The sequence below is a fragment of the Herbidospora cretacea genome, from assembly GCF_001570605.1.
Lineage (GTDB): Bacteria > Actinomycetota > Actinomycetes > Streptosporangiales > Streptosporangiaceae > Herbidospora > Herbidospora cretacea.
In genome coordinates, this window is record NZ_BBXG01000024.1 from 57672 (window position 1) to 114308 (window position 56637).

At 70.5% G+C, this 56637-nt stretch carries 49 protein-coding genes, 1 tRNA gene and 1 pseudogene (2 of these 51 running past the window's edge); 20 read left to right on the forward strand and 31 right to left on the reverse strand.

Going from position 1 to position 56637, the window contains the following annotated elements:
* Window positions 1-731, forward strand: the 3' portion of a protein-coding gene (locus tag AW270_RS32965) for an MFS transporter (RefSeq protein ID WP_061300045.1). 556 nt of this gene lie to the left of the window's left edge; only the last 731 of its 1287 coding nucleotides appear in the window; the start codon falls outside the window, past its left edge; it ends in the stop codon at window positions 729-731.
* Here the strand turns inward: AW270_RS32965 and AW270_RS37130 are convergent, their stop codons facing one another.
* Window positions 732-1130 carry a PspC domain-containing protein gene (locus AW270_RS37130; RefSeq protein ID WP_245674981.1) on the reverse strand — a complete coding sequence of 133 codons (399 nt, stop codon included), beginning with the start codon at window positions 1128-1130 and terminating at the stop codon, window positions 732-734.
* An 85-nt stretch (window positions 1131-1215) separates the two neighbouring features.
* Here AW270_RS37130 and AW270_RS32975 point away from each other — a divergent pair, with 85 nt between their 5' ends.
* From AW270_RS32975 to AW270_RS32985, 3 genes are all read left to right on the forward strand, one after another.
* Window positions 1216-2367 carry an acyl-CoA dehydrogenase family protein gene (locus tag AW270_RS32975; RefSeq protein ID WP_061300046.1) on the forward strand — a complete coding sequence of 384 codons (1152 nt, stop codon included), beginning with the start codon at window positions 1216-1218 and terminating at the stop codon, window positions 2365-2367.
* 70 nt (window positions 2368-2437) lie between these two features.
* Window positions 2438-2509: transfer RNA gene (locus AW270_RS32980), tRNA-Lys, on the forward strand.
* A gap of 447 nt (window positions 2510-2956) precedes the next feature.
* The gene (locus AW270_RS32985; RefSeq protein WP_157522976.1) at window positions 2957-3346 is read left to right on the forward strand and encodes a hypothetical protein; all 390 of its coding nucleotides are present in this window, start codon (window positions 2957-2959) and stop codon (window positions 3344-3346) included.
* A 252-nt stretch (window positions 3347-3598) separates the two neighbouring features.
* Here AW270_RS32985 and AW270_RS42210 read toward each other — a convergent pair whose 3' ends face one another.
* Complete coding sequence (locus tag AW270_RS42210) at window positions 3599-3793, reverse strand: tetratricopeptide repeat protein (RefSeq protein ID WP_061300048.1); 195 nt, start codon at window positions 3791-3793, stop codon at window positions 3599-3601.
* A gap of 435 nt (window positions 3794-4228) precedes the next feature.
* Here AW270_RS42210 and AW270_RS32995 point away from each other — a divergent pair, with 435 nt between their 5' ends.
* The gene (locus AW270_RS32995) at window positions 4229-5362 is read left to right on the forward strand and encodes a zinc-dependent alcohol dehydrogenase (protein ID WP_061300049.1); all 1134 of its coding nucleotides are present in this window, start codon (window positions 4229-4231) and stop codon (window positions 5360-5362) included.
* 88 nt (window positions 5363-5450) lie between these two features.
* Window positions 5451-5741 (forward strand): annotated as a pseudogene (locus tag AW270_RS42320) (thiamine pyrophosphate-binding protein); the annotation flags it as partial.
* A 26-nt stretch (window positions 5742-5767) separates the two neighbouring features.
* On the opposite strand, the gene AW270_RS33000 reads toward AW270_RS42320, so the two are convergent.
* Together AW270_RS33000 and AW270_RS33005 are read right to left on the reverse strand one after the other, a co-directional pair.
* Window positions 5768-6511, reverse strand: coding sequence for an enoyl-CoA hydratase/isomerase family protein (locus AW270_RS33000; protein WP_061300050.1), 744 nt, complete (start codon window positions 6509-6511; stop codon window positions 5768-5770).
* Complete coding sequence (locus tag AW270_RS33005; protein WP_061300051.1) at window positions 6508-7725, reverse strand: cytochrome P450; 1218 nt, start codon at window positions 7723-7725, stop codon at window positions 6508-6510. The genes AW270_RS33000 and AW270_RS33005 overlap by 4 nt, the downstream gene beginning before the upstream one ends.
* Before the next feature lie 124 nt (window positions 7726-7849).
* On the opposite strand from AW270_RS33005, the gene AW270_RS33010 reads away from it, so the two are divergent.
* The 5 genes from AW270_RS33010 (at window position 7850) to AW270_RS33030 (ending at window position 13628) form a co-directional block, all read left to right on the forward strand.
* Window positions 7850-10168, forward strand: coding sequence for a molybdopterin oxidoreductase family protein (locus AW270_RS33010; protein WP_061300052.1), 2319 nt, complete (start codon window positions 7850-7852; stop codon window positions 10166-10168).
* On the forward strand, window positions 10165-10626 hold the full coding sequence (locus tag AW270_RS33015; protein ID WP_061300053.1) for a hypothetical protein: 462 nt from the start codon (window positions 10165-10167) through the stop codon (window positions 10624-10626). Before AW270_RS33010 ends, AW270_RS33015 begins: the two co-directional genes overlap by 4 nt.
* A gap of 104 nt (window positions 10627-10730) precedes the next feature.
* Window positions 10731-11213 (forward strand): hypothetical protein, encoded by a 483-nt coding sequence (locus tag AW270_RS33020; protein WP_157522979.1) that lies wholly within the window; start codon window positions 10731-10733, stop codon window positions 11211-11213.
* Window positions 11214-11268: 55 nt separating this feature from the next.
* Window positions 11269-11898 carry a TetR/AcrR family transcriptional regulator gene (locus AW270_RS33025; protein WP_061300055.1) on the forward strand — a complete coding sequence of 210 codons (630 nt, stop codon included), beginning with the start codon at window positions 11269-11271 and terminating at the stop codon, window positions 11896-11898.
* 146 nt (window positions 11899-12044) lie between these two features.
* Window positions 12045-13628, forward strand: a complete 1584-nt coding sequence (locus AW270_RS33030) for an FAD-dependent monooxygenase (protein ID WP_061300056.1) — start codon at window positions 12045-12047, stop codon at window positions 13626-13628.
* Here AW270_RS33030 and AW270_RS39235 read toward each other — a convergent pair.
* Complete coding sequence (locus tag AW270_RS39235; RefSeq protein WP_157522982.1) at window positions 13609-13764, reverse strand: hypothetical protein; 156 nt, start codon at window positions 13762-13764, stop codon at window positions 13609-13611. The genes AW270_RS33030 and AW270_RS39235 overlap by 20 nt on opposite strands.
* Window positions 13765-13903: 139 nt before the next feature.
* Window positions 13904-14944 carry an acetamidase/formamidase family protein gene (locus tag AW270_RS33035; RefSeq protein WP_061300057.1) on the reverse strand — a complete coding sequence of 347 codons (1041 nt, stop codon included), beginning with the start codon at window positions 14942-14944 and terminating at the stop codon, window positions 13904-13906.
* Between the two features lie 435 nt (window positions 14945-15379).
* Here AW270_RS33035 and AW270_RS39240 point away from each other — a divergent pair, with 435 nt between their 5' ends.
* From AW270_RS39240 to AW270_RS39245, 3 genes are all read left to right on the forward strand, one after another.
* Entirely contained in the window at window positions 15380-15544 is a 165-nt protein-coding gene (locus tag AW270_RS39240; protein ID WP_157522985.1) for a hypothetical protein, read from the forward strand.
* Window positions 15545-15672: 128 nt separating this feature from the next.
* A complete protein-coding gene (locus AW270_RS33040) occupies window positions 15673-16278 on the forward strand; it encodes a flavodoxin family protein (RefSeq protein ID WP_061300058.1) in 606 nt (201 codons plus the stop codon).
* 77 nt (window positions 16279-16355) lie between these two features.
* Window positions 16356-16811, forward strand: a complete 456-nt coding sequence (locus tag AW270_RS39245) for a hypothetical protein (protein ID WP_061300059.1) — start codon at window positions 16356-16358, stop codon at window positions 16809-16811.
* Between the two features lie 92 nt (window positions 16812-16903).
* Here the strand turns inward: AW270_RS39245 and AW270_RS33050 are convergent, their stop codons facing one another.
* Together AW270_RS33050 and AW270_RS33055 are read right to left on the reverse strand one after the other, a co-directional pair.
* Entirely contained in the window at window positions 16904-18286 is a 1383-nt protein-coding gene (locus tag AW270_RS33050; RefSeq protein ID WP_061300060.1) for a serine/threonine-protein kinase, read from the reverse strand.
* Window positions 18287-18293: 7 nt separating this feature from the next.
* Window positions 18294-19682 carry a DUF4407 domain-containing protein gene (locus AW270_RS33055; RefSeq protein WP_082802022.1) on the reverse strand — a complete coding sequence of 463 codons (1389 nt, stop codon included), beginning with the start codon at window positions 19680-19682 and terminating at the stop codon, window positions 18294-18296.
* A gap of 195 nt (window positions 19683-19877) precedes the next feature.
* Between AW270_RS33055 and AW270_RS33060 the strand changes: the two genes are divergently transcribed.
* The 3 genes from AW270_RS33060 to AW270_RS33070 are packed head-to-tail and all read left to right on the forward strand — an operon-like array spanning window position 19878 to window position 24582.
* The gene (locus AW270_RS33060; protein ID WP_061300062.1) at window positions 19878-21326 is read left to right on the forward strand and encodes a hypothetical protein; all 1449 of its coding nucleotides are present in this window, start codon (window positions 19878-19880) and stop codon (window positions 21324-21326) included.
* 8 nt (window positions 21327-21334) lie between these two features.
* On the forward strand, window positions 21335-22288 hold the full coding sequence (locus tag AW270_RS33065) for an ATP-binding protein (RefSeq protein ID WP_061300063.1): 954 nt from the start codon (window positions 21335-21337) through the stop codon (window positions 22286-22288).
* The gene (locus tag AW270_RS33070; protein ID WP_061300064.1) at window positions 22285-24582 is read left to right on the forward strand and encodes a hypothetical protein; all 2298 of its coding nucleotides are present in this window, start codon (window positions 22285-22287) and stop codon (window positions 24580-24582) included. Before AW270_RS33065 ends, AW270_RS33070 begins: the two co-directional genes overlap by 4 nt.
* 3 nt (window positions 24583-24585) lie before the next feature.
* Here the strand turns inward: AW270_RS33070 and AW270_RS33075 are convergent, their stop codons facing one another.
* The 20 genes from AW270_RS33075 to AW270_RS33170 form a co-directional block, all read right to left on the reverse strand.
* On the reverse strand, window positions 24586-25227 hold the full coding sequence (locus AW270_RS33075; RefSeq protein ID WP_061300065.1) for a response regulator transcription factor: 642 nt from the start codon (window positions 25225-25227) through the stop codon (window positions 24586-24588).
* Window positions 25205-26353, reverse strand: a complete 1149-nt coding sequence (locus tag AW270_RS33080; protein WP_061300066.1) for a sensor histidine kinase — start codon at window positions 26351-26353, stop codon at window positions 25205-25207. Before AW270_RS33080 ends, AW270_RS33075 begins: the two co-directional genes overlap by 23 nt.
* A 68-nt stretch (window positions 26354-26421) precedes the next feature.
* Window positions 26422-27057: a response regulator transcription factor gene (locus AW270_RS33085; protein ID WP_061300067.1), complete on the reverse strand. Its 636-nt coding sequence runs from the start codon at window positions 27055-27057 to the stop codon at window positions 26422-26424.
* Complete coding sequence (locus AW270_RS33090; RefSeq protein WP_061300068.1) at window positions 27054-28250, reverse strand: sensor histidine kinase; 1197 nt, start codon at window positions 28248-28250, stop codon at window positions 27054-27056. The genes AW270_RS33085 and AW270_RS33090 overlap by 4 nt, the downstream gene beginning before the upstream one ends.
* Window positions 28250-28546 (reverse strand): hypothetical protein, encoded by a 297-nt coding sequence (locus AW270_RS33095; RefSeq protein ID WP_061300069.1) that lies wholly within the window; start codon window positions 28544-28546, stop codon window positions 28250-28252. Before AW270_RS33095 ends, AW270_RS33090 begins: the two co-directional genes overlap by 1 nt.
* Before the next feature lie 101 nt (window positions 28547-28647).
* Window positions 28648-29997, reverse strand: a complete 1350-nt coding sequence (locus AW270_RS33100) for a SagB/ThcOx family dehydrogenase (protein ID WP_061300070.1) — start codon at window positions 29995-29997, stop codon at window positions 28648-28650.
* Complete coding sequence (locus AW270_RS33105) at window positions 29994-32240, reverse strand: TOMM precursor leader peptide-binding protein (RefSeq protein ID WP_063819425.1); 2247 nt, start codon at window positions 32238-32240, stop codon at window positions 29994-29996. Before AW270_RS33105 ends, AW270_RS33100 begins: the two co-directional genes overlap by 4 nt.
* A gap of 11 nt (window positions 32241-32251) precedes the next feature.
* Window positions 32252-35401, reverse strand: coding sequence for a type 2 lanthipeptide synthetase LanM (lanM, locus tag AW270_RS33110; RefSeq protein ID WP_061300072.1), 3150 nt, complete (start codon window positions 35399-35401; stop codon window positions 32252-32254).
* Window position 35402: 1 nt separating this feature from the next.
* Window positions 35403-37931, reverse strand: coding sequence for an ATP-binding cassette domain-containing protein (locus AW270_RS33115; RefSeq protein WP_061300073.1), 2529 nt, complete (start codon window positions 37929-37931; stop codon window positions 35403-35405).
* Window positions 37928-40123, reverse strand: coding sequence for a cysteine peptidase family C39 domain-containing protein (locus tag AW270_RS33120; protein ID WP_061300074.1), 2196 nt, complete (start codon window positions 40121-40123; stop codon window positions 37928-37930). The genes AW270_RS33115 and AW270_RS33120 overlap by 4 nt, the downstream gene beginning before the upstream one ends.
* The gene (locus AW270_RS33125) at window positions 40116-40829 is read right to left on the reverse strand and encodes a biotin/lipoyl-binding protein (RefSeq protein WP_061300075.1); all 714 of its coding nucleotides are present in this window, start codon (window positions 40827-40829) and stop codon (window positions 40116-40118) included. Before AW270_RS33125 ends, AW270_RS33120 begins: the two co-directional genes overlap by 8 nt.
* Window positions 40826-41104, reverse strand: coding sequence for a hypothetical protein (locus AW270_RS33130; RefSeq protein WP_061300076.1), 279 nt, complete (start codon window positions 41102-41104; stop codon window positions 40826-40828). Before AW270_RS33130 ends, AW270_RS33125 begins: the two co-directional genes overlap by 4 nt.
* An 89-nt stretch (window positions 41105-41193) precedes the next feature.
* On the reverse strand, window positions 41194-41472 hold the full coding sequence (locus AW270_RS33135; protein ID WP_061300077.1) for a hypothetical protein: 279 nt from the start codon (window positions 41470-41472) through the stop codon (window positions 41194-41196).
* A 155-nt stretch (window positions 41473-41627) separates the two neighbouring features.
* Window positions 41628-42374, reverse strand: coding sequence for a hypothetical protein (locus tag AW270_RS41950; RefSeq protein WP_157522988.1), 747 nt, complete (start codon window positions 42372-42374; stop codon window positions 41628-41630).
* An 82-nt stretch (window positions 42375-42456) separates the two neighbouring features.
* The gene (locus tag AW270_RS33145; RefSeq protein ID WP_061300079.1) at window positions 42457-42750 is read right to left on the reverse strand and encodes a hypothetical protein; all 294 of its coding nucleotides are present in this window, start codon (window positions 42748-42750) and stop codon (window positions 42457-42459) included.
* Window positions 42751-42957: 207 nt separating this feature from the next.
* A complete protein-coding gene (locus AW270_RS33150; RefSeq protein WP_061300080.1) occupies window positions 42958-43260 on the reverse strand; it encodes a hypothetical protein in 303 nt (100 codons plus the stop codon).
* Between the two features lie 350 nt (window positions 43261-43610).
* Entirely contained in the window at window positions 43611-44654 is a 1044-nt protein-coding gene (locus tag AW270_RS33155; RefSeq protein WP_061300081.1) for a hypothetical protein, read from the reverse strand.
* A 245-nt stretch (window positions 44655-44899) separates the two neighbouring features.
* Complete coding sequence (locus AW270_RS33160) at window positions 44900-45784, reverse strand: geranyl diphosphate 2-C-methyltransferase (protein WP_061300082.1); 885 nt, start codon at window positions 45782-45784, stop codon at window positions 44900-44902.
* Window positions 45754-46920: a family 2 encapsulin nanocompartment cargo protein terpene cyclase gene (locus tag AW270_RS33165; RefSeq protein WP_061300083.1), complete on the reverse strand. Its 1167-nt coding sequence runs from the start codon at window positions 46918-46920 to the stop codon at window positions 45754-45756. The genes AW270_RS33160 and AW270_RS33165 overlap by 31 nt, the downstream gene beginning before the upstream one ends.
* 182 nt (window positions 46921-47102) lie before the next feature.
* On the reverse strand, window positions 47103-47741 hold the full coding sequence (locus tag AW270_RS33170) for a type 1 periplasmic-binding domain-containing protein (protein WP_169807405.1): 639 nt from the start codon (window positions 47739-47741) through the stop codon (window positions 47103-47105).
* Window positions 47742-47902: 161 nt separating this feature from the next.
* Here AW270_RS33170 and AW270_RS33175 point away from each other — a divergent pair, with 161 nt between their 5' ends.
* The 3 genes from AW270_RS33175 (at window position 47903) to AW270_RS33185 (ending at window position 52252) form a co-directional block, all read left to right on the forward strand.
* Window positions 47903-49144: a HupE/UreJ family protein gene (locus tag AW270_RS33175; RefSeq protein ID WP_061300085.1), complete on the forward strand. Its 1242-nt coding sequence runs from the start codon at window positions 47903-47905 to the stop codon at window positions 49142-49144.
* Between the two features lie 89 nt (window positions 49145-49233).
* A complete protein-coding gene (locus AW270_RS33180; protein ID WP_061300086.1) occupies window positions 49234-51174 on the forward strand; it encodes a purple acid phosphatase family protein in 1941 nt (646 codons plus the stop codon).
* 49 nt (window positions 51175-51223) lie between these two features.
* Window positions 51224-52252 (forward strand): WxL protein peptidoglycan domain-containing protein, encoded by a 1029-nt coding sequence (locus AW270_RS33185; protein WP_061300087.1) that lies wholly within the window; start codon window positions 51224-51226, stop codon window positions 52250-52252.
* A 19-nt stretch (window positions 52253-52271) separates the two neighbouring features.
* Here the strand turns inward: AW270_RS33185 and AW270_RS33190 are convergent, their stop codons facing one another.
* The 3 genes from AW270_RS33190 to AW270_RS33200 all read right to left on the reverse strand — a co-directional run.
* Entirely contained in the window at window positions 52272-54911 is a 2640-nt protein-coding gene (locus AW270_RS33190; RefSeq protein WP_061300088.1) for a CHAT domain-containing protein, read from the reverse strand.
* Window positions 54912-55022: 111 nt separating this feature from the next.
* The gene (locus AW270_RS33195; protein ID WP_061300089.1) at window positions 55023-55577 is read right to left on the reverse strand and encodes a hypothetical protein; all 555 of its coding nucleotides are present in this window, start codon (window positions 55575-55577) and stop codon (window positions 55023-55025) included.
* 93 nt (window positions 55578-55670) lie between these two features.
* Window positions 55671-56637, reverse strand: partial view of a ThuA domain-containing protein gene (locus tag AW270_RS33200; RefSeq protein ID WP_157522992.1) — the 3' end only. It continues 4703 nt past the right edge of the window; the window shows 967 of its 5670 coding nt (coding positions 4704-5670); its start codon lies beyond the right edge, outside the window; its stop codon occupies window positions 55671-55673.

Below are 56637 nucleotides of genomic sequence, written 5' to 3' on the forward strand. Positions count from 1 at the left end.
GGGCGCTGGCGCTCGACTGCGCCACGTTCCTGGCCTCGGCGCTCATCATCGTCGCCGGGGTGAGCCGCAGGTCGGCCACGGTGTCCGCCGACGGGGGGAAACCGTCGATGTGGACGATGACCGCCGCGGGCGCCAGGCTGGTCTTCGGCGACCGGCGGCTGCGCACCCTCGTCCTGTTCGCCTGGCTGTGCGGCTTCTATGTGCTGCCCGAGGGCATCGCGGTGCCCTATGCGGCGCAGCTCGACGACGGCGGTCTCCCGGTGCCCGTGATCACCGGCCTGCTCATGGCGGCCATGCCGACGGGGACCGTCCTCGGGGCGTTCCTGTTCAGCAGGTTCGTCACACCCAGCACCCGTCTCAAGACGATGGGCTGGATGGCCATGCTGACCTGCGCTCCATTGGTCGTGTGCGCGATGCGCCCGCCTTTGGAGATCGTGCTGGTGCTGTGGGTCCTGTCCGGCGTGGGAGGCGCGTACCAACTCGCGGCCAACGCCGCGTTCGTCCAGTGCGTGCCCCCCGAACGACGGGGTCAAGCGTTCGGCCTGGTTCAGTCAGGCCTGCTCGCCTCGCAGGGTGTCGGCATCCTCATCGGCGGTGCGCTCGCGCAGGTCCTCGGTCCGGAGCCGGTGGTGGCGCTGGCCGGGGTGGCCGGGCTGAGCGCCGCGGCCATCCTGGCCATCGCGTGGACGGAGTCCCGAACGGAGATCATCGCCAGGGTGCACACCTCGTGATCAGTCGTTCGGCTGCTTCGTCTGGGCGTAGGGGTGAGCGGCGTACGGGTCCACCGGCTGCGAAGGAGCCGTGTGGCCGTTCGGCGACTTGGTCGCCTTGGCCCACCCTTCCTGGGTCTTGTGCTTGACGTCGAGCCAGACCGGGTTGTCCTTGTTCTTGTCGATGAGGTCCTGGACGATCGAGGCGTCCTTCTCCTCGCTCGGGATCAGGAGCCAGGCGACGGCGTAGATGCCGACGCCGAGGCCGCCGAAGAACGTCGCGACCGCAAGGACGATCCGGAGAATGTTGGCGTCGATGCCGATGTACTGGCCGACACCGGAACAGACACCGGCGACGATCCGGCCGTTACGAGTCCGGCGAAGCTGCTTGACGTGGCCACTGGGCTGTATCTCGTTCATGTCCATAGCGTGCCCCTTTTGTCGTCTATGGCACATCGGGATTCCCCCTGGCCCTACCCCGACCCCGCCCGGATACGCTGCGTTCATGGACCTTCTCAACCTCGATGACCGGCTCACCGACGACCAGCGTTTGGTCAGGGACACCGCTCAGGGGTTCGTCAGGGACTCCGTGCTCCCCGAGGTCGCCACGTGGTTCGAGGAGGGCACCTTTCCGGCCCGTGAGCTGGGCCCCGTCCTCGGATCGCTCGGCATGCTGGGCATGCACCTGAACGGCTACGGGTGCGCCGGGCTGGACGCCGTCTCCTACGGAGTGGCGTGCCGGGAACTGGAGGCGGGCGACTCGGGGTTGCGGTCGTTCGTGTCGGTTCAGGGTTCGCTGGCGATGTTTCCCATTTGGAAATACGGGTCTGCTGAGCTCAAAGAGGAATGGCTTCCTGGAATGGCGGCCGGGACGACGATCGGGTGTTTCGGGCTGACCGAGCCCGACCACGGCTCTGACCCTGCCAACATGAAGACCTTCGCCAAACAGGACCCCTCGGGCGACTGGATCCTCAACGGCTCGAAGATGTGGATCACCAACGGGTCGGTGGCCGACGTCGCCGTGGTCTGGGCGCAGACCGACGAGGGGATCCGCGGGTTCGTGGTGCCCACGTCGTCGCCGGGGTTCTCGGCTCCGCTGATCCACCGGAAGCTCTCCCTTCGGGCCTCGGTGACCTCCTCCCTCTACTTCGACGACGTCCGGGTGCCGGCTTCCGCCGTCCTCGACGTCGTGGGGCTGCGCGGGCCTCTCTCCTGTCTGTCGGAGGCCCGGTACGGGATCCTGTGGGGTGTCGTCGGGGCGGGACGGGCCTGTTTCGAGGCGGCTCTCGAGTATTCCAAGACGCGGGTGCAGTTCGGGAAGCCGATCGCCGGGTTCCAGCTCACGCAGGAGAAACTGGCGTGGATGGCGGTGGCGCTGGGGCAGGCGGGGCTTACGGCGCTCCATTTGGGTGACCTCAAGGACGCCGGCACGCTTCGGCCCCAGCAGGTGTCGTTCGGGAAGCTGGCCAACGTGCGGGCGGCGCTCGATGTGGCGCGGGAGGCGCGGTCGGTGCTGGGGGCCAACGGGGTGACGCTGGAGTATCCGGTGATCCGGCACATGAACAACCTGGAGTCGGTGCTGACGTACGAGGGGACCCAGGAAATCCACACGCTGGTGCTCGGGGAGGCGCTGACCGGGGTGGCGGCGTATCGGTGATCCGGCCGGTAGGGTGATCACAGGGAACTGCTTCGCTCCGGTGAGACGATCGCTGTACCCTGCTAGGCGAGGGGTGCTAGCTCAATGGCAGAGCTCCGGACTTTTAATCCGTAGGTTCAGGGTTCGAATCCCTGGCGCCCCACTTTCGTCACGGCTTGTGGTTGACGCCCTCCGGGCGGCTGTCACAAGCCGTTCCTTCTTTCTACGGGGGGACGACCCCCCGAACCCCCCGCTGACAGGGGGCTGCGCCCCCTCACGCTCCCCCTGGCCGCGTTCCGCGTCCTCGCGTCGCTGCGCTCCGGTGTTCGCTCCGCTCACCGGCGAAGGGCTCCGCCCCTCGCGGACCTTGGAAAAGGCCTCGCTTCGCTCGGATCGTGCTCGCTTCGCTCGTTGTATCTTCCTGAAGCCGCGCACTCCTATGTTCGAGGTCATCGACGGCGATCCGAGTGACACGCGGGAAGGAAGACTCCTCAAGAGCGTGATGGGTTTACCGCGTCCCCAGAGGCATTGAGCATGAGTATGGCGTTGACCTAGAGATTTCGGGTGATTACTTTCTGTGTCACTATTCAGTGCGAGAACATGGAGTCTCATGATCCGTTCCCCCTTACGCAACGGTGCCGCAGGAATGGTGGCCGTCCTGGCCGCAACCCTTCTCACGGCGACTCCTGCCGCGGCAGTGACGCGGACCGTCGGCATCGAGGTTGGGTCGTGGCGATGCCCTCGCGGCGTCCACAGCATCGTCCGGGTCGACGTGTTCGCGACTACCACGTCCGCGCCAAGCGTCAACGGTTCCTGGTCGGGCTCGGCTCTCAAGGCGAACGTCGAGGTGAGGGGCGTACCCGCAAACGGGGGCCAGGCCCGCTTCGTCGCCGCGTACCGCTGCAAAACCCAGTTCTTCGGACTGCCGAGTAGCGTCTACCCCGCCGAAGGGCTGCGCTGGATCTACGGCTCGGGTTACCAGCCGAGCTACCTCATGTAGTCAGGACACTGCCGATGGCGCCAGGAACGGCGCTGTCGCCGGCCCGGCTATTCTTGATCCGGTCGGGTCGGCAGTTCAAACCCCGTGACCTGCTATTTCGAACGGCCCAACCGGCTGCGGCTGTAAAACGCACGCTGCGACCTCATTGCTCTGACCCAGCGGCCTCCCGTTGCCGAGCTTTGGGTAGGTGTATCGGCTGAGCTCACCCAGTTCCAAAGCCAGGCCCCTCAGCGGGGCCTGGCTTGCGCACACTCAGGCTGAGGCGCCAGAGCTCGGCCAAGCAAGGCTGTCGCGTGCTTCGAGGGTGTCCGGGTGGTCCGAACCGAGCAGCCGAGATCTGGCCTTGACCGCGTGCTCCAGAAGGACTCTGGCCTCGGCGAACTCGCCGAGGCGCAGGAGAGTGATCGCCAGATTGTTCTCCGTAGTGAGCGTCTCGGGATGGGCCATCGAAGAGGCGGGGCGCTTTCATCCAGAGCAAGCGCCTCGGGCTACCCGATTGATATTCTCGCGGCCGGTGAAGCAGCCCCGCATCGCTTCGCTTGAAGGAACGGGGAACGCGCGGGCTCTCTGGCGGGGAGCGTCAAGGACAGCGGGAGCCCTTGACTGCGTCGTCGACGCTCGCTGGCGGTTCGGTCGTGACCGATCACCCACCGCGCCAGGCCGTTAGGCGAGCGAGGTTAAGGGCACGGGCAGAGAGTGCCTGGGGAGAAGGAACAGACCTTACCCGCCCAGGCGCAGGGACCACGGCAGCCGCGGAGCGACGGATCAGCCCACCTCGCCGAACTCCAAGACCGCGCAAGCGGACAACGCGACGGGTCCCGGCCGAGGTCGCCCGCCACCCATGCTCTTCGGCGGTGCGACTGCGATGAAGGAGGACAACCCATGAAGGCAGTCGTCTGGCACGACACCGGGCGGATCTCGCTGGACGAGGTCCCCGATCCGAAGATCCAGGAGCCCGAGGACGCGGTCATCCGTATCACCGCCAGCGCCATCTGCGGGACCGATCTCCACATGGTGCGGGGCACCATGCCGGGTATGCGGCCCGGGACGATTCTGGGGCACGAGGCGGTCGGGGTCGTCGAGGAGACCGGGCCGCAGGTGCGGAACTTCAACGCCGGGGATCGGGTTCTGGTCTGTTCCACGATCGGGTGTGGGCGGTGTGTCTACTGCCGGGACGGTTATTACGCCCAGTGTGACGTCGTCAATCCCGGTGGGACCGCGTTCTTCGGGGGGCCGGAGGCCACCGGGCCGTTCGACGGGCTGCAGGCCGAGTACGCCAGGATCCCCTACGCCCACACCGGGCTGGTCGCCGTTCCGCCGGGGGTCAGTGACGAGCAGGCTCTCACGGTCAGTGACATCTTCCCGACGGCCTGGTTCGGCGCTCGGCTGGCCGAGGTCGGGCCGGGGGACGTGGTCGTCGTTCTGGGGGCGGGGCCGGTGGGGCAGCTCGCCGTGCTGTCGGCCCGGATGCAGGGGGCGGGGCGGGTCATCATCGTCGACGGCAACGCCGACCGGCTGGAGACCGCGCGGCTGCAGAACGCCGAGACCGTCGACTTCAACGCGGAGGATCCGGTCGCGGCGGTGAAGGAGCTGACCGGGGGCGTGGGGGCCGACCGGGTGATCGACGCGGTGGGGGTCGACGCCGAACCGCCGAGCCGGGACCGGGAGAAGGCCGGTCACGATCTGTGGGAGCCCGGGGAGGCGCCGGATCAGGCGCTGCGGTGGGCGGTCGAGATGGTGGCCAAGGCGGGCACGATCGGCATCGTCGGCGTCTATCCGGAGGGGTTCGGGAGTTTTCCGCTCGGGACGGCCATGAACCGCAACCTCACCGTCAAGATGGGCAACTGCAACCACCGGCGTTACGCTCCTGGGCTGCTCAGCAAGGTCGCGGCCGGGTCAGCCGATCCGACCACGATCCTCACGCAGCAGGAGACGATGCCCGGCGTGCTGGAGGCGTACGAGGCCTTCGACCGGCGTGAGCCCGGCTGGACCAAGGTCGCCATCGAACTGGGCTGAGACCCCCAACCCCGGAGTGGGCTCGCACATGGGACGGATAGCAGCGGAGACGCTCATCGCACGTCTGGCCGACTGAGGGGTCGACACCGTGTTCGGCCTCCCGGGCGACGGCATCAACGGGATCGGGTGCGTTTCGTGCTCGTGCAGCACGAGGAGGCCGCCGCGTTCATGGCCACCGGGTAAGCGAGGGCCACCGGGAGGATCGGGGTGTGTGCCGCCACGTCGGGGCCCGGCGGCATCCACCTGCTCAACGGCCTGCACGACGCCAAGCTCGACCACGCGCCGGTGCTGGCGATTCACCGGGATGCAGGAGACGTCCGTGCTGGGCACGGCCTGCCAGCAGGAGGTCAATCTCGACCGGTTATATGAGGACGTCGCCGACGTACAGGGGACGGACGACGGCGCTCAGCGGTGGAGCAAGCCGTGGGCGAACAGTTCGCTGTCGAGGTGGGTGAGGTCGCCCTGGCGGTAACCGTTCTCCATGGACCGGAGCATGGCCTTGGCGATGCGGACGCCGCCGGGATGACGGCGGGCGAGTTTGCGGGCCAGCACGCCGGTCGCCCGGGTGAGCTCCTCTTCTGGGACGACCTGGTGGAGCAGCCCGTATTCGAGTGCGGTGGGGGCGTCGATGGCGTCGCAGGTCAGCACGAGGTGGCGCAGGCGGGAGAGCCCGATGTCCATGGCGAGCCGCGCCGCTGTGCCGCCCCAGGCGGGCGGGATGCCCAAGGCCAGTTCGGGGAGGCGGAAGGTGGCGGTGTCGGCGCCGACGCGCAGGTCGCAGTGGGCGGCCAGGCAGACACCCGTGCCCGCCACCGGGCCGTGCAGCCGGGCGACGGTGACGGCGGGGCTCTCGGCGATCGCGCGGCACACCCGGTGTCCGAGGGCGGCGGCGCGGCGGACGTCGTCGGGCCCGTCGTCTCCCGAGGCCAGGGTGACGAGCTCGCCGATGTCGCCGCCCTGGCAGAAGCTCGGCCCGTCGCCGGACAGCACGATCACTGAGGCGGGTTCGTGACCCCGGCCCGGGTCGGTGAGGGTGTGGTAGGCCGTGACGATCTCGCCGAGCGTCCGGAGGTCGATCGTGTGGTGCGGGGGCGGGCAGCTCAGCCGGACGTGAGCGACGCGCCCGTCGCGTTCGACGGTGACGGTCATGTCAGCGTCACCTCCAGCTTGGTGATGTCGCGGAAGGCCAGGCCCCTGGGCCGGACGGGCGGGGCGGCCAGGGCGAGGCGGGTGCCGAAACGCCGAAGCAGCAGCGGGAGCACGGCCTCGGCCTCGGCTTGGGCGAGCCGGGATCCGAGGCAGTAGTGCGCGCCGAGCCCGAACGCCAGTGACCTGCGGGAAGACGTGCGGTTGGGGTCGAAGCGGGCCGGGTCGCCGGCCTCCTCGGGATCCCGGTGGGCCGCTCCCACCATCAGGTGGACGGCCTGGTCCTCGGGGACCGGCGATCCGTGCAGGGTGGCGCCGGGTCCCGCGACGCGCACCAGGATCTGCACCGGCGGGTCCCAGCGCAGGATCTCGGTGACCGCCCGGGGGACGAGATCGGGGCGCCGCGTCAGTTCCCGGGCCTGATCAGGGTGCGCGGTCAGGGCCAGCACCATGGAGTTCAGCATCGAGCTGGTGGTCTTCCAGCCGGCGATGATCATCGTCTGGGCCTGGATGGCCAGCCAGTGGCGGTGGTCGTGGCCGACCGTCTCCAGCAGCGCGGCCAGCAATCCCGGCCGGGGCCTGCGCCGGGTCTCCTCCACCATGGCGCGGCAGTGGTCGTACAGCTGCCGGGTCTGCTCCTCCAGTTCCCGCAGTTCGCCGCGGCCCGGCGAGATCTCCAGCATGAGCTGGCTGTCACTGGCGAGTTTGCCCAGCGTCGCGGGGTCGTAGAACGGGTCGCCGAGCAGATCGGACAGCACCTGCAACGGCAGCGCGTCGGCGATCAGCTCGGCGTGGTCGGCGGTTCCCCACTCGTCGAGCCGGTCGGCCAGCCGGTCGACGGCGGCGGCCGCGTGCTCGTCGATCACCGGCTGGAGGTCGCGCACGGTCCGGGCGGACAGGTGCCGCATCACCAGCGCCCTCTGGTCGCCGTGCTCGGGCGGGTTCAGCTGCATGAGCGCCTCCGAGACGACGCCCACCATCGGGTAGTCCCGCCACCGGGGCACCCATCGGTCCTTCCACCCGGGATCCGGCATCCGCCAGCCGGGTGACCCGATGATCTCGGCGCACGAGGCGTAGTCGGTCACCAGCAGGGCCCCCAGCGGCGAGGGGACCACCGGCCCGAGCTCGCGCAGCCGCTCGTAGATCGGATAAGGGTCCTGCCTGCCCTGGCCGGACCGCAGCCGCACGAGCAGCCTGCCGACCTCCCTCTCTGTCATCGTCCACCCGTCCGTCCGTGCTGCTCCTTTGTTAGTTGAAGCATCAAGTACGTTTCGGCGGACGTACTCGGCCTTGATCAAGAACTGGCGAGAAGTTCTCCGGAAAAACGGGTAGGGCGGGACAATGGGTATCGACCGCATCGCGGAGCCGTGGGGGGCGCGCACCCCGTACGGACCGGGAGAAACGTGGCCCATCCGGGTCGACCAGCAGCTCGCCGACGGGCTGGACGCGGGCGACGTCGACAGCTGGGTGCCGAGCGCGGCCGTCCTGCACAGCAACGGCGACGGGCTGGAGATCGCCGTCAAGGACGGCCGGATCGCCGGGGTCCGGGGGCGGGCCGACGACCGGGTCAACCACGGCCGCCTGGGTCCGAAGGACCTCTTCGGCTGGCAGGCCGGCAACTCGCCCGACCGCCTCACCCGGCCGCTGGTCAGGGAAAACGGCCGGCTCGTCGAGGCGAGCTGGGACACCGCGCTCGGCCGGGTGGCCGGCAGGGTCCGTGAGCTGCTCGACGAACAGGGGCCGAGCGCTCTGGGCTTCTACACGAGCGGCCAGCTGTTCCTGGAGGAGTACTACACGCTCGCCCTCATCGCCCACGGGGGGCTGGGCACCAACCACGTCGACGGCAACACCCGCCTGTGCACCGCGACGGCCGCGGCGGCGCTGAAGGAGTCGTTCGGCTGCGACGGCCAGCCCGGCAGCTACACCGACATCGACCACGCCGACGTCATCTGCCTCTACGGCCACAACATGGCCGCCACCCAGACGGTCACCTGGAGCCGCGTCCTCGACCGGCTCGCCGGGCCCAACCCGCCCGCCGTGATCTGCGTCGACCCCCGCAGGACGCAGGTGGCCGAGGCCGCGACCGTCCACCTGGCCAACCGGCCGGGCACCAACGTGGCGCTGATGAACGGCATCCTGCACGAGATCATCGCGACCGGCCGGATCGACCAGGGCTACATCGACGCCCACACGGTCGGCTTCGACGAGCTGAAGCGCCAGGTGGCCGACTATCCCCCGGAGAAGGCGGCGCTGATCTGCGGCGTGCCGGAAGACGACCTGCGCCGGGCCGCCACGATCATCGGGACCGCCGAGCGGCTCCTCTCGACCGTCCTGCAAGGCTTCTACCAGGCCAATCAGGCGACCGCGGCGGCGGTGCAGGTCAACAACGTCCATCTGGTACGCGGCATGCTCGGCCGCCCCGGCTGCGGGGTGCTCCAGATGAACGGCCAGCCGACGGCCGAGAACACCCGTGAGTGCGGCGCCGACGGCGACCTGCCGGGCTTCCGCAACTGGTCGAACCCCGACCACGTGGCCGAGCTGGCCCGGATCTGGAACATCGACCCGATGGACATCCCGCACTACTCGCCGCCCACCCACGCCATGAAGATCTTCCGCTACGCGGAAGAGGGATCCATCAAGTTCCTGTACGTCATGGGCACCAACCCCGCCGTCTCCCTGCCGGAACTGCGCCGCATCCGGGAGATCCTCTCCAGGGAGGACCTGTTCCTGGTCGTCCAGGACATCTTCCCGACCGAGACCACCGAACTGGCCGACGTGGTGCTCCCGGCGGCGGCGTGGGGCGAGAAGACCGGCGCGTTCACCAACGCCGACCGGACCGTCCACCTGTCGGAGCGGGCCGTCGACCCTCCGGGTGAGGCCCGTTCCGACCTCGACATCCTGATCGACCTGGCCCGGCGTCTCGGCCTGACCGACCGCGACGGCGCCCCGCTGATCAAGTGGCACGACGCGGAGGGCGCGTTCGAGGGCTGGAAGGCCTGCTCGAAGGGCCGCCCCTGCGACTACAGCGGCCTGACCTACGACCGGCTGCGCCGGGGCGGGGTGCAGTGGCCGGTCACCGAGGAACACCCGGAGGGGACCGAGCGCCTGTACGCCGGCGGCGCGTTCCGCAGCGCCCCCGACGACTGCGAGGCCTACGGCCGCGACCTGATCACCGGCGCTCCCTTCGAGGCGACCGAATACCGCGCGCAGAACCCCGACGGGAAGGCGATCATCCGCGCGGCCGAGTACGTCGCCCCGCACGAGTCCCCGAGCGGGGAGTTCCCGTTCTGGCTGACCACCGGCCGGTCGCTCTACCACTTCCACACCCGCACCAAGACCGGGCGCGCTTCCGAGCTCCAGGCCGCCGACCCGGAGGTCTGGGCAGAACTGTCCGCCGAGGACGCCGGGCGGCTGGAGGTGGCCGAGGGCGACCTCGTGCGGGTGACGACGCCGCGCGGCGCGATCACCGCGCCCGTGCGCGTCACCGGAATCCGGCCGGGCGTGGTCTTCGTGTCGTTCCACTACGGCTACTGGGACCGCGACGGCGGCGACCACGACCGGGCGGCCAACGAACTGACCATGACCGACTGGGACCCGGTCTCCAAACAGCCGATCTTCAAGACGGCCGCCGCCCGGGTGGAGAAGGGAGGACGGCCGTGAAGTTCGAGCTGCTGATCGACGAGCTCCACCGGTCGGAGGACGAGCTCGCGCGGGCCCTGCTCGCCATGGCCGACCGGCACCGGGCCGACCACGAGACCTACCACGTCGCCCGGGACCTGGCCGCCTGGTCGGCCGGCCACCTGCGGGAACTGGCCCCGGCCGGGAAGGAGTTCGGGCTCGACCTGGCGTCCGGCCTTTCCGGGGAACCGGTGTCGCTGGTCCGGGAGTGGCTCGGCCACCGGGAGCCGTCGGTCCTGCTGCTGGCCGACTTCCGTTACCTCTACCGGCTGACCGCCGGGGTGTCGGCCGACTGGGAGCTCCTGGCCCAGGCCGCCCAGGGCGCGCGGCGGGCCGACCTGCTGGCGCTCACCCAGCACTGCCATCCGCAGACGCTCCGCCAGCTGCGCTGGGCCAACGCCCGGTTGAAGGACTCGGCGACGCAGCCACTGGTGAGCTGAAAATGCTTTAAAAGTGAACAATTAAGGCTGATGCCAAATGCGTTGACCTTATGCGATAAATTCGCCATTCTGGCGCAATGCGCACATTACGTCCCCTTGCGGGAGTGATCCTTACATCTGCTCTCCTGACCGGTTACGCCGCCGCGCCGGCCGCCGCCTCCGTTCAGGAATCCGCCACGGTCTCGCAGGTCACGGCTGCGGCGCGGCCGGGCAACGGCAAGGTCCTTTCCGACCGCATCAGCGGCGGGGAGGGCATTTTGAAGATCAAGAATGGCACCGGCAAGGACGGGGTCGTCACTCTCGTCCGGGGCAAGTCCAAGGCGTTCAGCCTCTATGTCCGGGCGAAGTCGACCGCCAGCTTCAAAAGGGTGGACGACGGCACGTACACCGTCTACTTCACCACCGGATACCGATACAGCACGTCGAAGCGCAAGTTCACCAAGAGCGCCTCGTACCAGCGCTTCACCGACCGGCTGAGGTTCAACACGACCTCGACGTCGTCGACCATCTGGACGCTCACCCTCAACCCCGTCAAGGGCGGCAACGCCCGCACGACCGGCGTCAACCCGAAGGACTTCCCGAAGTAATTTTTGCGGGGTCAGAAACATTGCGGGGTCCGCAAAATCCGGTAGTGTTCGGGGCATGGGTACCGAGGACGGCGAGCGCGGGGGGCTGCGCGAGCGCAAGAAGCAGGAGACGCGCATCGCGCTGAGCTGGGCCGCCGTCCGTCTCACCATCGAGCGTGGGCTGGAGAACGTCCGGGTGGAGGACATCGCCGCCGAGGTCGGCGTCTCTCCCCGGACGTTCAACAACTACTTCTCCAGCAAAGGCGAGGCGATCGCCGCCCGCCATCTCGAACGCGCCCGGTCGATCGCGGCCGAGCTGCGCGCCCAGCCGGCGTCCAAGCCCCTGTGGGAGGCGATCAACGACGCGGCGCTGGCCCGCTTCGCCCTCGGCCAGGAAGGCGACGGCCGGAACACCCACGACCAGCAGTGGATCGCCGGCGTCCGCCTGATGATCGCCGAACCGGCGCTCCAGGGCGAGATGATCAAGGCCAGTGCCGCCGCCGAGGCCGAGTTCGCCGCGGCGGTCGCCGAACGCACCGGCACCGACGTCACCAGCGACATGTATCCCAAGCTGGTCGCGGGCGCGGTGACGGCCGCCTTCGGCGTGGCCGTCGAACACTGGCTGCGCGCCGATCCCTCGGTCTCCATCATGACTCTCGTGTCCGAGGCCCTGCACCGCCTCTCCGCCGGTCTCCCCGCCCCCTGATCCCACCCCTCACGAAGAGGAACCGGCCCTCCGGATCCATCCGCAGACCGCGAGATCCGCACACCGAGAAATCCACGTACCAAGAGATCCGGCGTACCCGGATTCATTCGCCATGCCCTCGATCAGCCACCTCACGGAGGAGCCCCATGTCCGCGACCGGTCCTGAAGACGTCGTCATCGCCGGAGCAGGGCCCAACGGGCTGATGCTGGCCTGCGAGCTCAGCCTGGCCGGAGTGCGGCCCCTGGTCATCGAGCGGCTGCCCGGACGGACCGAGGAGAACCGGGCCAACGGTCTGGTCGGTCAGGTCGTGCGCATGCTCGACCGCCGCGACCTGTACGAACGCCTCAGCGGCAGCGCCGGTCCACCCCGGCCTGGGCCCTCGTTCGTGTTCGGCGCGATGCCGCTGGACCTCCGCGCCCTGGACGACAATCCCCTCTACGGGCTGCCGGTGCCGCAGCGCCGCATCGAGCAGGTCCTGGAGGAACGTGCCGCCGAACTCGGCGTCGAGATCCGCCGGGGACACGAACTCACCGGGCTGTCGCAGGACGAGCAGGAGGTCACCGCCGAGGTCACCGGGCCCGCCGGACCCTACCGGCTGCGCGCCCGCTACCTGGTCGGGGCCGACGGCGGGCGCAGCCTCACGCGCAAGCTGACGGGCATCGGCTTCCCCGGCGTCACCACCGACGAGACCGTCTCCCGCACGGCGCACGTCAGCCTCCCGCCCGCGATCATCGACGCGGCCACCGGCGGCCTGGACGTGCCCGGCTACGGGATCATCCCGCCGTTCATGCACCACCGCACCGAACGCGGCCTGTTCGTGTTCGCCCCCTTCGCCGCCGGCTCACCCCTGGTCAGCACCACCGAATGGGATCCGGGCCACGTCGGCGACCGGCCGTTCACCGTGGCGGAACTGCGGGAGAGCGCCCGGCGCGTGCTCGGGGCCGACCTTCCGCTCGGCCCGCCCGAGGGCGAGGGCCCCCACCTGCTGCGCCGGTTGACCGGCCGCAACACCCGGCTGGCCGACCGGTTCCGCGAACGCCGGGTCCTGCTGGTCGGCGACGCCGCCCACGTCCACGCCGCGATCGGCGGCCCCGGCCTCAACCTCGGGTTGCAGGACGCGATCAACCTCGGCTGGAAGCTCGCCGCCGAGATCCACGGCTGGGCCCCGCCCGGCCTGCTGGACAGCTACGAGACCGAGCGCCGCCCGGCCGCCCGGCGCGTGGTGATGCACACCCAGGCGCAGACCGCGCTGATCAAGCCCGGCGCCGAGGTCACCGCGCTCCGCGAACTGTTCACCGAACTGCTCGCCGACCGGCGCAACGTCCAGCGCATCGCCGACATGATGGCCGGGGCCGACGTCCACTACGACATGGGCGGCGACGACCCCCACCCGCTGGTCGGCCGATGGGCCCCCGACCTGCTGCTGGACACCCCGTCCGGGCAGGTCCCGCTCGCCCGCCTCACCGCGGCCGCCCGGCCGCTGCTGCTGGACCTGACCGAGGACGCCGGTGCGGCCAAGGAGGCGGCGGCCTGGCACGACCGGGTCGACACCCTCACCACGAGCTGCCCCGACCCGAATCCCCCTGCCACCGCCCTGCTCCTGCGGCCCGACGGCTACGTCGCCTGGGCCTCGGCCGCCGCCCGCCCCGATTCCCGGGAGCGTGGGGCCCTCCGCGCGGCCCTGACCCGGTGGTTCGGGCCCGCCGTGCTCAGCCGCCCAGCCCGTTGAAGGCGTTCACCAGGGTCGGCAGGATGGCCGCCGCGAGGCCGGCCGCGACCAGGTTGAAGCGGGCGCCGATGTTGAGCGCGGCCAGGACGAACAGAACGAACGCGATCAAGTAGCAGAGCAGCTCGAACACGGCCATGATCAGGTACCTCCGGATAGGAACGCCGACCACCTCTGGTCGACGGCCTACGGTGCTGCCCACACATCGGCGGTGTGATCATCCCTGTGCGATCTTTCTTGGGCGGCGGGGCCGATCCGCCCCGCCACCCCTTCGCCGATCAGTGACGACGGCCCCTGAAGACGTTCTTCGGGATGTGGCCCGTCACGACCTGGGTCCGGTCGACGACCTCGGCGTTGTGGTAGTTCACCGCGATCGAGGCGAACGAGTAGGCCTTCGGGACGGTCAGGCCCTGGGTGGTGACGAGGAAGTCGACGGTCTTCTCCACGGCGATCCGCATGGCGCGGTCGAGGTCCCAGTGGATGCCCATCATGATCCAGTGGTCGTCGTTCTCGGCCCAGGGCAGTTCGGTCTCGGTGTTCTTGATCACGGTGATGCGGAACGTGCCGGACAGGGAGTGTTCGACGGCGGTGCCGCTGACCTCGCCGTCGCCCTGGCAGCTGTGCGGGTCGCCGATGAAGATCTGCGCGCCGGGCTGGAAGACCGGCAGGAAGAGCGTCGTGCCGACGTTGAGGTCGCGGACGTCCATGTTGCCGCCGAACTTGCCCGGAGGCGTGGAGTTCTGCACGCCGGTGGCGGGCGGCGGCTCGTTCTCGGTGTTGCCGATGAACTCGCCCGTCGGGGAGGCGACCGCGATGATCCCCATGAACTTCTGGGTCGGGATGATGATGTCCTCGCCGAAGAAGACGACCTCCTCGCCGCGGTGCGTCCCGGTTCGGTAGAGGTGGGTGCGGACGTCCGGCCAGACGCCGGCCGGGAGGCCCGGCGGGATGTCGGCGGGGATGTCGAGGCCCCGGTCGCCCTCGCGCCAGCCCGGGTAGAAGGTGGCCATGACGCCGCCGGTCGGGGCGGTGTTGTTGAAGCCGTAGGGCACCCGGGTGTCGACCTCGAGGATGTCGATCGCGATGGTGTCGCCCGGCTCGGCGCCCTCGACGTAGATCGGGCCGGTCAGGACGTGGCCGCCGTACCGCCTGCCGGTGGCCTCGCGCTCGGGGAGGGTCTGCCAGAACGCCACGCCGTCGCGGAGGATCTCGTGGGGCTTGACGCCGAAGGCGCCGAAGTAGTCGTTCGGGTGGATGGCCGAGTTGGTGAAGCCCTGGTGGGAGAGGGTGTCGACGCGGACGGTCTGGCCCGATCTCATCGTGAGGCCGGGGGTCCAGCCGATCGGGTAGCCGCCCCAGTGCAGTTTGTCGGGGGTGGACTTGAGGTGGTGGTCCCACTTGCCGGGCTTGGGACGGCCGGGGCCGCCCTTCTCTCCGGGTGAGGCTTGGGCGGGGGTGGGGACGGCGGCGGCGAACGTCGCGGCCAGACCGGCGGCCAGCAGGCTTCGGCGGCTCGCCGAGCTCCAGTGGTTGGCGGAAATGGTGGACTCCCATCCCTGAACGCGATGATGATCATCGGGGGTGGCTCCACAGTGACCCGGGGGTGTTTCGGCCTCTTAACGGTCGTGCAAAATCCGGTGTGTTTACGACCATGGTGCCCCGCCTTGGGCGCGGCGTCCTATTGGCGGACACGTGTGCGACCATCGATACTCTCCGTAACTGTCGGCTCGACCTGCACAGCGGAGAGTGACTTGATGAAGAAGACGTTCGCAGCGGCTCTGCTCGCGCTGGGCCTGGCGGGGATCGCCGCCCCCGCGCACGCCGCCGACGCTCCCGGGCTGCTCTTCGACGACGTCATCTCCATCCCGGGGAACCTGCTTCAGGTCAACGTCCTGCCGATCTTCCCCGCGGGTGGTTGAGCCCGGGATGTTTGGGGCCCTCCGGCCGGGTACGGGCAGCAGATAGATCACAGGCCCGTATCGGGCGTTCGGCGGCAGAGGGGGTTCGTCGAGCGGCCGGTGCGGGCCTTCTCACATCGGAGATCATCGTGCGAGCTCTCGTCATCAACTGCACGCTCAAACCGTCGCCCGCGCCGTCCAACACCGAGGCGCTGGCCGACGTCGTCAGCGCCGAACTGCGCCGGCGCGGGGTCGAGGTCGAGACGGTCCGGGCGGTCGACCTCGACATCCGTCCCGGCGTGAAGACCGACATGGGGCCGGGTGACGACTGGCCCGCCGTCCACGACAAGCTGCTGCGGTCGGAGATCCTCGTCATCGCCACGCCGACCTGGGTGGGACATCCGTCCTCGGTGGCGCAGCGGGTGATCGAGCGCATGGACGCGATGATCTCCGAGACCGACGACGACGGGCGGCCGGTCGCGTACAACCGGGTCGCCGGGGTCGTGAACACCGGGAACGAGGACGGCGCGCACCACGTGATCAGCGAGGTCAGCGGGGCGCTCGTCGACATCGGCTATACCATCCCCGGCCAGGCCTGGACCTACTGGCACCTCGGGCCCGGCGCCGGGCCCGACTACCTCGACGACCAGACCGGGCACGACTGGTCGGACAAGACCGGCCGCGCGATGGCCGCCAACCTGGTCGCCGTCGCCGAGGCCCTCGCCGCCCATCCGATGAGCGCGCCGCCCGAATGACGGAAGGCATGTTTCCGCCGCCGCAGGGCAGTGACCACTCTTCGGCTGGGCAGGCGCGGGCTGACAGGAGAACGCCAATGGACCATGGCTTAGCGGGAACCCCGGCTCGTCGTGGCTTTCGCCGGCGCGTCCGGCGGATCCGGGCCAGGAGCCGGCGGGAAGAAGGCATCCGGCTGCATCCCGCCACGCTCCGCTCCATCTCCCTGCGAGGCCTGGCGATCCGATTCGCCGTCGGCGCGGCGATCCTCGTCGTCGCCGGTCTGGTCGGCAACCGATGGGGAGCCGTGGCCGGCGGTCTGTTCCTCGCCTTTCCCGCCCTCCTGGCCGCCGCCCTCACCCGGGTCAAGGGCTGGAAGCCCACGATCAGGGACGCCAAGGGGCTGGTCCTCGGCGCGGCGTGCCTGATCGGGTTCGCCGGCTGCGTCTGGGGCCTGGCCGTGACCCTGCCCGCGTGGCTCGCCCTGGTGATCGCCATCATGGTGTGGACCGTGATGGCCGACGTCCTCTACCTCAACCCCGGACGCCGGGCGTAGCGTCGACGCCCGAGGTGAGCGCCTTGAGGAACTCCGGCAGTTCGGCGCTCATACCCAGGTGGCGGGACCCGTGGATGAGGTAGTCCAATGGTTCAGCCGAGATCGGCGACCTTGGCGCGGACCCCCGTGCTCAGGCCGTTGAGGATCCGGCCCGCTCGGCCGTCGGTGGAGGTCCTCAGGAGACCGGCGATGACCTCGGGCGTCACGTGTTCGAGCACGGCACGGGCCCTGGCCAGGGTCATCGCCTCAAGGAGGCGGGTGGCGGCGTCGGTGACGCCGAGTGCGCTCATCAGCCTTCCGGCGGTGCGTTCGCTCATGTCGGCGAGCAGGCGTGCGCCCCTGGCGGGAGGCAGGGCCCGCAGGACGGTGGCCGCTCCGTCGGGTCCCATGAAAGCCAGGATCCGGCCGGCGCGGTCGGTCGGGATGGCCGTCAGCGCCGCGGCCGCCTCGGCGGGGCGGGTCGCCACCATGTCGTCGAGTTCCTGAGCTGCTTGGCGCGGTTCCATCCGCGCGTAGGGGACGGTCCGCCGATCCGGCGGGTCTGCCTGTTCGACCCGCCGGATCGGGGTCTCCTTCGGCGGGACGGGCTTCGGGACCGGCCTCGCGACCGGCCTCGGGCCGGGTCTGGGGGCGGGTCTGGGGGTGGGCCTCGGGGCCGGTGTCTGGGCGGGTCTCTGGATGGGCGGGGCGAGGATCGCGTCCAGCCGGGCCGCCAGGCTCTGGGCGTCGAGGCGGCGGCCGGGGTCCCTGGGGAGCACGGCCGTCAGGGCGTCGTACAGGGGACCGGGACGGCGGGCCGCCGGGAGGGGGTCGCTCAGGATGGCGAAGAACGTGGCCGGCACGCTGCCCCGGCGGAACGGCGAGTAGCCCTCCAGCGCGTGGAGGAACGTCACGCCGAACGACCACAGGTCGGCCGCCGGGGACTGGGCGTGGTCGTTGACCCGCTCGGGGGCCATGTACTCGACCGTGCCGAGCAGCAGGCCCGTGGCGGTGACGCCGCTCTCGCCGACGATGCGGGCGATGCCGAAGTCGACCAGGCAGACCTGTTGGTCATGGGTGACGACGATGTTCGCGGGCTTGATGTCGCGGTGGAGCACACCGACCCGGTGGACGGCCATCAGGCCGCCCAGCACCTGTCGGGCGAGCGCGGCCACCTCGTGTTCGGTGCGGCGGCCGGCCTCGATCCACTGTTCCAGCGTGGTGCCCTCGATGTAGGCCATCACGATCCAGGGCGTGCCGTCGTCGTCGAGGAACCAGTCGTAGACCGGGACCACCGCCGGGTGGTGCACCGACGCCGCCGCCCGCGCCTCGCGCAGCGCGCGCTGGCGCTGGGTCTCGACGGCCTCCCGGCCGCCCGACAGGGTGATCCGTTTGAGCGCGACGCGGCGGCCGAGCATCGTGTCCTGGGCCACCCAGACGGTGCCCATGCCGCCCGCACCGAGCTGCCTGATCAGCTCGTATCTGTCTTTGATCATGCGGCGTTCAGTGGTCGTCGTCGGGGAGGAGCTCCACTCCCCCGGGGCGGTCCATGCTGGAGAGCCTCGCGGCGCGGGTGTCGTTCATCCGGCGCAGCGCGTCGTCGTCGCCGCGCACGCCGCCCGTGCGGTCGGTGTGGTTGGGGCGTTCTTCCACGCTGGTGCCGGTGGGGCCGCGTTCGCCGGAGGTGGCCTGCGATCTCCAGCTGTCGCCGGTGTCGCCCGACCGCGACCAGACCCGCCAGATGCTGCCCGACCCGCCCGGATCGGAGTCGCCGCCGTCGGTCCTCGGGCCGGGGCCCGGGCCGTGGGTGAAACTGCCCCGGGCGCTGCGGAGCTCGTCCTTCTCGGCGAGGGCGAGCACCTTCTCGTAGTTGCCGGGCCGCATCATGAGCTTGATCGTGACCGGCAGGCACTCGATGAGGAGGAACAGCAGGAACAGCACGATCCGGGCGGTGCTGAGCGTGGCGTCCTCACCGGTGACGTCGTCGAGCGCCTCCAGCCGGATCAGCAGGCCGTCGGTGACCAGGTTCTCGTCGTCGAAGGCGCTCTGCAGGCTGGACTGACGGTCCACCGCCAGGTCGAGCTGCCTCTGCGCCTTCGGCAGCTCCGCCTTGGCGCTGTCGAGCCTGCTCTTCTTCGCGTCCGCCCCGGCGTCGGTGAGTTCCTTCTTGCGGCTCTCGATCTGCCGGGTCAGCGAGGCGATGCGGGCCTGGCTGCGGTCGTAGGCCCTCTTGCTGCTCTGGGCGAGGGGGCCGTCGCCCTTCTTGGTGCAGCCCGCGCCGCCGTAGAGCTGGCACTGCCACTCCTTGTACTGCTTTTCGGCCCGCTTCTCCTCGTTGGCGCGGTCGGTCTGAAGACCCTTGATCTTCGCGTCCTGGGTGGGGTCGACCGGAACGTCTCCGCCGGAGGAAATGACCTGCTGGAGGCGGGTGACATCGGCGCGGAGCTCCTCGACGCTCTTGCCCATGGTGCCCTGTTCCTGCTCGCGCGCGAATGCCTCGGCGCGTTCCTGCTTGATTTCTACGATTTGTGCATCGATTTCCGATTTAAAGATTTGGAGCACGAGAGGCGTGGAGACGACCGCGCCGAGCAGGATGGCCATGAGGAGACGCGGCACCGCCAGCGCGAAGCGGCGCGGGCTGTCGCTCCGCATCGTGGTGACGAGCCACCGGTCGAGGCTCAGGATCATCAAGCCCCAGATCAGCGCGGCCGGGACGGCCAGCCAGGGGCTGAGGCCGAGGGCGCTCACGAGGGCGAAGCACATCGAGATCACGGCGATCACCGCCGTGGTCAGCACCGCGCCGCCGACACCCTCGAATTTGGCGCTTTCCCCTTTAAGGCGTGCCAGGACGTCCGGTCGCGCTCCGGATAACGCGATCAGAAAGCGCCTCATGTTTTCCCCACCCCGTGGAGCTTCACGTTCCGTGCTGGGCCTAGATCCTCGCAGTCACGGCCAACCCCCGCTAGCCTAACTGGATTATCGCACTTCGCTTAAAACCGGGGAACTTCGCGCAATGATCTAAGAGTCGGTCATAGCTTCGGGATGCGATTTCGGCATCATCCCAAACCTATTTATGGCGTACCGCAAATGACGACCGAATCGGAGGCGCACCCGGTGCCCAACCCCGACGACGACCTCCTGCGCAAGGCGCTCGCCAAGGCCGTGGCGGGGCTCACCGGGAGCGGCAGGCTGGACGTGGTGGAGGTGGCCGCCGACGGCGTCACCTCGTTCAAGATCATCCGGGACGACCACGGGGTCCCCCGGGGCCGCCGGTGGCACACACAGTGGATCGACCTGGCACAGGAGCACGGGGCCCAGGAACACGGGGCCCAGGAACGCGGGGCCGTGCTCCGGGCGGCCGACATCGACCCGGACGGCGACGCGGTGCTCGTCTTCTCCTCACCCGGCGGCTCCCGGGCCGAGCAGGCGTTCGAGTGGCTCCGGTCGGCCCGTCCGGACGCGCCGGCCCTGCGGGTCGACGACTCGGTCGCCACCGTGGTCACCGAGGTCCTCCGCACCGATCCGCTGACGCGCTCCTACGACCTGGTCGTGTTACGCCCGCGTACCGACGGGAGCCTGGAACTGGCGACGGTGCCGCTGTTCCCGGTGCAGGCCCGGCCCGGGGCGACCACGACGCTGCCCCTCCACTGCGAGCGGGGCGGTCCCAACGGGACCGCGTTCGCGGTGGTCACCTGGCAGGGGCACGAACCGCTGCTGCTGTCGGTCGAGTCGGCGGCGCTGCCTCCCGGCTCCTACGAGGTCACCGCCGAACTCCGGCGACCAGGGCGGGTGCGGTTCAGCGGCCTGCCCCCGCTGTCGGCCGACCCGCGCGGCTGGGCGGCGCTGATCGCGGAGGTGCCCCCTCGGCTTCCCCTGCGGCCCTCCGGCGCGGGGCACCTGATCTGCGCGATCGAGGTCTGCGGGGTGGAGGAGAAGGTGGCCGAGCGGGTCGGCCGGGCCCGTCAGGTGGTCTCGACGCTGTCGAACCGGCCCGGTCTGGCCGTCTCGGTGGTCGCCTACGGGGCCCACTCCTTCGACCGCTCGGTCAAGGACCCGAGGGTGGAGGTCCGCGCCTGGCGCGTCGACGTCGCCACCGCCCAGGGCGTGCTCGACGAGCTCGAAGATCGCGGCCCGATCACCGCGGGCTACCCCTACCACCCGCACGCCGCCCAGCTCGAGGACATGCTCGCCACCGTCGACCGCAGGCTCGCCGCCGACCCGGCGTCGCCCGTCGCGCTCCTGACCATCGGCGACCGGCCCCCGCACCCGCCGAGGATCGACAGCTCCCGGGTGCTGCCCTGCCCCCACCGCCACGACTGGCGGGCCACGGTCACCCGCCTGGAGCAGACGTGGAACGTCGTCTTCGGCGCCGTCGTCGACCACCAGGCCGGCGGCCCGCTCCCCCGGGTGTGGCAGCGGCTGGGCTCCGCGGCCCTGGCGAACTTCGACGCACTCGACATCCGGGGGCTCACCTCCGGCCTCGGGCTCACGTCCGACCCCGTCCCTGTCCCGTTCCCCCTGATCGACGTGGAGTGACTGAACCCATGGCCGAGACGCCCCGCCACCACATCGCCATGTGGGGCGCGCCCGGCAGCGGCAAGACGACGCTGCTGGCCGCGCTGTCCGTCGCGCTGAACCGCCGCGACGACGACTGGAAGATCGTCGGGCAGAACCCGGAGTCCTCCGCGTACCTGACGGACATGACCAGCGCGCTCACCTCGGGCAAGGAGTTCCCCGAGGCCAGCACCGCCCTGGAGACCTACCAGTGGGCGCTGATCGGCCCGGGGCCGACGGGCCTGTTCCGGCGTCAGCGCACCTCCACCATGATCGGGCTCACCATGGTCGACGCCCCCGGTGGCCACTTCGCGCCCAGCAAGGGCAGGACGGGTGGCGCGGAGGAGCGGCAGGAGGAGCTGATGGCCAACCTCACGCAGAGCCGCGGCATCGTGTTCCTCTTCGACCCGATCCGGGAGTTCGAGGTCGGCGACGCCTACGACCACCTCCACGGCCCGCTGAACCGGCTGGCCGAGAAGATGCTGGAGGCCGACCAGTTCGAGAACGGGAAGCTGCCCCACAACATCGCGGTCTGCATCACCAAGTTCGACGATCCGCGGGTCCTGCAGACCGCCCAGAAACAGCGGCTGCTCTCCCCCGACCTCGACGACAAGCACCAGTTCCCCCGGGTCGCCGTCGAGGACGCGCGCGAGCTGTTCCGCGAGCTGTCCAGGGTCTCGGCCACCGGCAGCGCGGAGATGGTGATGAACGCGCTCGACAAGTTCTTCCACCGCGACCGTATCCGCTTCTACGTGACGTCGTCGATCGGCTTCTACCTCGACCAGCAGACGGAGACCTTCGACTGGAACGACTACCTGAACCTCGTCCCCGACGAGGCCGACAAGGCGGCCCTGCGCATCCGGGGCCCGGTCTATCCGATCAACGTCGTGGAGCCGATGCTGTGGCTCGGTGAGTGCCTGGCGAAGCAGGGGCGTTCGCGATGACCGAGAGCCCCGCGACCGTCCACCACGTGACCGTCGACTACGAGTGGGCGCTGGAGGGCAAACCGCCGGGCAGCTACAACGACTACGAGGTCCTGGAGCACAGCGGAGGGCTGGGTCTCGAGATATTCGACGAGATCCGGAGCCGCTACACCACCGGGGCCACCGGAGACCAGCCCCAGGTGACGATCGCCTTCGTCGGCACCAGACAAGGCGGGCAGAAGCTCTACTACATCGTGCTCGCCCTGCAGAACGAATGGTCGGGACACCGCGACGGCACCAACCGCAAGATCTACTACACGCGGTGGTTCTACGTTCCCTATGACCAGATCGCCGGGCATCGCGTGAGCTACGAGGCGCTGTACGACGCCTTCAAGGACCTGGGCGACGAACGGCCTCCCAGAGTGGCGGTGCGGGCCGACGCGAACCTTCCCTCGGAGACCTTCGAGGACGCGATCAGCGCCGCCGGGCTCCTGATGACCGGTGAACCCGTGTGCGTGGTCGGCGCCGAGCAGGTACCCATGGTCAAGCGGTTGCGGTTCATCGACGAGGTCGCCTCGCTGCTGCCCTATGGGATGCGCGCCAGGCTGGCCGCCGCCACGTGGGTCAGCGCGACGGCGGGCCACCGGATCAGGCTGTCGTTCGCACCGCACGCCCCCGACGGCACCCACAAGGTCGTCTGGGCGCGGGGCGCGCCGATACCCCCGGCCGAGCGGACGGCCACCGCGTACGTCGAGCAGCTGACGCATCGCCGCGTTCCCCTGGAAGAGCTCGTGGAGAGGCTCGCGCAGAAGACCACGGAACTTCCCTTCAGAGACAAAGGGCCACATATCGCACTGGTCCTGCTCGGGGAATGCGCCGTACCGGCCGCGAAGAACCATGCCGTGGCCGGTCCGTCCTCCGCCGACGCGGACGAACCGGCCGCGGGCGGTGACGCGCCGACGCAGATCCTCGAATCGCCCCCGAAGGGCGCCGGGCAGACGGTCGCGATGCCCCGGCCGCCGACCACGCTCGGCGGGCTCATCATCTCCTTCCGCAAGGCGGTGGATCCGGCCGAGATCTCCGAAGGGCTCCGGGTGCTGCTCGCCGCCGCCGACACCGACGAGGGCCGGCGGCAGCTGCAGAAAGCGCTGCGCACCTGGGACTGCTTCGAGGCCGTCATCCGCAGACATCCGTCCGCTGACCGGCTCTACGAGGAACTGGCCGAGGCCGCCTTCGCCCACGACATCTACCAGAACGAGATCGCCGACGAGCTGCTGCGGACCCGGGCCATCCCCAAACCGTTCAAGGCCGCCCTCAGGGCGATGCGTGGCGAGGACCCGGGGCCCGGATGGAAACGGATGCTCCCCCGCAAGGGGAAGCGGCACATCTACGGCGGATCCGCGCTGGTCGTCGGCGGGGTGCTGCTCATGATCACCTCGCTCAACTTCTTCTCCGGCCCGGACCTGCCCGTCGCCCCGCCGGCGGGGAGCGCGCCGGCCGGCGTGGCCTTCGTCCCGCAGCAGGTCGTCATCCAGGCCGACGAGCCCGACCAGTACCTGGCTCACGTCTACGCCCAGCTCCTGCGGAACCTGGGCCATCGGGCCGACGTGCAGGACGTCGGCCCGCTCGACCCGGCGCGACCGCAAATCGTGATCACCACCGACAGCGCGCCCTATCCCCGTCACGAGCCGCTGATGACCGCTCAGTCGAAGAGCACACTGGTCTTCGACGCGGACGAGATCCCGGCCGACCGGGTGGAGAGCGTGCTCAAGGAGGCGAAGCTCACGGTGGAGGTCGGCACGGACTTCCCCGACGAGGCGAAGCTGAAGGCCGAGTTCGGGGAACTCCCGCTGAAACGGAAGCCGATCAGCCAGATCGTCGAGGACATCAAGGGGGGTGAGGTCGCTCTCGCGATCCTCCCTTCGGGCCGGGCCGAGATCGCGCCTCCCTATCAGGAGTCGCCGCTCCTCGACGGGCTTCTGCCGCCGCGGACGGTCCAGGTGCTCAGCTCAGGTCTGCCGGCCGGGACCGAGGCGAACCTGGAGGGGGTCGCGGAGCGGGTGGCCGAGAAATGGCGCACCGACCCCGGCGGGGCGGACCAGCCGGAGACGGCGGCGAAGTTCGCCGACTCGATCATGCCGGCGGTCGAGCCTCCGTCCACGCCGCCGGCCACACCGGTCACGACGATCAAGGACGCCGACGGATTCACCGTTCCCACCGGTGTGCTGGTGTTCGTGGGCGCGGTGCTCATCCTCATCATCGGCGTCGTCGCGCTCGTCTGGTCCCCGGCCAGGGTTCCCGACGAGCCGTGGTGAGCGTCAGCGGCGGGCCGCCGCCGCGTTCGGCCGGGGGCGCTCGATCCAGCCCGCGTCGACCGCGATCCGCACCGCGTCCGTCCGGTTCCGTGCCCCGGTCTTGGTGATGATGTTGGAGATGTAGTTGCGGACCGTCGCCGCCGACAGGTGCAGCTCGGCGGCGATCTCGCCCGTGGTGGCCCCGAGCCCGACCAGGCTGAGCACGTCGGCCTCCCGGTCGGTGAGCAGCGAGGCCGAGGCCGTCATGGCCGCCACCGCGAGGGAGGCGTCGATCACCCGCTCTCCGGCGGCGATCCGGCGGATGCTCTCGGCGAGTCGTTCGGTGGGGGCGTCCTTGAGCAGGAAGCCGCTCGCGCCGGCGTCCATCGCCTTCTTGAGGAGGGACGTCTGGGCCAGGGCCGTCAGGATGAGGACCTGGCAGGTCGGCAGGGCGCGGCGCAGGCGGCCGGTCACCTCGATGCCGTCCACCCGGGGCATCTCGATGTCGAGGACGGCGATGTCGGGGGTGGCGGCCAAGGCCTCGGTCACCACCTTGTCGCCTCGGTCGGCCTCGGCCACCACCTGGATGTCGCCCGTCAGGTTCAGCAGGACGGTCAGGGCGCCTCGGACGACGCCGTGGTCTTCAGCCAGCAGAACACGAATCAATGGTGATCACTCTCTCCTGATCGGGTATGGCGGGCAGCCAGACCCTCAGTTCGAAACAGTCCACGCCATTCAGGTCCGTGTGCAGTTCTCCTCCGAGGCGGTCGACTCTCTGGGTGAGGCCGGCGAGCCCTGATCCCCTGCTCTTCGGGACGTGGCGGATGCCGTCGTTGCGGACGACGAGGTGGACGCGTTCGCTGACACTGTCGAGGTCGATCAGGCAGGTGCGGGCGTCGCTGTGCTTGACGATGTTGGTGGCCGCCTCGCGGACGATCCAGGCGAGCGCGTCGCCGTTCTCCTCGTCGATCTCGCTGATACCCAGGCGCAGGTCGCAGCGGGCGCCGGTCAGCTCGATGAGGGCGACGGCAGCTGACAGTTCGGCGCCGAGGTCGAGGGAGCGCCGGGCGGCGACGACGTCGCCGATCTCCTCGCGGGCCTCGCTGGCGATGAGGACGGTGGCCTCGACCTCGTGGAGGGCCCGCTGGCGGTCCCGGTCGACCAGGGCCAGCGCCACCTCGGTCTTGAGCCTGATCGACGCCAGGGTCTGGCCGAGCAGGTCGTGCAGCTGCCCGGCCATGCGCAGGCGGTCCTGGTCGACGGCCAGCTCGGCCAGAATGGCGCGGACCTGCCGCAACTCCAGGACGAATCTGGCGTAGTGGACGATGCCCGCCGCGACGACGGAGGCGACGAGGACGGCCGCGCTGTTCTGCACGGCCACCGCACCCGAGGACTCACCGAGGGCCAGGGTCAGCGGGAACTCGATGACGGTCACCAGGAGCAGGACGCCGACGGCGACCCAGAGGCGCAGCAGGAGCAGCGCGGCGGTGCCGACGATGAGAGGCGTGTACACCCAGGTCGACCCGAGGAACGTGAACGATCCGTACACGACCGTCGCGAACAGGGCGAAGATCTGCGTGCGGTGCCGCCCGAGGCCGGAACCGGAGATGTGGCCGACGACGACCTTGGCGTAGACGACCAGCAAACCGATGAGCAGCACAGCCGCCAGCAGGGCCCGGGTCAGGTCGCCGACGAGCAGGAAGGCGATGGGCGGAAGCGCCCACAACGCTCCGGTCGGCACGATGACACTGATCGACAGCCCTCTGACCTGCGCCTGCTTCTCCTGCGCCACGATCGGTCTCCGCTACGTGTCGGAAGCGTCAAGTTCCATGTTGATCGTGACGCTTTCCTGTTTCGCGATCAACCATCTGCATGATCCTGTAACCACCCATTTGCCCGAGCGATGCGCACCGCCTCGTCGTCGCTGCGGGCGCCGGTCTTCAGGCGGGCGGCGGCGAGGTAGTTCCTGATCGTGTGGGCCGACAGCCCCAGGCTGCCGCGCAGGTCGGCGGCGCGTTCCCCGGCCGCGAGGGCCGCCAGGACGGTGACCTCCCTGGCGGTCAGCGGGTTGCTGGTGATCTCCACGCCGTCACCGCCGCCGTCGTCGGCCAGGTCGAGATCGATGTAGCGTTCACCCCTGGCGACGGCGCGGATGGCGTCGGTGAGGCGGTGGGCGGGGGCGTCCTTGACCAGGAAGCCGCGCACCCCGGCGGCCATCGCCCGGTCGAAGTTGCCCGGGCTGCCGACGCTGGTGAGGATCAGGACCGGTGGCGGCTCGGCCAGTTCCTTGATCAGGCCCGCGGCCTCCAGGCCGTCGATGCCCGGCAGGCCGATGTCGAGGAGGGCCACGTCGGGCCGGCAGCCGACCACGGCGTCCAGGATCTCGTCGCCCCTCGACACCTCCTCGACCACGTGGATGTCGCGCTCCTCCGACAGCAGGGCGATCAGCGCACCCCTGATCAGATCGTGGTCCTCAGCGATAAGAACTTTGATCATTTCCGGTCTCCTGTGGCAGAGGTGAGTGAGGCCGCCAGGGCGCGGCTCGGGACGTCCAGGGACAGCGTGAACCAGCCGTCTTCAAGGTGCCGGTCGCAGGTCCCGCCGACCTGCGCGAGTCGTTCGTCGAGCCCTGCCAGGCCGCTGCCGCCCACGGTCGCCTCGACCCCGGCGGCGCGGGCCGCGGCGGCGCCCTGACGTACACCGTCGTTGGCGACCGTGACCCGGATGCGGTCGTCCTCCGACTCGACGCCGAGCAGGCAGACGGTGGCGTCGCTGTGCCGGAGCAGGTTGGTGGCCGCCTCACGGACCGCCCACGCCAGCGCCACCGAGACCTCCGCCGACACCGACGAAGGCAGGTCGGCGAAGTCGCACTTGACCCCGGCGCTCTCCAGCACCTTGCGGACCCCGGCCAGCTCCTTCTCCAGGGACATCTCGCGGTAGCCCTTGACCACCGCCCGCACGTCGTGGAGGGAGCGGCGGGCGATGTCGTGGATCTCGGTCAGCTCGCCGTGCAGCCGCGACCGCTGTGCGGAGGGGATGCGCATCGACAGTTCGGTCCGCATCGCGATGACCGACAGGTTGTGCCCGAGGACGTCGTGGAGTTCGCGGGCGAACCGGAGCCGCTCCTCCGTGATGGCCAGCCGGGCCAGTTCCTCGCGAGTGCGCTGCAGTTCGCTGAGCAGCGTCGCGAAGATGGTCAGGCCCGCGAGGGCGGCAGCCGTCAGCAGGCTCTGCAACCCGCTGAACAGCACCCAGTTCAGCTCCTGCGGAACCGCCAGCGCGACGTTGAGCACGATCGCGGCGAAGAACCCCCACCAGGCAGGCCTGCCGGCCAGGGTCACCGCGAAGGCGAAGGGAAGCATGAAGCCCAGGCTCAGCCAGGAGGCCCCGCCGGCGAAGGGCACCGCCACGTTCAGCGCCGTCATCGCGACCAGCACCCACAGGTCCAAGCGGGCGTTCCGGCCGAGCACGGCTCTCACCCCGAGCCACAGGTAGCAGCCCGTGAGCGCGGTGATGAGCGCGACCCCGATGGCCACCCGGACTCCCGGGGGCCCTTCGAGCACCTCCGCGAGCGGGATCGCGGCGAAGGCCGCCATCCCGACCGAGAAGGTGGCCGCGGCGATGCGGGCGAGCCGTACCGTCCCGGGGCCGACGGTCGTCAGCTGCTGCCTGGTGGTTGACGGGGTCATTACGGGGTGCAGGCGACGCAGGGGGAGATGCACCCCGTCGAGCTGATGGTGGCCAGCGCGCCACCCTCCGCCCCGGCCGCGAACTCCAGTTCGGTCACGTCGAACTCACCACGCGGCCGGGAGGGCAGCGGCGGGATCGGCGCGTCGTCGGGGAAGGTGATGCCGTATTCGCTCAGCACCACTCTCGGCTCGGACTCGTAGCGCGCCAGGAGCTCACCGTCGGCCCACGTCACCGCGATCAACCGGGCGAACTTCTTGCGGTCCTCGTCACCGAGGAAATACATGTTCTCGGCCACCGGGGGCTCCTTATTTGTACGGGTGACTCACCTGCAACGATCCGAAATATGGGCAAGTGGTGACAGATGCAAACGACACCTGTCACGCATGACAGACATCACTAGGCCGGCGCGCCACCGATCAGGAACTCGCCGACCGACGACTCCGCGGCCCAGTCGAGCCCGAAGGTGCGGGCGGCCAGATCGGAGTCGCCGTTGCCGAGGCCGCACGGCGCCATCCCCATCGCGGTCGCCACCAGATAGAAGGTCTGGTAGAGCACGCCCACGTTCTTGAGCGTGGCGGCGTAGGGCAGGCTCGTGTACTTCCACGACATGCGGCTGAACCGCGAGGTCATGGTGATGAGGACGTCGGGCTTGGCGGTGCCGCCCGTCGACATGCCGGCCAGGGCCAGCATCGCCCGCGCGTCCTCCTGCCTGGCGGGGAGGGTGACGAGCCGGTGGCCGTACGGGTCGTAGTAGTAGACGCCCTGGTCCAGGCCCTCGCACCGGTCGACGGTCAGGTAGAGCTCCAGCTCGTAGCAGGCGCCGCCGCCGGGGTAGACGCGGTTGCTGGACTCGTACGGAGCGCCCTCGGTCGGCGCTTTGATCTCGCCCCGGACCCTGGCGGCCCGGTAGAGCAGCTCGCCGAGCTGGCGCACGGTGATGGGCGCGTCCGCGTACTGGCGGACCGACCGGCGCGACTCCAGCACGGTGGTGAACGCGGGGTCGCCGGCGGCGGCCTCGGTCAGGGAGGGCCGGTAGAGCTCGGTGATCGGCCCTTCCGGGAGCGGCTTGAGCGCCGGTTCCGGCGGCAGCTCGCCGCGGAAGCGGTAGGTGGCCCCGTTCGGCCCGTCGTGCCGCCCCAGACGGCTCCTGCTGTGGAAGTAGAGGTTGTGGAACTCCCAGGTGCGCAGCGCCGGGTCGGTGTCCTCGGCGTCGTCGGCGCGGGCCACCCTGGCGGCGACCAGGTGGCACAGCGCCTCGGGCGCCTCGCCGACCCGGACGCCCCGGCTCAGCGCCGCGATGAGCGGCATGGCCTTCTCGCTCAGCACGACCTTGTGCCGGGCCAGCGGGGACTCCACGACCAGCTCCCCCTCGTCCTGGCGGACGAGCGCGAACCGCGACAGACGCACCACGTGGTCGGCGGGCAGGTCGGGAACCTCCAGAACCGCGTCGCGAGCGACCGGGACGACCTTCAGCAGAGGCTCGCCCGTGTACTCGACCGTGTGCACGAACGCCGGGCGCAGGCGGCCGACCGCCAGGTAGAACAGGGCGACCTCCTGGTCGGTGCCGCCCGCTTCCAGGAGGCGTTCGGCCAGCTCGTCCTCATCGACCAGGGCGCCGGGCAGCTCGCCGAGCAGCGCCGCGATGCGCGGGGTCAGGCCGCGTGCGGTGTGCACCCCGAACCTCTGGACGATGGTCAGCACGCCGTCCTCCCAGGTGACGACGGCGTCGGGGCGCAGGCCGATCACAGGAACATCGTGATGGGGTTCATCTGGTCCTCCGGAGTGGGTTCGGACAGCCAGCCGAGCTGGACGGGCACGTCGTAGAGGCGTCCGGGCGCCAGCCGCCGCCAGAAGTGGCGCATCCCCGGCACGATCACCTTGACCACGGGCAGGCCGATGTCGGGCCGGGTCTGGTCGAGCACGAGCATCTCCATCCCGCGCTCCTCGACCACCGCGCGGACGGCGGCGACGTCGTCGAGCAGGTCGCCGGTGGCGGGCCGGGCGTACGCCGAGGCGGGCACGGCCGGTCCCGAGGGCAGCAGGTAGGGGTGGTCGGCCACCCGCGCGGTCTTCCACCACTCGACCTGGTCCCCGCCGGTGAAGCCGTAGCGGGTGTGGCCGTCGGGGCCGATGTCGATGACGGCGGGCAGGAACTGGTTCATCTCCGCCAGCGCCCGCTGCACGGCGATGCCCACGTCGAAGTGGGCGCCGAAGGCCATCATGATGTCCTCGGTCGGCCCGTCGATGCGGCGGCTGATCGAGACGGCCACCGGGATGCCCAGGTCGTTGGTGAGGTCCAGGACGTGGATGTCGCGGCCGAGAGCCGCGTACACCTCCTGGAACTCGGTCATCCACGGATCGCCGAAGCTGTCGAGGTCGAATTCGGGCCGGGCCAGGCGGTTGTACCACCACACGGCCACGGCGTCGCGCTCGGCGAGCTCCATGAAGCCCTGGACGATCGCGTCCTCCATCGAGGAGCCGGCGGCGTTGCCGTTGGAGTCGGCCCAGGCGGCCACCTGCGTGGGCTCCTGGCGCGACCCGTTGAAGTGGTAGTAGAGGTAGCCGGTGGGCACGTATTTGTGCCGCTGCTCGGTGAGCGACCAGACCGGCGTCCAGTCGATCACCTCGTCCTCGTCGAGGGGGGCGGCGACGAAGTCGACCGACGTGCCCGCGTGGTGCTCCGGCCTGGTGCGGTACTGCTCCTCGCTGTACAGGGTGCAGGTGTTCGGGTGGACCGCGTCGGCGCCGAGCTCCCGGTAGCTGGCCTTGAACCGGGCCTCGTCGCCCTGGAACATGCCCGAGTAGCGCTCCATCGCCTCGCACAGGGCGCTGACCTTCGCCTGCAGGTCGGTGGTGCCCTTGCCGGCGCTGTTGGTGCGCAGCCCGTTGCGCAGGTCGGCGAGACTGCGCAGGGTGCGGGAGAAGTTGTGCCCGGCCACGTAGGTCTTCACGAACGGGTTCCCCGACTCTACCCGGGTGAGCTCCTTGACGACCCCGGTGACAGGGCTGACCAGGTGGGAGTACTTCTCCAGGGTGTCCTGGGGGTGGTGGGAGCGGTGGCCGCCGTCGGCGGTGAAGACCTTCGGCCGCGACCGGAGCTCGATCGGCCGCGCGGCCGTCGCGGCCATCAGCCCGGCGTCGCCGCACTCGGGGCACTGCGGCCGGGGCCGCAGCGGGTGGCGTTCGGTGCCGAGCTGCTGGGTGTCGAAGGTGATCAGGTCGCGCTGCTGCTCGTTGCGGGCCCCGGCGAGCCACTTCACCACCTCCGCCGCGACCATCCGGACAGCCGCGCCGCGGGTGAGGGACAGGTCGCCCGCGGGCATGCCGAGCGGCTTCACGCCCAGCTTCTGCTCCAGATAGGACAACGACTGCCGGTGCCCCTCCAGCCGCTGCGACAGGCAGCGCCAGCAGCCGTTCTCCCCGGGCTGGAAAACGGGCCCCAGCCACAGCACCGGCCCGACCGGACGGGCCAGCAGCCACGGACGTCCCTCCTTGAGGTGCTGCCGGTTGATCTCGGCGAGCTCCTGCCGCAGGTAGTCGTCGGTCAGCACGACGGTCAGCGCGCCCTCGCCACCCGTGACGTCGACGCCTTCGGACGCCAGCAACTTCCGCAGCTCCCCGGCCGGGACCTCGCCCAGCGCCACCACGTCGGCCCGCCCGGTCCGCACGCTCCCGGCCGCCGCCTCGCCCTGCAGCCCGGCCATCTCCCAGTAGGCGGCCGTCCCCCGGTCCAGGTCCTCGGTGACGTCGACCAGCAGGTTCCTGCTCCTGAGCTGCTGGAGCGCGAAGAAGACATGCTCCGGCGGCACGTCGGACTCGACGGCGGTCAGGATGTCGGAGACGTCGCGAGTGCCGTCGAGCAGCCCCGCCACCTTCTCGATCGACCTGCCGGTGAGCAGGTGGAGGTCGCGTTCCGATACCAGGAAGACCCCTTCACCCTCGATGACCTCCACACGGAAGTGACGGCGAAATCCAGGTCTGGCGTCCATGAAGACTCCTTTCAGTTCACGAGGCGGAGCGAGGCGACTTCGTCGTCGGCCAGCCGGAGGAGGGTCAGTCCGGCCGCCGCGAGCCCGTTGACGGCCGACAGGGTGAGCCGGTCGGCGCGGCGCCGGTCGGCGAACCAGCGGCCGGTGTGGTCACGGCGGAGCAGCAGTTCGGCTGCCAGGTCGCGGGCCGTGCGCAGCAGCCCCTGGTCGCCGGTCAGGCGGGCGGTGTGGACGGCCACCTCGGCGTCCACCACCAGCCCGGCGCAGGAGCGGCCCGGGGCGGGCGCGCACCGCCTGGCCACGCGGTCGCGCAGGTCGGCGGGCACCTCCCCGGTGAGGGCGTGGGCGGTGGCGACGGCGGCGAGCACCGAGCCCGGGGTGTCGAGGGCGAAGCGGTGGACCCGGAGCGGGGCGAGCGCCGGGCCGGTCTCGTCGAGTGCGGCGGCGCTGTGCGCCAGCGCCCAGACCAGGCCGTCGACGCCGATCGGCAGCCCGTCCAGGGCGAGGACCGCCGGCGGGTACGGCAGCCGGGCCCGGCGTCCCGAGGCGAGGTCGGCGAGCAGTTCCTCGTGCAGCCGCGCGGCCAGCGCGTCGGCGTCGGGGACCGCGGTGGGCGAGGCCGCGCGGAGCCGGTGGAGGGCCAGCAGCAGGCCCGCCCGGCCGAACACCGGCTCGGCCGACGTGGTCCCGGTCAGTTCCGATTCGGCCAGCGGGACCAGCCCGGCCGCCCGCTCCACCAGATGGGTGTCGCGCAGCGCGTCGCCGCAGCGGCTCAGCGCGTAGATGGCCGAACCGATCCCGACGAAGGCGCCGACGGGTGTCAGGCCGCCGCACATCCGGCGGTAGAAGGCCGACTTGGCGGAGAGGGTGGCGAACTCGACGGAGGCGTCCAATGACTCCTGGGCGGCGGTCCAGTGGGCGGGGGCGCCGGTGTTGGCGTACAGCTCCGACAGGAAGACGGCCAGTCCGGCGGTGCCGGTCAGCAGGTCGCCGTGGAGGGGTTCGACCTGGTCGAGGCCGTGGGCGGGGTAGGTGACCACGCCCATCCAGGCCGACCGTTCGGATTCGAGCGGGACGGCGGCCTCCAGCACCTCGTTCGCCAGGTCGCCGGCGCGGGCGAGCAACTCCTCGGCGCGCGGCTCGTCGCCCCGGCCGGACATCTCGTAGGCCTGGAGGCCGATCTCGCGGAGCGTCCGGGGCCGGGGGGCGGCGCTCACCGGGAAGGAGGCGGGCAGGTCGGCCGCGCCGGTGATGTCGAGGCAGGTCTGCAGCACCGCGACGTGCTCCTCCAGCGGGAAGCCCGCGAGGTCGGCGACGCGGTCCTGGAGGCGGTCCCAGGCAGTACCGGAGAAATGGCCGGGGATCTCGTCCCCGTCGGGGGTGAACGCGGAGTCGGAGGCAGGCCGCGACAGGAACAGCGGGATGTCCATCCGCCGGAACGCGTCGATCTCCTGCTCGATGATCTCCAGGACGTCGGTGCGGCCCGGGTCGACGCGCAGCGTCCCCATGGCGCTGCGGAACAGATGGGCCAGGCACACCTCCCTGGCCACGCCGTCGACCAGCGCGCCCGGGCTGACGCTCATGCGGAGCAGGTCGCCGCAGTCGAAGGTGCTGCGCCAGATGTAGCGGACCGGCGCGTCCCGCAACAGGGCGAACGGCCCGGTCGCGTCGGCCAGGAGTTCCTGGTTGCGCACCAGGCAGACCTGCATCTGCCGGTATCCCTCAGCGACCTCGTCGGCGTAGTCGCGCGGGTCGGCCAGCTCGCCCGCACCCCACGTCGGCCGGTAGGGCGGCTCCTCCCACCCGGCCGGGAAACCGGCGGAGTTCTCCGCGATCTGTTCCCGCAGCGCGGCCAGGCAGCCGACGTCCTGGGCCTGCACGCCCCCCGCGATCATCCGGGGAAAGGAGACCACGGCGGTCTTGACCACCGTCTCCTCGACCTTCCCCCAGAGCGACTCGATCCTCGGCCCGATGACGGCCGGCTGGCTGATCCGGCCCTGCAGGACGTTCTCCAGGTCGATGAACGCCGGGATCTCCCCGATCGCGACCAGGTTGTCGGCCCACAGGTCGCGGCACTCCAGGAACTGGGCGAGCCGGGCGAACATCCCCAGCCGTGTGTAGAACCGGCGCACGCTGTTCTCGTCGGTGCCGGGCTCGGCGACGACGTACTCCTCCCAGCCGTAGCCGTCGCGCAGCACCACCTGCCGGGTGTGCAGGTCGAGCGGCAGGCCGTGGTTGTTCAGGGCGGTGCAGACGTCCATCAGGCCGGCGACCGAGCGCAGGTCCTTCGGCTTGTAGACGACCCGCTCCCCCGAGGCGAAGGTGAGCAGCGTGACCACCCGGCCGTGGTTGTGCAGGTCGCCTGAGTCGCCGGAGTAGCCGGTGACCGGGCCGGGCGCGGCCCAGCCCCACAGGGTCCGGCGCAGTCGCGGCAGGTCGGCGCGGAGGCGGTCGAACAGCTCGTGGACGACCCGACGCCATTGCAGGCACGTCATGCCCATCACGTAGGCGAGGCCGGGCAGGGTCTCCAGCCGATCGAGCCAGCCCGACTGGCTGACATCCAGGCCGGGGCTCTGCAACCAGGAGGACATGTCATTGGACGTCCCGGCGAGCTGGGCCTCGAAGGCGAACCCGGCCCAGCAGGCCTGCGTCAGCCGCTCGATCAGCTGGCCCGCGATGTCCTCCCGGGCCTCGGGCGTCACCGGCACGCCGCGGACGGCGCCGTCCTTGACGTCCACGAGCCGGTTCACGGCCCGCCGGAACGCCACGAAGGGGGCGCCCGGACGTCCGGTCGCCGGGTCGGCGGCGGCCGTCGGCGGCTGGGCGAGCAGGAAGTCCACCAGGGCGTACCCCCAGTCGGGCAGCCGCCGGGGGTCGGCGAGCTGGACGTCGACGAGCCCGGCGCCCAGGTCGCGGCCGGTCCGCCTGCGGTGATGGAGGACCGCCCGCTTCGCGTCCTCGTCGTCGCCGACCGCCGCCCTGAGCCAGCGCTGGGTGCGCTCGGACGCCTGCCGGCGCCCCCGCCCGGCGACCGGGACGAAATAGTCACCCGCCGCCCGCTCGTGGAAGGGTGCCGCCGCGGCCACCACCGCCATCAGCCGCTCGTCCCCGCCGGGCACGGAGAGCAGCCCCTCACTCTGCTGGTGAACCGTCGACGGCATCTCAGACCTCCTGTCGGCTGACCATCCGGGCGAACAGCTCGTTGGTGTCCATCAGCTCCTCGAAGGTGCCGTTGGCGACGACCCTGCCCTGGTCGAGTACGTAGATCCGATCGGCCTGCCGAATGGTGCTCAGCCGGTGCGCGATCACGATCCGGGTGATGTCGAGCTCGGCGATCCGGCGGCTGACCAGCGCCTGGGTGACGTTGTCCAGGGCGCTGGTGGCCTCGTCGAGGATGAGGATCTTGGGCCGTTTCACCAGCGCGCGGGCGATCAGCAGCCGCTGGAGCTCGCCGCCGGAGAAGGAGGCGTTGTCCTCGCTGATGATCGTGTGCATGCCCATGGGCAGCTTGGCGATGTCGCCGTCGAGGTCGGCCAGCCGGGCCGCCCGCCAGGCGTCCTCCTCCCTGGCACCGGGCACGTCGCCGACGATGTTCTCCAGCACCGACCCGCGCAGCACCCGGGCCTGCTGCATCACCACGCCGACCTGGGTGCGGACCCGCCGGAGGTCGAGGTCGCGCAGGTCACCGCCGTCGTAGAGGACCTGGCCTGTACGCGGCGGCTCGAACCCGAGCAGCAGCCGGACCAGCGTCGACTTGCCCGCGCCCGAATGACCGGTGACGGCGACGAACTCGCCCGGCCGGAACACCATCGAGACCTCTTCGAGGATCTGCTTTGCAGTGCCCGGATAGGCGAAGGAGACGTCGTTCAGCCGGACCATGCCGACGAGGTCGCCGGGGTCCTTGGCGCCGGGCGGGGTTTCGGGGGCCCGTTCCAGCAGCGGCTTGAGCCGTTCGAAGCGGGGCAGCAGCGCGAAGGCCGCCTCCACCGCCCGGCTCATCTGGCCGAGCGCGAGCACGAACTGCCCGAGCGCCACGGCAGCCACCACGAAGGAGGCGGCGGGCACGTTCAGGGACAGGCCGATGACCGCCAGGACGAGCAGCAGCAGGGGCTGCGCCGCCGCGCCGATCGCCGACGACACCGCCCGCTGCCGCAGGGACGCGGCGGCGGCGTGCTGCTGAGCGGCGAACAGCCGCGACCACAGGCCGAAGACCTGCGCCTCCCGGCCCGCCACATGGATCTTGTCGATGGCGCTGAGACAGGCGTACAGGAGCGAGTAGATCTTGCTGTACTCCTCGTGCAGGACCAGCTCGTGGCGCTGCTGGCGGACCGCGAGCCGGGCCAGCACGGCCAGCAGCAGGAGCACCCCGCCCAGCACGGCCAGCGCCAGCCGCCAGTCGACCGTCACCAGGATCAGCAGTCCGAGCAGCGAGAACACGCCCCCGAGGAGCGAGTTGACCGCGGCCTCGCCGAGCGCCTTGCGCATGTCGGCGACGGCGTTGGCCCGATGGACCAGGTTGCCGGTGCTGTACTGCGCGTAGAACGGCAGGTCGAGCGAGACCAGATGACTCCAGATCGCCGGTTCGAGCCGTTCCTGCAACCGGCCCTGCACCCGGACCAGGACCGAGTTCCGCACGGCGAGGAGCAGGGTGCTGGCCGCCACCGTGCCCGCGATGAGGGCCGCGATCCAGATCGTGGCGGGCAGGTCGGCCGGGTTCTGCGCCGAGCTCAGCAGGACGAACGTGAGCATCGGCACGCCGAGCGCGAGCAGCGCGGCGCCGCCTCCGGCCGCGAAGAGCCAGCCCAGTTCCCGCCCCGCCCCACGCAGCCCGAACCGCAGCAGGCCGAGCGGCGTGGTGATGCCGTCCTCAAGTGGCGGGTAGACCTGCCAGGCGGCCTCGCCGAGGGTCGCGGCCACCTCATCGTTGACGCGGCGCACGCCCTCGCCCGGATCGGAGATCAGGTAGCCGCCCCTGCGCGGCAGCAGCGCCACCGGCCGGCCGGTCTCCTTGACGAAGCCGACCATGGGGACGGTGGCCTTCTTCCACCACCGCTCCTCCAGGTGGACGCGGCGGTGCCGGGCCCGGGCCGCGTTCAGCGCGACGGCGAGCGGGTCGGTGGAGGCGGGGTCGATGGCGTGCGCGGTGAACCCGCAGTGGTCGCCCAGGGCCTTGACGACCTCCATGGCGCGGTCGGCGGCGGTCCGGGGGCTGGGCGGCGCCGGTGCGACACCCGCCGCGGCCGCGATGTCGGAGAAGGACCGCTGCAGAACGTCGCCCGAGGCCTGCGCCCTGGCCAGCCGCCAGTTCTCCCGGTCGGCCTCCTCCGCCTCGGCCAGCAGCAGCACCCGGGTCAGCGTTCCCCGGTGGAGTTCGCGCAGCTCGGCGTAGCTCGGCGGGGACTCGCCGCCGGGGCCGGTGAGGCGGCGCACCCAGGAGGAGACCGCGTTGTCGTCCCGCCGGACCCGGCGCACCGAGGTCCCCTCGGTGGGGGCCGCCGTGACGGTGTAGCCGCCGGGCAGGTCGGTCGCGGCGAACCCGTGCATGAGTTCGCCGCTCTCGACCCGGACGACCCGGTGGCGGGGGCCCCGGCCGTCGACGGGGGACAGCAGCACGTCCACCGAGCCGCTGACCACGGTCCAGCAGGCGTAGGGGTCGATCAGCTCGATCTCGCTGACGGGGTATCCGTTCATGAGGCTTCCTCGACGAGCGTGCGGTAGTGGCCGGGCACGGCGATGAGCTCGGCGTGGGTGCCACGCTGGACGACCCGGCCGTCGTCGAGCACGAGGATCAGGTCGCTCTCCCGCACGGTGGAGAGCCGGTGGGCGATCACCACGCTGGTGCAGCCCCGGGCCTTCACGTTCGCGTCGACCAGCGCCTCGGTCTCCGCGTCGAGCGCGCTGGTCGCCTCGTCGAGGACCAGCACCGACGGCGACAGCACCAGCGCCCGCGCGATCTCCAGGCGCTGCCGTTCGCCGCCCGACAGGTTCCGGCCCCGCTCCTGGATCCAGCCGCCCGACAGGCCGCCGCGGCGCTGGACCACGTCGGCCAGGCTCGCGTCGGTGAGGGCCCGGTGCAGCCGGTACTGCGGGATCGTCGGGTCCCAGAGGGTGAGGTTGTCGGCCACGGTGCCCTCGAACACCTGGAGGTTCTGCTCGACGTACCCGACGGACGTGGTGAGCGTCTCCCGGGGCCACTCCTCGCGCGGCACGTCGTCGAGCAGGATCTCCCCGTCCCACGGCCTGACCGCGCCGGTGAGCAGGCGGGCCACGGTGGACTTGCCGCTGCCGGTCCGTCCGACCACGGCCACCCGCTGGCCCGGCTCGGCGCGGAACGACAGGCCGGTGATGACCGGGCCGCGCTGGCGGTCGTAGCCGAAGGAGACGTCCCGGAACTCGACCACGCCGCGCAGGCCACCGGTGCCGTCGGGAGTCGACGGCGGGGCCGCGTACTGCGGGTCGAGGTCGGCGATGACGGCGTCGTCGTACATGCTGGTCTGCGCGATGGCGATCTGCGCCTCGGCGCCCAGGCCTACCAGAGCGGTGACCGGCACCAGGAACGCGCCGACGAGAAGCTGCGCGGCGATGACCGTCGGCATGGTCACCTCGCCGTTGGCCATCAGCACCGCGCCGGTGATCACCATGGTGGCGCCGGCGAGCGAGCCCAGCGCGGCGGGCACCGCGAGCAGCGCCTGCGTCACCCGCATGAGTTCCTGCGTCGCCGACAGCGCCCGCGCCGACAGGCCCGCCCACTTGGCGAAGAACCAGCCCTCGGCGCCGTCGGCCTTCAGCGCCTCGGCCATCGAGATGCCGTTGAAGGCCATGCTGTCGCGGCGGTGCTCCTCGAACAGCAGTTTCTGCTGGTGCGGCGCGCTGGCCCGGCTGACCGCCCGCATCGCCAGCAGGTTGATCGCCGCCAGCACGCCGGCCACCAGCGCGAAGGCCGGATGGAAGGAGAACAGGATCACCGAGTGCAGTGACATGGTCAGCACGGCCGCCACGGCGACGGCGGCCCGGTCCGACAGCAGGATGGCCAGGCCGGCGCCGAAGGAGGTCTTCATGACCAGGCCGCCGATCATCCGGCGGTGGAAGAAGTCACCCGGCAGCCGCAGCAGCCGCCACATGTAGCGGCCCGACAGGTCGGCCGCCATCGCCGTCTGCACCGCGCCGAGCAGCCGTTGCTGCACCCACGTCCCGACGAGGGTGAACCCGGCGCAGGCCAGCAGCCCGAACAGCACCGGCGCGGACCAGGACGGGTCGCCCGCGATGAAGACCTCACCCAGCAGCAGCCGGGTGAGCAGTGACGTGGCCACCGCGGGGAGGGCGAGCACGAAGGCCATCACGGCGATGGCGAGCAGGGTCGACAGGTACGGCCGCACCTTCTCCAGCGCCGACCGGACCAATGGGAAGCGTTTACCACGCGGGATGAAACCCTCGCCGGGACGCGGCACCAGCACGATCCCGCTGAACCGCTTCCTGAAGTCCTCCCGGCTCATCCGGATCCGGCCGACGGCGGGGTCGTTGATGTACGCCCACCGCTTCCGCATCCCCTCCAGCACCACGAAGTGACGGCGGTCCACGTAGATCATCGACGGGACGGGGCGGGTCTCCAGCTCGTCGGCCTCCAGGCGGAAGCCGGTGATGTCGAAGCCGTACTCCTCGGCCGCCCTCTTCAGCCCGGCCCCGGAGAGGCCGTCCCTGCCGACCCCGGACCGCTCCCTGATCTCGTGCAGGGGAACGCGCAGGCCGTGGTAGGCGAAGATCATGCTGAGGCAGGCCGGCCCGCAGTCGGCGTCCTCCATCTGCGGGCGGCGCTCAGTGCGGACCGGGCGCGGCTTGGTCTTCGTCTTCGTCTTGGTCTTGGTCTTCGTCGCGGTCTCAGCCATGACGCGTCTCCCCGGGGAACAGCACATCCACCGGGCGGACGACGTCGACGGTGATCTCCCCGTACACCGGGGTGAGGGTGGCGCCCGGCCAGGCGGGGCGGTCGAGGTCGACGGTCACGACGAAGCGGCCGTCGGCCTTGAGGGCGTCGCCGTAGAGCGGGCGCAGCCGGTCGCCGGTGGCGGGATAGGGGTCGACGGCGCTGACCCGGCCCGTCACGCCGCCGACGGCGACGGCCTGACCGGCGGTGAGCGAGGCGATCCGGTCGTGGCCGACCACGAGCAGCGCGCGCAGCGGCCCGGTGGCGGGGTCGACGACGGCGACCGCACCGCCCGCGGCCAAGGCGGTCCCCGGCGCGGTGGTCCTGAGCACCCGCCCGCTCGTCACGCTGGTCACGACCCGCCGGGCCCCGTGGGCGTCGGCGACCACGCCCAGCGCCGTCCCCGGGGCCACGTCCTGCCCGGCCCGGACGAAGACCTCGGCCAGGCTGCCGGACACGGGGGCGGCGACCGGCACCGGCCCGCTCCCCGTCACCAGCACACCCTGCGCCGGCACCACGTCACGGACGTGCCCGAGCCACATCCACGACGCCCCGGACCCCGCGAGCAGGATGAGCGCGACCGCGGCGAGCCACGCCTTGGTCCGCACGGAGGAGACGAGCTGGTCGATCCGCTCGCCTCCCAGCGTCTCGACGGCGGCCGTGCTCATTTCACGGCCGCCGACGGCCAGCAGAAGCAGAAGGTGATGCAGGGCGGCGGCGCCGCGGACGCGCTGAACGTCTCGACGTCGGCCTCGCCGACCGGCGTCGGCGGCAGCGCCGGTGCGAGCGTCCCGGCGGGCAGATGGATGTCGTACTCGGCCAGGACGGCGGCGGGCTCGGACTCGTAACGCAGCCGCAGGCCGGGGTCCGACCAGGACCGTGCGGTGAATTCGCCGAATGCTCTGCGCTGGGCGATGGTCCAGCCGATCGTGTCTACAGTCATCACAGGTCTCCCGCGGCGTGATATGAGATGCTTCAAAGGCGGGGTGGTGGGCATCTGGACTGCCCACCACCCGGCGCCGTTTCGAGTCGTCAGTTGCTGAAGCAGCCGGTGGGACAGCTCACGGTGCCGATGGTGCTGAGGGCGGCACCCGCCGACGCCTCCAGGCTCTCCAGGTCGAGGGCCTGCTCGGGGCGTTCGGGCAGCTCGGGAATGGGAAGGCCGGCCGGCCAGTCGATCCCGGCGGCGGCGAGCGCGGCGCGCGGGTCGAGCGCGAATTCTTCTCTCAACGTCTCGTCCGACCAGGCGCGGGCGAAGAACCGGGCGAGCTGGGTGCGGAGTTCGGTAGGCGGTGTCGAGTCTTCCGGCATGCTGTCACCTCGTCAGGCGGCTCCGGGTCGGCTCTCCCCGGAGGTTGGGAAGGGGGACCGCCTGTGACGTCAGTTTTGCCAGTGACCCCTAAGCCAGCCAGAACACGCCATCACGGACATTTCGTGATATTTATCATTTACGCAGGTCAGCGGGCCTATTGCTGCACACGGTGTGCGAATTCCCGCATCTCCCGCTGCGCCTCGACCGCGATGTCGTGGATGCCGTGCAGCTGCTTCCTGAGGATCTCGGTGTTGCCGTCGCCGTCGCTGAGGATACGGAAGCCCTGCTGGGCGATGGCGTTGAGACGGCTGCCGAGGATCCCCTCCAGCTCCCCCATCGCCCGTGCCCGCTGGGCCGCCACCTCCGCCGCGACCAGCTCGGCCCGGGTCTCGTAGAGGACCCGCGCGGTCTCCGCGAAATGCGTCAGCGCCGCCAGCGGCACCGCGGCCACCGCCACGGTGAGGATCCAGGACAGGGCCGTCATGAGGTCGTCTCCCAGGGCGAGGGACTTGACCAGTTCCAGCAGGAGCACCAGTCCGAAGGCCGGCAGCGCGTACCACCGGGAGAGAAATCCCAGCACGGTCGCGGCCAGGAAGATGCCCGCCCCGGCCCACCAGGCGCCCAGGAGCGGCAGCGGAAGATAGACGATGACCGCCGACGCCGCGACGAACCGCCACCGGTGACGGCTGCGCCCCAGATAGCCGGACCACACGTAGAGGGCGATCACGGCGACCGTCAGGATCACCGCGGGGATCGCGCGGACGGGAGGATCCTGGACGTAGTGGGCGACGGTACGGGCCATCAGGAACAGCGCGAAGGCGATGACGGCGGCCCGCCCGATCCGCACCTCAAGCGGCGCGGGAACGGCCGTCCGTGATCCGGAGTCTCCCGAGTCACTCACAAACGGATCATGACAACCCGTCTCAGAGAAGGCAACGGGTACCGGCAAGACAGGCTTTCGGGTGTCACTCGGCGGCGAATGCTCACATGATGCTCGCGTTCATCCCCGTGGTGACGGCACAGGGGTAGCAGACGCCGCAGGAGCTCGCGACGCCGGCCGCCGACTCCAGCTGCTCGATGGAGAACTCGCCCTCGGGCTTGGCCGGCAGCGGCGGGGTCGGGACGCCCGCCGGGATCACGACGCCGTACTCGGCGAGCACCTCACGGGGCCGCACCTCGTAGCGAGCCTTGAGCTCCTCGTCCGCCCAGGCCGCGACGATCAGCTGCGCGAAGTTCTTGCGGTCCCCGTCACCGAGGACGTGGATGCTTTCAGCCATGGGGGCACTCTCCTCTTCCGGGCCTCTTCTTACATATCCATGCTTCGTCGAATTCGCCGGCCCCGACAGAGGCAATCCACATATGTGGTTCATGACAATCGTCACCTGGCCTCCGTGAGAACGCACGCGAAAACGGCCCGCCCGGACCGCGCCGTTCAATGGCGCGGCGGGCAGGCCGTTCCGTGACAGGAATCTCCCGGCGACAGGTCAGGCGTCGAAGCAGAAGAAGGTGCCGACCGTCTCGGTCAGGGTGCCGATGGTGCCGATGGTGCCTTCCTTCGCGGCGCCGGCCGCGGTCTCGAGCTGCTCGACGGAGAACTCGCCCTCGGGCTTGGGGGGCAGCGGCGGGGTCGGGACGCCCTCGGGGATGACGACGCCGTACTCGGCGAGCAGCTCGCGGGGCTCGGCCTCGTAGCGGGCGTTGACCTGGTCGTCCGACCACGCGGCGGCGACCAGGCGGGCGAACTTCTTGCGGTCCTCGTCACCGGGAACGAAAACGCTCTCAGTCATCAGATCTCTCCTTTTGACACCACGGCGCACGGCCGAGCTTGGACGGATCCGGAGCGGGCATCTGGACTGCTCGCTCCCCCTTGTCACAAATTGAGAATCGCCGGTTCGGAGCTACCGCAACAGAATCAATTGACATCTGCCATTCATGACAATCATCACATCGGCTCGGAGAAGACAAAAGAAGGCCCGCCCAGGTCTATGGGCAGGCCTTCTCTGGTTTCGCCGTGGCGAATTGTCGGCCGCTGCAGCCGAAAGTGCCGATCCTCCGGCGGAAGCGGACACGCATCAGGATTCGCCATCGTCACCCGGGAAGACCAGAAACGACTGACACCAATGACATGTGACGATTGTCATGAGACGGCGATGACGCCCCGGAGATGGCGCCAGGCGAGTTCGAGCACGGCGGCACCCGCCGCCTGCATGGGCTCGCGGGTGACGTACCGGCGCACCGACTCCTCGTCGAACGGGACACCCACGGTGGCGTGGCCCTCGTCGTTGTCGCCGGTCATGGTGCCGAAGAGGGCGTCGAACAGGGTGGCTTCGAAGACGGTGACGGCGAGGATGTCGGTCGCGAAGGTGAGCGGGTCGACGCCGATGCCCAGCACGAGGGGGCGCACCTCGGCGAGCGACCGGTAGAACGGCCACTTGTCGTAGTCGAAGCTGGGGTCGTAGTGCTCCGAGCGGCCGAGGAACTCTTCGGCGTATTCGCGGACGACGCATTTCCACAGGTCGAAGTCGTCGCCTGTGGCCGGTTGGAAGACGCCGACCGGCATGACCTGGAACAGGCCGCCGCCATGAGCGACCTTCGACGGGTCGCGCCAGTGCAGGACGAACGTCGTCTCGCCGGTTTCGCTGTCGTGGCGCAGGGTCAGCATCGAGATGGCGGGGTGCGCGGGGCGGGCCCGCAGGTCGGTCGGGTCGGTGACCAGGGCGCGGAACGGCAGCTCAGGAGCGAACGCGGCGTGACCGCTCGACGGCGATGCGCCCCTGGATTCCGCTTCACGCCGCAAGGCGGCTGCCGCGAACTCGTGGGCTGCCGCCTCGCCGACGTTGACGGCGTCGAAGTACATGCCGCTGGTGAAGGTCAGCGCCGGCCACGAGACGTCGAGCAGGCGGTAGCAGGGGCGGTTCTCGAACAGTTTCGGGCGGTCGTGGGCCGCCATGGCCTCCGCGTAGGTGTCCGTGCCGGGTGGGAGCGTGGTCTGGGGTTGCTCATCGGTCCAGCGCAGAACCACGTCGCGCAGGTCGAGGGGTTCGGGTAGTGCCCAGGTTCGGCGGGTCAGCAGTCGCGTCGAGCCGACCCTCGGGAGGGTTGGGTACAGCAGATCCGCCTGCCGGGCGAGAGCGTGACGGTTGGCGTTCAGGTAGCGGCGTTCGTCGCGCCAGGAGTTCACCTGGGCAACACTAGGTGCCCGATGCGCCGGGCAGCGCTGAGACAGACAAGCCTGCACCGCACGCTGACCGATGCGCAGGCGGGCGCGCCATCGCCGAGCGGTCACCAGGCGCCCTGCACCTGTGTCCCCGGCTCGTCCCTGCGTGCGACATGTGTAAGGGCTCCGGCAGGGGGATCCGGAGCCCAGAGCGACCTGCGGCCAGCAGTGGCCCGCGTCATGCATCCGCCGAAACGACAGGCGTCAGATCACACGCGATCAGCCGCGATCAGCAGATACTGGAAGCTCCCGTTCTTGTAAGCGTTCAGGAACGCCTCCTCGATCCCCGTCACCAGGTGGGACTTGGCCCGGAGTTCCCAGTAGGGGATGGTCGCGGCCGTGAGGTCGACCACGCTCACCGGGACCAAGCGGTTGTTGGCCATCTCGCGGAAGTACTGGCTCCGGGGATGGATGTCGCAGATGTAGTGGGCGTTGATCTGGCTGATCGCCTTCGACGGCAGGCCGTAGGCGTCGTTGTAGCAGCCGGTGATGGTGACGTAGCGGCCCCCGCGCGCCAGCAGGCGCGAGTGTTCCTTGAACAGCAGGGCCAGCTCGACGTACATGGTGCTCTCGTTGTTCCAGATCGCCTGGTAGGCGCCCGTCTCGAAGCCGGTGTCGAGCATGTTGCGCAGGTGGAAGCGCACCCTGTCGTCGACACCTCGGATCTTGGCCTGCTCGTTGGCGAACTCGACCTGCGACTCGGAGATGGAGATGCCGTCGACGTGGCAGCCGTACCGGAGATTGGCGACCAGTGACGAGCCGCCGCGGCCCGAGCCGGCGTCGAGGAGGCGGTGGTGGGGTTTGATGTCGCCGAGGTGGCTCAGCAGGAAGTCCGACTGGGCCGACTCCAGGCGGTGGAGCTCCCTCGTCATGCGTTCCTCGCGCGTCTCCGCCGGTCCCTCCAAGACCGACTCGTCGACGTCTCCGATGCCGTAGTGGTGGTGGTAGATCCCGTCGACCTCGCCCAGGCGGAGATTCACCGGGTTCTTCTCGGTGTTCCAATAATCAGCCACGGAGCGCTGGTAGTCGCTTTGGGTGATCGTCACCGAAAGAAATCCTTTCCCTATTTGTATCTGTCGCTGGATCCATGCCATTCGAGACAGCCGGCCATCCAGGCCTGGGCGCCGCGCAGAAAACGGTGGAGTTCCGTGGAGGGAACGGCGGACAGCGCTTTCTGGCTGGCCTCGAATCCCCGGACGAAATCGTTGTGGAGGGCAACGGTCCGTTCGGTCGCTTCGCGGACGGAGCATTTCTCCTCTGCGGCGATGAGCAGCACCACATTGGAGTCGGGCAGTTCGTCGGCGGCCTCCTTCTCCGCCGAATAGAGGTCGTTGACGAGGACGCTGGCGGTGCCGGCCTGCATGAGCGCCGTGTGGAACCGCCGGTCGGCGAAGAGGTTGGCGGGCAGCTCGTATTCACCGACCACGTCGATGAGGACCATGGAGGTGTAGAAGCTGTCGTGCTGACGGGCGGCCAGGTACCGCCACACGGGGGGCGGCGCCTCGAAGTAGCGCCAGGCGGCGTAGGCCGTCCAGCTCACGAACATCTGAGAGGTGATGCCGCACGCCCGCATGATCTGTGACGGCGTCGCGTGGCGGCTCAGGTGGGCCGTGGCCGACCGCAGCGCGACCAGGACCGGATCGGCGTTGATCGCCTCTTCGAGCTGCACGGTGTAGCCGCCGGCCGGTGGCGGCGGGTCCATCGCCGACGTGACCAGGGCCAGTCTCGGGGGCAGTTCCGTCGGGGTGGCGCCCAGGTCGGTCTCGTCGGCGTAGTAGTCGTCGGCGGCCCACCAGGCGGCGTTCATCTGGGCGGCGATCAGGATCTGGTCGGGCTCGTCGGTGTCGGCGTGGGCCAGCGTCGCGAGACGGCCGAACCCGGTGTCGCGGAAGGTGTCGATGCGGCCCTCGTGGAGGCCGACGCTCTCGGCCCACGCGACCAGGCGGCGATTGACCTCTTCCCCGAGGGGCTCGTTGATCCGGACCGTTTCCGGGACGTAGAGCGGCGGGTGGCTGCCGTCGCCCCATTCCCTTTCGCGGTAGGGCAGCGGGGTGGCGCCGTAGCGGCGGACCACCAGGGTGGGATCGAGGGAGGGCGACGGCTCCTGGTGGCCGTCGACCGGGTGGGCGGAATTCTCAGGCGGGTCGATGACGGGGAGCCGGAAAGCGGTCGTGCCGAGACCGGTCGGGCCCGGCAGGCGGCTCAATGGAGTTTCGCTGGACTCGGGCATCAAGCCCCCTCCTGGAATTCTTTTTCGGTACGTCTTCCATCAATAGATGAATGCATGATGTGGCCCCCGAAAAAGAAATCCCCTGCCCCGTCCCCGCGCCAATACTAAAGGCCACCCCACGGTCACGCAATGGTCATCCATTACGCCCGGCATATACCGATATCAACTAATATTCGGCTCATTCAGAGCCACACGACGATCCCCGTCAGGCCGTTGAGGACGGCGGCCACCCCCGCCCGGACCGCCGCCGCGCAGCGTTCCGGCGTGAACGACCCCGGGTCGTACGTCGACGACGCCCCCAGCCCCTCTCCCCGGAACGACGCCCCCCGCCAGTCGACCGAGGTCACGTTGTGGGTGGGTTCGGCCAGTTCGGCGCCGACGACGAGGAACTGCTGGGACAGGTGGCTCGCGGTGACCAGGGCGAGCGGGTCGACGAGGTCGTTGCCGGCGCTGACGATCAGGTCGGGCTTCAGGTCGAGGGCGCGGGTGACGGCGGGCACCAGGTCGTGGGGGTCGGTGACGACGACGGTGCGCAGGTCGGCGTCAACCTCGCCGGACCAGTTCTCGACCGCTTCGACCAGGTTCCTCGTCGGCTGGTCGGTGCCGTGGGTGACCAGGACGACGCGGTAGCCCGCCGACGGGTGGACGGCCGACCAGGAGCCCGCGTCCGGGGTGATAGTCGCCTCCGGGCGGGGTGACGTGGAGACGAACCCCGGGCCCAGCGCGCCGACCGCGCTGGGCACGGGGTGAGGCTCGGACCAGTCGGCGCCGCAGCCGGCCAGCAGCAACAGGGCGGTCGCGAGGGCCGCGGTGCGGAGCATGGTCATCGACCTCCGGGTGTTACGGGTGGTGCGCGTACATCCTGCTATCCGCTTTCAACCGTTTTGTAGTTGTCAGGGTGGTTCTGTGGTTATTTAGCGATCCGTTCGACTCCTGTTCACACATGGCGAGGAATGTGCTCTCTCGCAACGTAAGGAGTCTCATGTCCCATCTAGCCCGCCGGATCGCCCTCGGGGTCGTCGCGGCGGCCATCACCCTGCTGAGCTGCGCCGCCCCGGCCGCCGCCCACGGTTTCACCTCCACGGTCTACGTCGACGTCACCGCCGGGGAGCCGGGCCACGTCCTGACGAAGCTGGAACTCGAGTACGACCTGTACGTCGTCTCCACCGCCGACACCGAGAAGAACGACCCCCTGTTCAAGGCCGGCACCGCCGCCTTCGACGCCCGGGACACCGAGGCCCAGGCCGCCGCGCTCGACCGCTACGCCGACTCAGCCGTCGCCTACGTCACCAAGCGCTTCGCGGTCACCGCTGAAGGCGCGCCGTGCGCGCCGGCGAGGTCGGGCGGTTTCACGATCGGGATCCGCGAGGACGTGCCGTACGCGAGCCTGCTGCTGGACTGGGCCTGCCCCGAGGCGGGCGAGCACGAGGTGCGCAGCGCGCTGTTCCCCGACGCCGAGACCTTCGTCAAGGACACCAAGACGATCGTCACCTACGACCTCGGCGGGATCTCCGGCAGCGCCGCGCTCGACCGGGCCAACCCCCAGTTCTCCACCGCGCTCCCCTGGCACGAGCGGGCCTACGAGTTCTTCCTGCTGGGCGCCGAGCATCTGCTGTTCGGGCTCGACCACGTGCTGTTCCTGCTGGCCCTGATCGCCGGGTCGCGGAAGCTGCGCGAGGTCGTGCTGGTCGCGACCAGCTTCACGCTGGCGCACTCGGTGACCTTCCTGCTGGCCGCGCTCGGCGTCGTGAGCGTGCCCGCGAGCGTCGTGGAGCCGGTCATCGCGCTCTCCATCGCCGTCGTCGCAGCGTGGCACCTGTGGCAGCTCCGGCGGCCGGTCGCCCTCGGAGATCGCTTCATCGAGGCAGATTCACGGCGCGAGCCGCAGCCCGCCTTCGGCAGGCCGCGTCTCGCTCTGGATCGTTCCGGGTGGACCCGGCTCGGGGTGGTGTTCCTGTTCGGGCTCGTGCACGGCCTCGGGTTCGCCGGCGCGCTCGGCATCCAGGAGGCGTGGTCGTGGACGCTGCTGTGGTCGCTGCTGGTGTTCAACGTCGGCATCGAGGCTGTTCAGCTCGGTCTCATCGCGCTGATCTTCCCGCTGCTGAGCCTGCTGCGGCGGCGCTCGCCGGTCGCCGGGCGCTGGGCCACCGGGCTCGTCGCCGCCGGTGTGGCCGTCATGGGGCTGCTCTGGTTCGTCGAGCGGACCTTCTGGAACAGTCCATAGCTCCGCAAGCCGGTTGTCACGATCAGTTAACCGGACAGGTCCACCCTTTGTGCCGCTTGTGTACATTTTCGTAGCAAAAGGAACAAGCAATGACATTAGTGACACGCGTGGCCACTGGCGCCACCGCGGCGCTCCTGGGCCTCGCTGTGGCCCTGAGCAGCGCCACGGTGCCCGCGGCCGCGGCGGACGCCGCCACGCTCACCGGCATCGTGCTGGGCGTCGGCGCCGACCAGGCCCAGCGGACCGTGACCTGGTACTCCTCGGCCGACTCTGCGCAGAAGGTGCAGGTCGTGCCGACCGAGCAGGTCGTCAACGGCGAGTTCCCGGCCAACGCCGCCACCTTCGACGCCGTCGGCGGGGCGAACATTTCGGGTGGCCAGTTCAACCGGCACGCCACCATCACCAACCTCCAGGAGTCGACGGCCTACTCGTACCGGGTGGGCGCCGACGGGAACTGGTCGCCCGCCTACGCGTTCAAGACGCAGAAGTTCGAGGGCGACTACGACTTCCTGTTCTTCGGCGACCCCCAGATCGGCTCCTCCGGCGACACGTCGAAGGACCAGGCCGGCTGGGTCGACACCGTGAACGTCGCGACCGCCGCCAACCCCGACGCCGAGCTCCTCGTCTCGGGCGGCGACCAGGTCGAGACCGCGGGCACCGAGACGCAGTGGGACGCCTTCCTCGCGCCCGACGGCCTGCGCCGGTACCCGTGGGTGGCCACCATCGGCAACCACGACGTGGGCAGCAAGGCGTACGAGCAGCACTTCACCGTTCCCAACACGGACCGGTCGGGCTCGCTGTACGCCAACGGCAACCCCGCGTCGAACACCTCCGGCGGGAACTACTGGTTCATCTACAAGGACGTGCTGTTCATCGACCTGAACAGCAACAGCTACGCCACCACCCAGGGCGGCGGCGGTGACGCGGCCCACGTCAAGTACGTGACCGACGTCATCAACCAGCACGGCGACGAGGCGAAGTGGAAGGTCCTCGTCTTCCACCACGCGATGTACTCGCCCGCCTCGCACGCCAAGGATGGGGACGCCAAGCTGCGGCGGGTCGATTTCCCGACCGCGTTCTCCAACCTCGGCGTCGACCTGGTGCTGCAGGGCCACGACCACAGCTACTCGCGGTCGTACATGATCAAGAACGGTGCGAAGGCCAACGCCGCCGAGCAGCCCGGCGCGGCCGAGGTCGAGGCCGGTCCCGGCGGTGTCCTGTACGTCACCTCGAACACGGCCTCCGGTTCGAAGTACTACGACATCTCCGCGCCCGACGGCTCCGCCTCCACCGGCAACGGCAACGGCCCCGACCCGCTGAACCCGTCGAGCTACTGGTACAACTCGGTGCAGAACCAGGAGCACGTCCGGACCTACATCAAGGTCGGCGTCCGCCAGGACAAGCTCGTGGTGGAGAACCTCCGCAGCGGCACCTGCGCGGCCCCGAACGCGGCGGTCGAGCGGGGTCTGTCCTGCGACAACGACCCGGCCGCCAAGCCGGTCGGCTCGACCGTCGACAAGGTCACGATCAAGCCCTACAACGGTGAGGGCCAGGCCCTCCAGGTCACCGTGCCGAACGCCGCCCCGGGCGAGTTCGGCTGGACCATCGACGGCTACAACGGGCTGGTCAACCTCGGCACCGCCGAGGAGAAGAACGGCGACCACTTCGAGGCCGCCGGCTCGATCAACCCGATCGTCGTGTCGGACAACCGCCGCACCCAGGCCCCCTGGTCGATCTCGGCCAGCGTCAGCGACTTCGCCGACGCGGGCAAGACCTTCTCCGGCTCGTACCTGGGCTGGGCTCCGAAGGTCGTCGAGGCGGGCGCCGGCGCCAAGGCCGGCAACCCGGTCGTGTCCGGTTTCGACGACAACGGCCAGGGCCTCGCGAAGTCGCGCGGCCTCGGCGCGGCCGACCAGGGTCACCCGAAGGGCGTCGCCAAGCTCGGCGCCGACCTGACCCTGAAGATCCCCGGCAACGTGGAGAACGGTGGCTACCGCGCCACCCTGACCATCACCGCGCTGTCCAGCTAGTCACGTGGGTGGGCGCCCGGCCGGGCGTCCACCCATCTAAGGATTTGAGATGCGCCTGTTCCGTACGGCCCTGGCCCTGCTGTCCGCCTGCGCGATCATCGCGCCCACGGCCGCCCCCGCGCTCGCCGACGACGGCGACGTCGCCTGGACGGTCCGGACCGGCAGCGGCAGCTTCGGCGACGACCGCTCCAGCTTCACCTACTCGATCAACCCCGGCGCCCGCCTGGACGACGGCATCGTCGTCGCGAACCGGGGCAAGACCCCCCTGACTCTGGGCGTGTACGCCTCCGACGGCTATACCACCGACACCGGCCGCCTCGACCTGCTGGCCAAGGACAAGAAGTCCGTCGGCATCGGCGCCTGGGTCCACGCCGCCCGGGGCACCGTGACGATCAACCCCGGCGCGACCGCGAAGGTCCCCTTCGCCGTGAGCGTCCCCAGCAACGCCCCGCCCGGCGACTACGTAGGCGGCATCCTGACCTCGCTCACCCAGGAGGGCGCCGCCGAGGGCATCAACGTCGACCGCCGCCTCGGCATCCGCGTCAAACTCCGCGTCAGCGGCGCGCTCAAGCCGAACCTGACCGTCGAGGACCTGAGGATGGACTACGCGGGGACGTTCAACCCGTTCGGCTCGGGCGACGCGACCATCAGCTACACGATCCACAACACCGGCAACGCCGTCCTGTCGGCCCGGCAGACCACATCGGTCGCGGGCCCGTTCGGCTGGGCGTCGGCCGACGCGGGCGAACTCGCGCCCCCGCCGGAACTGCTGCCCGGCGAGAGCTGGCGGATGTCGGTGCCGGTGCGCGGAGTCGCCCCCGCCTTCCGGCTGGCGGCCACGACCGTGCTCATGCCCCTCCTCACCGACGCCTCCGGCGCGACGACCTCCCTGGCCCCGGTGTCGGTGACGGCCGACGCGTGGGCGCTGCCGTGGACCCAGCTCGCGCTCCTGGTCGCGCTGATCGCGATCGTCGTGGGGTGGTTCGTCCTGATCCGGAGGCGGAAGACGCGGCGCAGGGACCGCGAGGACGCCCGCGTCCGGGAGGCCGTCGAGGCGGCGCTGCGAAACGCCGGGTAGCCCGGCACGGGATCGTCCATCACCTGCCGTGATGGACGAACGCCGCCCACAGCGCCGGTGAGGCGGGGAACCGGGCGCGGAGGGTCTCCACGGCGGCGTGCAGCGCGTGCGGCACCCGGTCCAGGTCGAGGCCGGTGGCCAGGACGTCGGCGTACACGGCGTCGGCGACCTTGAAGGCGATGCGGTCCTTCACCGTCCACAGGCCGCCGATGACCTGGGGATATCCGGCGACCTGGAAGGCCCCGGCGAGGTGGACGGCCTCGTCCGCCAGGCCGAAGCGGGTCAGGCCGGTCTCGCAGGCCGACAGGTAGGCCAGGCCCGCGCCGGAGAGGTCGAGCCGGGCGATCTCGCCGACCGTGAGCCGGGCGGCGGCCAGTTCGATGCCGCTGTCCCACGGTGAGAGGGGATCGGCGACGGCGTGGCCGGCGACGTGCACGACCGGGCTGGTGGGTAACGCGCCGAGGATGGCGTCGGCCTGAGAGTGCGTGCCGACCGGGATTCCGGCTTTCTCCAGGTGCGCGGTGACGGCGGCGAGCTCCCTGACCACGGCGGGAAGCGGCTTCTGGCCCTCGGCCTCGGGGACGGCGACGACGAGCCCGCCGCCCGCGTCCGGGCGGCGGGTCCGCGAGTGCCCGAGCGCCTGCACCGTCGCCGTGTACGACGAGACCACCCTGGCAGGCACGCTGGGCCCGCCCTCCCCATGGCGGCCGGCGGCGTGCAGCGGCAGCGACGCCAGCACCCCGACCGGGCACCACCACAGCCGCGACCCGGGCTCCGGGTCGAGCGCGGCCAGCACGGGTTCGGCCACCACGTCCCACAACCACTCCAGCAGCGGCAGCAGGACCGCGTTCTCCGGCCCGCCCGCCAGCCGCCCGGCCCACATCGCGGCGTGGTCGTGGGTGAGCCCCGGCAGCGGGACGTGCCGCACCTCTCCGGCGGTGAGGATCAGTGCGTCGCTCCGCCACGCCGAGGCGCTGACCAGCACGATCGGCCCCTCGGCGGCCTGGTCGAGCAGCCGGTCGACGCTCGGCGGCGCGAGGAACCCGGGGTGCTCCAGCCGGATGTCCGCGACGAGGTCGCCGAACGCCTTCGACAGCTTCAGCCGCTCTCCGGACGAGTCGAGCGGCGGCAGGTGGCCGGGCTTCTCCTCGGTCTCGGCGGTCAGCAGGTCGCGCAGCCGCAGGAACTCGGCCGCCCTGTGGTCGTCGAGGTCGCGCAGGTCGGTCCGCATCTGGAGGGCCTCGCCGAGCAGCAGGACCCGCGCCTGTTCGAGATAGGTGAGCGCGCGGCCCGGCTCGCCCGCGTCGAGCGCCGTCGCCGCTGCCTCGGAGGCGAGCCCGCCGTGCCGGCCGAGCGCCTGGGTCCGCCCTCCCCGCGCCAGCCGCCACGACGCGACGAGCGGGAACAGCGCGACCGCCCGGTCCATCGCCTCCAGCGCGCCGACGTGGTCGCCGAGCGCGGCGTGGGCGTAGGCCAGCGCGCGGGCGGCCTCGATCCGGTGCCGCGGCGCCGACCCCTCGTCACCGGCCCCCGCCGCGAGGACGGCCACCGCCTCCCGCGCGTCGGCCTCGGTCTCCCGGCCGAGCAGGGCGCATCCGGTCCGGAACGCGATCTCCGCGTCGGCGGACAGCCGGGCGGCCTCGCGGCCGACGTCCACCGCCTCGTCGAGGTCGCCCGCCTGGAGCAGCGCCCACGAGAGCGAGGAGAGCCGGCGGGCGTGGCCGGGCGCGAGCGCCGCCGTCCGCCGCGCGACCTCGACGATCTCCCGCCGCACCCCGGCGTCCCCGCCGAGCGCGTCGTCGTGGCGGGACAGGCAGTGCCGCAGCGAGTCGAGGTGGATGACCAGGCTGGACTCGTCGCCCGGCTGCGCCACCGCGCGGCGGGCGGCGTCGACCGCTTCCGGCAGCTCGTTGTTGTTCCGCAGCACGACGCTGAGCGTGTTGAGCACCCGCCCGAGCAGCGGGCTGTTCTCGGGGATGAGGGCGACCGCCTCGCGCGCGGTCGTGGCGGCCTCGTCGAGCAGGCGGGCTTCGCCGGTGTGGTCGTACAGGGCGAAGAGACACTCGGTCATCCTGGCCAGGCACGCGGCCCGCCCCGGATGCCCGCCGGGCAGCGAGTCGAGCGCCTCCCGCAGGGTGACGACCGATTCCCTGAGCAGGTCCGCGTCTCCGGTGAGCAGCTGCAGAGCACCCAGGTGAGCGGCGAGATTGCTCAGATGGCCGGGGCGCTCGGGCGCGCCGGGCGGGGTCGCGACGACACAGGCCCTGCCGTGTTCGAGCGCTTTCCTGAGTCTCGGTACGTCGCCCTCGGCCTTTCCCAGCTCGAACATCGCCACCGCGACGGTGTTGAGGTAGGAAGGCAGCCGAGGGTCGTCGGGCGGGGTCAGGGCCAGCGCCTTCTCGGCGGCGGCGAGGGCCGCCCGGAGGTCGGCGACTTCGGCGAAGACGTGGAAGCGCTCCATCAGCGAGGTCGCCCAGCTGACCAGATAGAGAGGCTCGTCCGGTACGTCGGCCACGACCGACGCCAGCAGCGCGCAGTTCTCCTCCAGCACCTCCCGCTTCCCCTCACGCAGGTAGAGGCTGCGCAGCATGACGGCGTAGTCGTGCCGGACCTGCGGGACGTCGCGCAGGGCGTCCTCGAACGATCGCTCCCCTGACATTGCTCGATTGTGCGGCGTGCCGATGTCCCGGCGCCTGTCCTCCGTGCAGGGGACACCCGGAAACGAAGGCAGCCACCCGGGTCGCCGGATGGCTGCTTCTGGAGTGAGAGGTCAGACGCCGGTGGAGCGTCTGCTGCGGACCAGCACGAAGAACAGGACTCCCGCGGCGATCACGGCGATGCCGATGACGCCGATCTGGGTCAGGGGCAGGCCTGCGGCGGCGGGCTCCTCGGACGCGGCGCGTTCGGCCATCTTGGCCGTGGTCACCGGTTCGGTCGCGGGGACGTTGGCCACCTCGCCCGCCTTCAGTGTGGTCGACGCCTGGGCCTTGCTCGGCTTCGTCGCCTTCACGGTGACCTTCCACTCTCCGTCGGGGAGCGGTTCGGCGGGGTTGTAGAGGTTCTGGCCCTCGGGGGCCGACATCAGCGCCACCGGGCCGAACGTGCGGCCGTCGGGGCTCTCGGCGAACAGCGTCGCGTCGACGATGTCGGTGACCGGGGCGCCGTCCTTCTTCCATGTGACCAGGACGTTCACGCTGCGGCCGCCGTCGCCGACGACCTGGAGCTTGATCGGGCCGTCCGCGGCGGCCGTGGCCTGTTGCGCGCCGAGCAGCAGGCCGAGACCGGCCAGCACGACGGCCAGGGCGTACCTCAGTGCCTTGTTCATTCGTGGGGGTCCCTTCTCGCTAAAAAGGCGGGTGCCCCGTGCGCACATCGGCGCACGGGGCACCCGTTATGGGTTGTACTGCAGCGGGTCCGGTTAGACCGGGTTGCCGCCGTTCTCAACGATCAGCGCGTTGGCGTCACGGATGAGCGTGGCCTTCACGACGGCGTTGTTGACATTCTTCGGGTCGTTGACCGCCTCGATGAAGCGCGTGAGCTTCTTGACGATCTTCTTCTGGTCCCGCTCGCGTTCCTTGTTCTCCGACACCATGACCTTGTTGATGTCGTCCTGGAGCTTCGCGGCCGCGGTCGCGGTCAGCTGACCGGCGTCCTTGAAGCGCGAGATCAGGGCCGAGATGTCATCGGTCGAGGTGGTCGTCTTGAACTTGACGGTCTGCGAGTAGGTGCCACCCGAGTTGGTGGTGACGGTCACGACGAGCGTGTGCTCGCCGAGGCCCAGACGGTAGAGCTGCTGGACCGCACCGGAGGTGATCTCCTGGCCGTCGAGCGTGCCGACGACCGTCTTGATGCCGGTGCCCGCGACCTCCCAGGCGATGGTGACGTCGGTGCTGTCACCGTACGAGGCGCCCTCGGACACGCCCGAGACCAGGATCGTGGGCTCCGTGGGAGTCTCCTCGATCTTGATCGTGGCGGCCTTGGTCTCCTCGACGTTGCCCGCCTTGTCGGTGGCGCGGTACTGCAGGGTGTGGTCGCCGACACCGGTGACGTTGACCGCCGCGGTGTAGGTCGTCCAGGCGCCGCCGTCCAGGGCGTACTCGATCTTCTCGACACCGGAGGTGGCGTCGGTCGCCGCGAGAGCCACCGGAACCGAACCCTGGCCCACCGGGAGGAAGTCCGCGGTGGTGACGGGAGCGGTCACGTCGAGCTTCAGCGCGAGGGCCTTGGCCGTCTCGGTGTTGCCGGCCTTGTCCACCGACCGGTAGTTCACGGTGTGGTTGCCGTCGCCGGCGACCGAGAACGCGGTGGTGTACGTGGTCCAGGCGCCGCCGTCGACCTGGTACTCGGTCTTGTCGACGCCGCTGCCACCCGAGTTGTCGGTGGCG

What these genes read in the sequence shown, in the direction of transcription:
- AW270_RS33125 (WP_061300075.1), bottom strand. Translation starts at nt 40,829, where the DNA reads ATGAGCACGGCCGCCGTCGAGACGCTGGGAGGCGAGCGGATCGACCAG.
- AW270_RS33055 (WP_082802022.1), bottom strand. Translation starts at nt 19,682, where the DNA reads ATGAGGCGCTTTCTGATCGCGTTATCCGGAGCGCGACCGGACGTCCTG.
- AW270_RS32995 (WP_061300049.1), top strand. Translation starts at nt 4,229, where the DNA reads ATGAAGGCAGTCGTCTGGCACGACACCGGGCGGATCTCGCTGGACGAG.
- AW270_RS33190 (WP_061300088.1), bottom strand. Translation starts at nt 54,911, where the DNA reads ATGTCAGGGGAGCGATCGTTCGAGGACGCCCTGCGCGACGTCCCGCAG.
- AW270_RS33195 (WP_061300089.1), bottom strand. Translation starts at nt 55,577, where the DNA reads ATGAACAAGGCACTGAGGTACGCCCTGGCCGTCGTGCTGGCCGGTCTC.
- AW270_RS33035 (WP_061300057.1), bottom strand. Translation starts at nt 14,944, where the DNA reads ATGAGATCGGGCCAGACCGTCCGCGTCGACACCCTCTCCCACCAGGGC.
- AW270_RS33065 (WP_061300063.1), top strand. Translation starts at nt 21,335, where the DNA reads ATGGCCGAGACGCCCCGCCACCACATCGCCATGTGGGGCGCGCCCGGC.
- AW270_RS33130 (WP_061300076.1), bottom strand. Translation starts at nt 41,104, where the DNA reads ATGACTGTAGACACGATCGGCTGGACCATCGCCCAGCGCAGAGCATTC.
- AW270_RS33165 (WP_061300083.1), bottom strand. Translation starts at nt 46,920, where the DNA reads ATGCCCGAGTCCAGCGAAACTCCATTGAGCCGCCTGCCGGGCCCGACC.
- AW270_RS33060 (WP_061300062.1), top strand. Translation starts at nt 19,878, where the DNA reads ATGACGACCGAATCGGAGGCGCACCCGGTGCCCAACCCCGACGACGAC.
- AW270_RS33000 (WP_061300050.1), bottom strand. Translation starts at nt 6,511, where the DNA reads ATGACCGTCACCGTCGAACGCGACGGGCGCGTCGCTCACGTCCGGCTG.
- AW270_RS33030 (WP_061300056.1), top strand. Translation starts at nt 12,045, where the DNA reads ATGTCCGCGACCGGTCCTGAAGACGTCGTCATCGCCGGAGCAGGGCCC.
- AW270_RS33120 (WP_061300074.1), bottom strand. Translation starts at nt 40,123, where the DNA reads ATGGCTGAGACCGCGACGAAGACCAAGACCAAGACGAAGACGAAGACC.
- AW270_RS33185 (WP_061300087.1), top strand. Translation starts at nt 51,224, where the DNA reads ATGCGCCTGTTCCGTACGGCCCTGGCCCTGCTGTCCGCCTGCGCGATC.
- AW270_RS42210 (WP_061300048.1), bottom strand. Translation starts at nt 3,793, where the DNA reads ATGGCCCATCCCGAGACGCTCACTACGGAGAACAATCTGGCGATCACT.
- AW270_RS33145 (WP_061300079.1), bottom strand. Translation starts at nt 42,750, where the DNA reads ATGGCTGAAAGCATCCACGTCCTCGGTGACGGGGACCGCAAGAACTTC.
- AW270_RS33010 (WP_061300052.1), top strand. Translation starts at nt 7,850, where the DNA reads ATGGGTATCGACCGCATCGCGGAGCCGTGGGGGGCGCGCACCCCGTAC.
- AW270_RS33175 (WP_061300085.1), top strand. Translation starts at nt 47,903, where the DNA reads ATGTCCCATCTAGCCCGCCGGATCGCCCTCGGGGTCGTCGCGGCGGCC.
- AW270_RS32985 (WP_157522976.1), top strand. Translation starts at nt 2,957, where the DNA reads ATGATCCGTTCCCCCTTACGCAACGGTGCCGCAGGAATGGTGGCCGTC.
- AW270_RS33070 (WP_061300064.1), top strand. Translation starts at nt 22,285, where the DNA reads ATGACCGAGAGCCCCGCGACCGTCCACCACGTGACCGTCGACTACGAG.
- AW270_RS33170 (WP_169807405.1), bottom strand. Translation starts at nt 47,741, where the DNA reads ATGCTCCGCACCGCGGCCCTCGCGACCGCCCTGTTGCTGCTGGCCGGC.
- lanM (WP_061300072.1), bottom strand. Translation starts at nt 35,401, where the DNA reads ATGCCGTCGACGGTTCACCAGCAGAGTGAGGGGCTGCTCTCCGTGCCC.
- AW270_RS33090 (WP_061300068.1), bottom strand. Translation starts at nt 28,250, where the DNA reads ATGACCCCGTCAACCACCAGGCAGCAGCTGACGACCGTCGGCCCCGGG.
- AW270_RS32975 (WP_061300046.1), top strand. Translation starts at nt 1,216, where the DNA reads ATGGACCTTCTCAACCTCGATGACCGGCTCACCGACGACCAGCGTTTG.
- AW270_RS39240 (WP_157522985.1), top strand. Translation starts at nt 15,380, where the DNA reads ATGAAGAAGACGTTCGCAGCGGCTCTGCTCGCGCTGGGCCTGGCGGGG.
- AW270_RS33025 (WP_061300055.1), top strand. Translation starts at nt 11,269, where the DNA reads ATGGGTACCGAGGACGGCGAGCGCGGGGGGCTGCGCGAGCGCAAGAAG.
- AW270_RS33160 (WP_061300082.1), bottom strand. Translation starts at nt 45,784, where the DNA reads ATGGCATGGATCCAGCGACAGATACAAATAGGGAAAGGATTTCTTTCG.
- AW270_RS33150 (WP_061300080.1), bottom strand. Translation starts at nt 43,260, where the DNA reads ATGACTGAGAGCGTTTTCGTTCCCGGTGACGAGGACCGCAAGAAGTTC.
- AW270_RS39235 (WP_157522982.1), bottom strand. Translation starts at nt 13,764, where the DNA reads ATGGCCGTGTTCGAGCTGCTCTGCTACTTGATCGCGTTCGTTCTGTTC.
- AW270_RS33005 (WP_061300051.1), bottom strand. Translation starts at nt 7,725, where the DNA reads ATGACAGAGAGGGAGGTCGGCAGGCTGCTCGTGCGGCTGCGGTCCGGC.
- AW270_RS33105 (WP_063819425.1), bottom strand. Translation starts at nt 32,240, where the DNA reads ATGGACGCCAGACCTGGATTTCGCCGTCACTTCCGTGTGGAGGTCATC.
- AW270_RS33050 (WP_061300060.1), bottom strand. Translation starts at nt 18,286, where the DNA reads ATGATCAAAGACAGATACGAGCTGATCAGGCAGCTCGGTGCGGGCGGC.
- AW270_RS33135 (WP_061300077.1), bottom strand. Translation starts at nt 41,472, where the DNA reads ATGCCGGAAGACTCGACACCGCCTACCGAACTCCGCACCCAGCTCGCC.
- AW270_RS33180 (WP_061300086.1), top strand. Translation starts at nt 49,234, where the DNA reads ATGACATTAGTGACACGCGTGGCCACTGGCGCCACCGCGGCGCTCCTG.
- AW270_RS37130 (WP_245674981.1), bottom strand. Translation starts at nt 1,130, where the DNA reads ATGAACGAGATACAGCCCAGTGGCCACGTCAAGCAGCTTCGCCGGACT.
- AW270_RS39245 (WP_061300059.1), top strand. Translation starts at nt 16,356, where the DNA reads ATGGACCATGGCTTAGCGGGAACCCCGGCTCGTCGTGGCTTTCGCCGG.
- AW270_RS33115 (WP_061300073.1), bottom strand. Translation starts at nt 37,931, where the DNA reads ATGAACGGATACCCCGTCAGCGAGATCGAGCTGATCGACCCCTACGCC.
- AW270_RS33085 (WP_061300067.1), bottom strand. Translation starts at nt 27,057, where the DNA reads ATGATCAAAGTTCTTATCGCTGAGGACCACGATCTGATCAGGGGTGCG.